This is a genomic window from Neoroseomonas oryzicola (assembly GCF_012163135.1).
Taxonomy (GTDB): Bacteria; Pseudomonadota; Alphaproteobacteria; order Acetobacterales; family Acetobacteraceae; genus Neoroseomonas; species Neoroseomonas oryzicola.
In genome coordinates, this window is the sequence record NZ_JAAVUP010000007.1 from 1 (window position 1) to 57671 (window position 57671).

At 69.8% G+C, this 57671-nt stretch carries 45 protein-coding genes (1 of these 45 running past the window's edge); 21 read left to right on the forward strand and 24 right to left on the reverse strand.

What is annotated here, in order from left to right; all coding sequences use genetic code 11:
• Nucleotides 1–266: transposase (locus GWK15_RS18800; RefSeq protein ID WP_168042923.1), on the reverse strand; the 266-nt coding region annotated here is incomplete at its 3' end.
• A 204-nt stretch (nt 267–470) separates the two neighbouring features.
• Here GWK15_RS18800 and GWK15_RS18805 point away from each other — a divergent pair.
• The 5 genes from GWK15_RS18805 to GWK15_RS18825 all read left to right on the forward strand — a co-directional run bounded on the left by GWK15_RS18805 (nt 471) and on the right by GWK15_RS18825 (nt 6020).
• Complete coding sequence (locus tag GWK15_RS18805; RefSeq protein ID WP_168042924.1) at nt 471–722, forward strand: hypothetical protein; 252 nt, start codon at nt 471–473, stop codon at nt 720–722.
• Nucleotides 719–1513 (forward strand): N-acyl homoserine lactonase family protein, encoded by a 795-nt coding sequence (locus GWK15_RS18810; protein WP_168042925.1) that lies wholly within the window; start codon nt 719–721, stop codon nt 1511–1513. The genes GWK15_RS18805 and GWK15_RS18810 overlap by 4 nt, the downstream gene beginning before the upstream one ends.
• A gap of 348 nt (nt 1514–1861) precedes the next feature.
• Nucleotides 1862–2632, forward strand: coding sequence for a DeoR/GlpR family DNA-binding transcription regulator (locus tag GWK15_RS18815; protein ID WP_168042926.1), 771 nt, complete (start codon nt 1862–1864; stop codon nt 2630–2632).
• A 77-nt stretch (nt 2633–2709) separates the two neighbouring features.
• Entirely contained in the window at nt 2710–5169 is a 2460-nt protein-coding gene (locus GWK15_RS18820) for a GcvT family protein (RefSeq protein WP_168042927.1), read from the forward strand.
• Nucleotides 5166–6020: an EamA family transporter gene (locus GWK15_RS18825; RefSeq protein ID WP_209442301.1), complete on the forward strand. Its 855-nt coding sequence runs from the start codon at nt 5166–5168 to the stop codon at nt 6018–6020. Before GWK15_RS18820 ends, GWK15_RS18825 begins: the two co-directional genes overlap by 4 nt.
• Here GWK15_RS18825 and GWK15_RS18830 read toward each other — a convergent pair.
• Both GWK15_RS18830 and GWK15_RS18835 read right to left on the reverse strand, forming a co-directional pair.
• Complete coding sequence (locus GWK15_RS18830; RefSeq protein ID WP_168042928.1) at nt 6004–7698, reverse strand: Na/Pi cotransporter family protein; 1695 nt, start codon at nt 7696–7698, stop codon at nt 6004–6006. The two genes, GWK15_RS18825 and GWK15_RS18830, sit on opposite strands and share 17 nt — an antisense overlap.
• 101 nt (nt 7699–7799) lie before the next feature.
• On the reverse strand, nt 7800–8681 hold the full coding sequence (locus GWK15_RS18835) for a LysR substrate-binding domain-containing protein (protein WP_168042929.1): 882 nt from the start codon (nt 8679–8681) through the stop codon (nt 7800–7802).
• A 118-nt stretch (nt 8682–8799) separates the two neighbouring features.
• Between GWK15_RS18835 and GWK15_RS18840 the strand changes: the two genes are divergently transcribed.
• The 6 genes from GWK15_RS18840 (at nt 8800) to GWK15_RS18865 (ending at nt 16684) form a co-directional block, all read left to right on the forward strand.
• The gene (locus GWK15_RS18840; protein WP_168042930.1) at nt 8800–9954 is read left to right on the forward strand and encodes a 2-aminoethylphosphonate--pyruvate transaminase; all 1155 of its coding nucleotides are present in this window, start codon (nt 8800–8802) and stop codon (nt 9952–9954) included.
• A gap of 13 nt (nt 9955–9967) precedes the next feature.
• Entirely contained in the window at nt 9968–11224 is a 1257-nt protein-coding gene (gene phnA, locus GWK15_RS18845; RefSeq protein ID WP_168042931.1) for a phosphonoacetate hydrolase, read from the forward strand.
• Nucleotides 11221–12672, forward strand: coding sequence for a phosphonoacetaldehyde dehydrogenase (gene phnY / locus GWK15_RS18850; RefSeq protein WP_168042932.1), 1452 nt, complete (start codon nt 11221–11223; stop codon nt 12670–12672). Before phnA ends, phnY begins: the two co-directional genes overlap by 4 nt.
• Nucleotides 12673–12699: 27 nt before the next feature.
• The gene (locus tag GWK15_RS18855; RefSeq protein WP_168042933.1) at nt 12700–13728 is read left to right on the forward strand and encodes a putative 2-aminoethylphosphonate ABC transporter substrate-binding protein; all 1029 of its coding nucleotides are present in this window, start codon (nt 12700–12702) and stop codon (nt 13726–13728) included.
• A 62-nt stretch (nt 13729–13790) separates the two neighbouring features.
• Entirely contained in the window at nt 13791–14975 is a 1185-nt protein-coding gene (locus tag GWK15_RS18860) for a putative 2-aminoethylphosphonate ABC transporter ATP-binding protein (protein WP_168042934.1), read from the forward strand.
• Nucleotides 14972–16684 carry a putative 2-aminoethylphosphonate ABC transporter permease subunit gene (locus GWK15_RS18865; RefSeq protein WP_168042935.1) on the forward strand — a complete coding sequence of 571 codons (1713 nt, stop codon included), beginning with the start codon at nt 14972–14974 and terminating at the stop codon, nt 16682–16684. Before GWK15_RS18860 ends, GWK15_RS18865 begins: the two co-directional genes overlap by 4 nt.
• A gap of 4 nt (nt 16685–16688) precedes the next feature.
• Here the strand turns inward: GWK15_RS18865 and mnhG are convergent, their stop codons facing one another.
• Genes mnhG through GWK15_RS18900 form a run of 7 tightly spaced genes read right to left on the reverse strand, consistent with a single transcriptional unit; the run spans nt 16689 to nt 23184 of the window.
• A complete protein-coding gene (mnhG, locus tag GWK15_RS18870) occupies nt 16689–17051 on the reverse strand; it encodes a monovalent cation/H(+) antiporter subunit G (RefSeq protein WP_168042936.1) in 363 nt (120 codons plus the stop codon).
• Nucleotides 17048–17329, reverse strand: a complete 282-nt coding sequence (locus GWK15_RS18875) for a K+/H+ antiporter subunit F (RefSeq protein WP_168042937.1) — start codon at nt 17327–17329, stop codon at nt 17048–17050. The genes mnhG and GWK15_RS18875 overlap by 4 nt, the downstream gene beginning before the upstream one ends.
• Nucleotides 17326–17817, reverse strand: a complete 492-nt coding sequence (locus GWK15_RS18880; protein WP_168042938.1) for a Na+/H+ antiporter subunit E — start codon at nt 17815–17817, stop codon at nt 17326–17328. The genes GWK15_RS18875 and GWK15_RS18880 overlap by 4 nt, the downstream gene beginning before the upstream one ends.
• Entirely contained in the window at nt 17814–19418 is a 1605-nt protein-coding gene (locus GWK15_RS18885) for a monovalent cation/H+ antiporter subunit D (RefSeq protein ID WP_338147285.1), read from the reverse strand. The genes GWK15_RS18880 and GWK15_RS18885 overlap by 4 nt, the downstream gene beginning before the upstream one ends.
• On the reverse strand, nt 19415–19759 hold the full coding sequence (locus GWK15_RS18890) for a Na+/H+ antiporter subunit C (protein WP_168042939.1): 345 nt from the start codon (nt 19757–19759) through the stop codon (nt 19415–19417). The genes GWK15_RS18885 and GWK15_RS18890 overlap by 4 nt, the downstream gene beginning before the upstream one ends.
• Entirely contained in the window at nt 19759–22668 is a 2910-nt protein-coding gene (locus GWK15_RS18895; RefSeq protein WP_245211752.1) for a monovalent cation/H+ antiporter subunit A, read from the reverse strand. Before GWK15_RS18895 ends, GWK15_RS18890 begins: the two co-directional genes overlap by 1 nt.
• A gap of 45 nt (nt 22669–22713) precedes the next feature.
• Complete coding sequence (locus GWK15_RS18900) at nt 22714–23184, reverse strand: PTS sugar transporter subunit IIA (protein WP_168042940.1); 471 nt, start codon at nt 23182–23184, stop codon at nt 22714–22716.
• Between the two features lie 193 nt (nt 23185–23377).
• On the opposite strand from GWK15_RS18900, the gene GWK15_RS18905 reads away from it, so the two are divergent.
• From GWK15_RS18905 to GWK15_RS18920, 4 genes are read left to right on the forward strand one after another with little or no spacing between them, the layout of a single operon-like run.
• The gene (locus tag GWK15_RS18905; protein WP_338147286.1) at nt 23378–24946 is read left to right on the forward strand and encodes an efflux transporter outer membrane subunit; all 1569 of its coding nucleotides are present in this window, start codon (nt 23378–23380) and stop codon (nt 24944–24946) included.
• The gene (locus GWK15_RS18910) at nt 24943–26295 is read left to right on the forward strand and encodes an efflux RND transporter periplasmic adaptor subunit (protein ID WP_168042941.1); all 1353 of its coding nucleotides are present in this window, start codon (nt 24943–24945) and stop codon (nt 26293–26295) included. Before GWK15_RS18905 ends, GWK15_RS18910 begins: the two co-directional genes overlap by 4 nt.
• 10 nt (nt 26296–26305) lie before the next feature.
• Nucleotides 26306–29440 carry an efflux RND transporter permease subunit gene (locus tag GWK15_RS18915; protein WP_168042942.1) on the forward strand — a complete coding sequence of 1045 codons (3135 nt, stop codon included), beginning with the start codon at nt 26306–26308 and terminating at the stop codon, nt 29438–29440.
• A 4-nt stretch (nt 29441–29444) separates the two neighbouring features.
• Nucleotides 29445–32558 (forward strand): efflux RND transporter permease subunit, encoded by a 3114-nt coding sequence (locus GWK15_RS18920; RefSeq protein ID WP_168042943.1) that lies wholly within the window; start codon nt 29445–29447, stop codon nt 32556–32558.
• Here the strand turns inward: GWK15_RS18920 and cysG are convergent.
• The 10 genes from cysG to GWK15_RS18970 form a co-directional block, all read right to left on the reverse strand.
• The gene (gene cysG / locus GWK15_RS18925; protein ID WP_168042944.1) at nt 32468–33892 is read right to left on the reverse strand and encodes a siroheme synthase CysG; all 1425 of its coding nucleotides are present in this window, start codon (nt 33890–33892) and stop codon (nt 32468–32470) included. The genes GWK15_RS18920 and cysG overlap by 91 nt on opposite strands.
• A 2-nt stretch (nt 33893–33894) precedes the next feature.
• A complete protein-coding gene (locus tag GWK15_RS18930) occupies nt 33895–36510 on the reverse strand; it encodes a nitrate reductase (protein ID WP_168042945.1) in 2616 nt (871 codons plus the stop codon).
• The gene (locus tag GWK15_RS18935; protein WP_168042946.1) at nt 36510–38075 is read right to left on the reverse strand and encodes a sulfite reductase subunit alpha; all 1566 of its coding nucleotides are present in this window, start codon (nt 38073–38075) and stop codon (nt 36510–36512) included. Before GWK15_RS18935 ends, GWK15_RS18930 begins: the two co-directional genes overlap by 1 nt.
• The gene (locus tag GWK15_RS18940) at nt 38072–39802 is read right to left on the reverse strand and encodes a NirA family protein (RefSeq protein WP_168042947.1); all 1731 of its coding nucleotides are present in this window, start codon (nt 39800–39802) and stop codon (nt 38072–38074) included. The genes GWK15_RS18935 and GWK15_RS18940 overlap by 4 nt, the downstream gene beginning before the upstream one ends.
• Entirely contained in the window at nt 39802–40995 is a 1194-nt protein-coding gene (locus tag GWK15_RS18945) for an FAD-dependent oxidoreductase (RefSeq protein WP_168042948.1), read from the reverse strand. Before GWK15_RS18945 ends, GWK15_RS18940 begins: the two co-directional genes overlap by 1 nt.
• A gap of 2 nt (nt 40996–40997) precedes the next feature.
• Nucleotides 40998–41789: an ABC transporter ATP-binding protein gene (locus GWK15_RS18950; protein ID WP_168042949.1), complete on the reverse strand. Its 792-nt coding sequence runs from the start codon at nt 41787–41789 to the stop codon at nt 40998–41000.
• A gap of 11 nt (nt 41790–41800) precedes the next feature.
• Nucleotides 41801–42682, reverse strand: coding sequence for a nitrate ABC transporter permease (ntrB, locus tag GWK15_RS18955; RefSeq protein ID WP_168042950.1), 882 nt, complete (start codon nt 42680–42682; stop codon nt 41801–41803).
• 3 nt (nt 42683–42685) lie between these two features.
• Nucleotides 42686–43960, reverse strand: coding sequence for a CmpA/NrtA family ABC transporter substrate-binding protein (locus GWK15_RS18960; RefSeq protein ID WP_168042951.1), 1275 nt, complete (start codon nt 43958–43960; stop codon nt 42686–42688).
• Entirely contained in the window at nt 43957–45069 is a 1113-nt protein-coding gene (locus GWK15_RS18965; RefSeq protein ID WP_168042952.1) for an ABC transporter substrate-binding protein, read from the reverse strand. Before GWK15_RS18965 ends, GWK15_RS18960 begins: the two co-directional genes overlap by 4 nt.
• Nucleotides 45070–45301: 232 nt before the next feature.
• Complete coding sequence (locus tag GWK15_RS18970; protein WP_168043049.1) at nt 45302–45862, reverse strand: ANTAR domain-containing response regulator; 561 nt, start codon at nt 45860–45862, stop codon at nt 45302–45304.
• Between the two features lie 239 nt (nt 45863–46101).
• Here GWK15_RS18970 and GWK15_RS18975 point away from each other — a divergent pair, with 239 nt between their 5' ends.
• From GWK15_RS18975 to GWK15_RS18995, 5 genes are all read left to right on the forward strand, one after another.
• The gene (locus GWK15_RS18975; protein ID WP_168042953.1) at nt 46102–48285 is read left to right on the forward strand and encodes a type VI secretion system Vgr family protein; all 2184 of its coding nucleotides are present in this window, start codon (nt 46102–46104) and stop codon (nt 48283–48285) included.
• A gap of 64 nt (nt 48286–48349) precedes the next feature.
• Entirely contained in the window at nt 48350–50944 is a 2595-nt protein-coding gene (locus GWK15_RS18980; RefSeq protein ID WP_168042954.1) for a DUF2169 family type VI secretion system accessory protein, read from the forward strand.
• Nucleotides 50941–52005 carry a pentapeptide repeat-containing protein gene (locus GWK15_RS18985; protein WP_168042955.1) on the forward strand — a complete coding sequence of 355 codons (1065 nt, stop codon included), beginning with the start codon at nt 50941–50943 and terminating at the stop codon, nt 52003–52005. Before GWK15_RS18980 ends, GWK15_RS18985 begins: the two co-directional genes overlap by 4 nt.
• A 25-nt stretch (nt 52006–52030) precedes the next feature.
• Nucleotides 52031–52678, forward strand: coding sequence for a DUF3540 domain-containing protein (locus GWK15_RS18990; RefSeq protein WP_168042956.1), 648 nt, complete (start codon nt 52031–52033; stop codon nt 52676–52678).
• An 11-nt stretch (nt 52679–52689) separates the two neighbouring features.
• Nucleotides 52690–53085 carry a DUF4150 domain-containing protein gene (locus tag GWK15_RS18995; RefSeq protein WP_168042957.1) on the forward strand — a complete coding sequence of 132 codons (396 nt, stop codon included), beginning with the start codon at nt 52690–52692 and terminating at the stop codon, nt 53083–53085.
• Between the two features lie 58 nt (nt 53086–53143).
• Here the strand turns inward: GWK15_RS18995 and GWK15_RS26060 are convergent, their stop codons facing one another.
• The 4 genes from GWK15_RS26060 to GWK15_RS19015 form a co-directional block, all read right to left on the reverse strand.
• Complete coding sequence (locus GWK15_RS26060) at nt 53144–53734, reverse strand: acyltransferase (RefSeq protein ID WP_168042958.1); 591 nt, start codon at nt 53732–53734, stop codon at nt 53144–53146.
• 40 nt (nt 53735–53774) lie between these two features.
• On the reverse strand, nt 53775–54878 hold the full coding sequence (locus GWK15_RS19005) for a CgeB family protein (protein ID WP_168042959.1): 1104 nt from the start codon (nt 54876–54878) through the stop codon (nt 53775–53777).
• 62 nt (nt 54879–54940) lie between these two features.
• Nucleotides 54941–55684, reverse strand: a complete 744-nt coding sequence (locus GWK15_RS19010; RefSeq protein WP_168042960.1) for an FkbM family methyltransferase — start codon at nt 55682–55684, stop codon at nt 54941–54943.
• 90 nt (nt 55685–55774) lie between these two features.
• Nucleotides 55775–56854 carry a tetratricopeptide repeat protein gene (locus tag GWK15_RS19015; protein WP_168042961.1) on the reverse strand — a complete coding sequence of 360 codons (1080 nt, stop codon included), beginning with the start codon at nt 56852–56854 and terminating at the stop codon, nt 55775–55777.
• A 217-nt stretch (nt 56855–57071) separates the two neighbouring features.
• On the opposite strand from GWK15_RS19015, the gene GWK15_RS19020 reads away from it, so the two are divergent.
• Nucleotides 57072–57671 carry the 5' portion of an O-fucosyltransferase family protein gene (locus tag GWK15_RS19020; RefSeq protein ID WP_168042962.1) on the forward strand. It continues 309 nt past the right edge of the window, so the window shows 600 of its 909 coding nt (coding positions 1–600); the start codon lies at nt 57072–57074; its stop codon lies off the right edge, out of view.

A 57671-nucleotide genomic window follows, 5' to 3' on the forward strand; every position in this document is an offset into this window, starting at 1 on the left:
AACCCGCCCGGCGTCGCCTCGACGAGCGCGGCCAGCATGCCAGCCCAGATGCCGCGGCCCGACCACCGATGGTAGCGGTTGTAGATCGTGGCCGACGGACCGTAGCAGGCCGGACAGTCCTGCCAGCGCCCGCCGTTCCTGAGCATATGGACAATGCCGCTGATGACGCGCCGGTCGTCCACCCGCCGCGCGCCGGGCTCGTTCGTCGGCAGCAGCGGCGCCAGAGCCGCCCACTGCCGGTCCGTAAGCCAGAACTCACCCGACATGATCCAAGCTCCGCTACCCAGCAGCTTGAATCACACCCCGCCGCGCCGCAGCGAGAACTGATTGGGTTTGGAGCCTAGGGCCCTTTTCGCGTCCAACCCCCACAACGCCAGCGTGCCTCCGCAGCACCACGCACGCCGCACGCAACACCAGCAACCCCCAAAAGAGCCACCACTTACAGATACACCGCAAAGGCACGCTCAGCGTTGCTGAACATGGTACCGGTGGCACCGTACAAGGCCGCCACTGCCCAGATCCAAAAGGATCTCGCCAGCGCCCTACGATGGCTGCACCATGCGGGCTGCAACGTGGTCGAGGCTCCGGGCCTGCCTTACGTGCTGGTCGGCGATGCCAGCCCGCCTGGCGCGAGCAAGTTTCGACTGCGCGATGCGTGGATGATGGAGTGCGCGCTCGATCTGCGCCTCTCCGCGCCAGAACCCGGGGAGAATGCGGGATGACCGAACCCAGCTACCGCGTCTATGCGCTGCGCTACGCAACCCGCGACGCCCTGCGACACGAGCACTTCATCGGCGGCGATCCGCACGATGCGCCGATGCCGATGGACTACTTCGTCTGGGTTGCCGTCAACGAGGACCGTGCCATCGTCATCGATACCGGCTTCACCGCCGAAGTCGCCGCGCGGCGCAAGCGGAACTACCTGCGCTGCCCGATAGAAAGCCTGCCCCTTCTGGGCGTCGATCCGGAGACGGTGGATGATGTCATCATCTCGCACCTGCATTACGACCATGTCGGCAGCTTCCACAAATTCGGCAGGGCCCGCTTCCACCTTCAGGAGGCTGAAATGCACTACGCCTGTGGGCACTTCATGAAGCACAGGAAGCTGCGCCATTCCTTCGAGGTCGAGGACGTGGTCGGTATCGTGCGCATGACCTATGCAGACCGGACCGTTTTCTACATCGGCGATGGCGAGGTCGCGCCAGGCATCACCGTGCATGCGGTCGGCGGCCATTCCATGGGCCTGCAATGCGTGCGGGTGAACACGGCGCGCGGGCAGGTCGTGCTTGCCTCAGACGTCACGCATTTCTACGAGAACATGGAGAGCGGGCGGCCCTTCACGACGTGCTTCCATGTCGGGCTGATGCTGGACGGGTTCGACCGGCTGCGCGCCCTCGCGCCGAGCCCGCGCCACGTCGTGCCGGGCCACGACCCCGAAGTGATGCGCCGGTATCCAGCCGCGCCCGGGCTCGAAGGGATCGCCGTGGAACTGCACCGCGATCCCATTGCCTGATCGGCGCTGAATGGGAGAGAGGCGCCGGCCCGATTCGCCGCCGCCGATCGCCCATCCGCTGCACCACGCGACGGATACCGCCGTCCGTGACCGTGAGCCGGGGGGGCGCCGACACGACGGGCTGGTACGATCCCGGATCACCTGCCGAGGCTCATCTGCTGCCCGGATGCCGTCTGGGGGCACCCGGCAGACCGCTCCGGCACGTGGCTCGACTGAACGATCCCCGATGCGTCCGGCGAGTTCGGGCCCGCCAGGCGGGGCACCCATCAACCTTCATGCCTACGGTGTCTTCGCGCCGGGCAGCGGCTACGATGGTGTTGCAGACCCAGCGAACCGACACCGGAGTCCATGGCCCGCAAACTTGCGATCCGACGGCATGACGAGATCCTGCGCCGCATCGGCGCCGACGGCGCCGCGGGCGTCGGCGAACTTGCCGCGGTCCTTGGCGTCTCGCACGAAACAATCCGCCGCGACCTGCGGGCACTTGCCGCACGCGGCCTGCTGGCCGTGGTCCATGGCGGCGCCGTGCCCCACCGGTCCAGCGAGCCCGCCTTCGCCGAGCGCGCCGAGGAGAACGCGGCAGGCAAGGCCGCGATCGCGCGCGCGGCCGCGGCCCTGGTCCCCGATGGCAGCGTGCTGCTGATCGATTCCGGCACGACCACACTTGCCTTCGCTCAGGCGCTCGCGGGCAAGCGGGGTCTGACGGTCTGCACCAACAGCCTCGCAGTGGCGTTGCACCTCGCCCGGCAGACGGCGCATGTGGTCCATGTGCTGGGCGGCGAGGTTGACCGCACCGAGGAAGCGACCGGCGGCGTCGACGCACTGGCCGCCATCGAGCGCTTCCGAGTCGACTTGGCCTTCATCGGCGCCGGCGGACTGACGCCGGACGGGGAGGTCACGGACTACAGTCGCACGGGCGCCGAACAGCGGCGCCGGATGATGGCGGCCGCCGCGCGGACCTGGCTGCTGATGGACCACACCAAGTTTGGTCGCCTCACGCCGGTTCGCCTCGAGACGACGGGCGGCGGGCCGGTCGGGCTCGTGGTCGATGCGGAACCGTCTCCCGGCCTTCGAAAGGCCTTGGCGCGCCGACGCATCGACCTCGTGGTTGCGCGATAATGTGGGAAAATGTGTGAAATTGCGTTGATCTGAGACAGTCGCCGGCCTACTCCTCCTCCATCGGAGGGTCACCCGGCATGGCGACGGCAGAGCGGCCATTTCCCACCCAGGCGCGCGCGGTGATCATCGGCGGGGGCATCGTCGGATGCTCCCTGGCCTATCACCTGACGCGCATGGGCTGGACGGACGTGGTGCTCCTCGAACAGGGGCGCCTGTCTTCCGGCACGACCTGGCATGCGGCGGGACTGGTCGGGCAGCTGCGGTCCCAGCGCAGCCTGACGCGGCTGATCCGGTATTCGACCGAACTCTATGCGGGCCTCGAGGCCGAGACCGGCCTCGCCACCGGATGGCGGCGCTGCGGGTCGATCTCGGTCGCGCGCACGCCGGAACGGATGACGCTGCTCCGCCGCCAGATCGCCTCGGCGCGCGCGCAAGGCGTGGACATCGAGGAGATGAGCCCGCGAGAGGCCGGCGACCGCTGGCCGCTGATGCGCACGGACGACCTGTGCGGCGCGGTCTGGATCCCGGGCGACGGCAAGGCCAATCCGGCCGACATCACCCAGGTGCTCGCCCGCGGGGCGCGCATGAAGGGGGCGCGCATCTTCGAGAAGACGCGCGTGGCCGGCATCCGGATCGAGGGCGGCGTGGTTAGGGCGGTGGAGACCGATCGCGGCACGATCCTGTGCGAGGCGGCGGCGATCTGCGCCGGGCAATGGTCGCGCGAGCTCGGCCGGCGTATCGGCGTCACCATCCCGCTGCACTCCGCCGAGCACATGTACATCGTCACCGGCCGCATGGAGGGCGTGCATCCCGACCTGCCCGTGCTGCGCGACCCCGACGGCTATGTCTACTTCAAGGAGGAGGTCGGCGGCCTGGTGATGGGCGGCTTCGAGCCCGATGCGAAGCCCTGGGGCATGGCCGGCATTCCCGATGACTTCGAGTTCCAGTTGTTGCCCGACGACTGGGATCAGTTCGAGCCGCTGATGCGCGGCGCGCTGCAGCGCGTCCCGGCGCTCGAGCATGCGGAGATCAAGACCTTCCTCAACGGCCCCGAGAGCTTCACGCCGGACGCCAACTTCATCCTCGGCCCCGCGCCCGGGCTGCGGGGACTGTTCGTCGGGGCGGGGTTCAATTCGATGGGCATCGCCTCGGCCGGCGGCGCGGGGCGGCACCTGGCGGAATGGATGGTCGAAGGCGAGCCTTCGGCCGATCTCTGGGCGGTCGACATCCGCCGCTTCGCGCCCTTCAACGGCAACCGGCGCTGGCTGCATGACCGGGTGAAGGAGACGCTGGGCCTGCACTACGCCATGCCCTGGCCGAACCGCGAGCTCGACAGCGCGCGACCGGCGCGCCGATCGCCGCTGCATGACCGTCTCGCCGCGCGCGGCGCGGTGTTCGGTTCGAAGATGGGCTGGGAGCGGGCCCTGTTCTTCGCGCCCGCGGGCGCATCGCGCGAGGTCGGCTACGGCTTCGGCCGCGGCGCCTGGTTCGGCCCGGCTGCCGAGGAGCATCGGGCGGCGCGGGAAGGCGTGGCGCTGTTCGACGTCACCTCCTTCGCGAAGCTGCTGCTGCAGGGGAAGGATGCCGAGGCCGTGCTGCAGCGACTCTGCGCCGCCGACATGGCGGTCCCCGTCGGGCGCAGCGTCTACACGCCCATGCTGAACGCCCGCGGCGGCATCGAGAGCGACCTCACCGTCGCGCGCATCGGCGCAGAGGAATTCCTGATCCTGACCGGCACGGCGCAGGCGACGCGCGACGCCGACTGGATCCGCCGCGCCATGCCCGCGGACGCGCGCGCGGTGCTGACCGATGTCACCTCCGCCTGGTCCGTGCTGGCGCTGTCGGGGCCGCGGTCCCGCGACGTGCTGCAGCACGCGGGCGCGGAGGGCATCGGCAACGAGGACCTGCCATTCGGCGGGTTCAGGACGGTCGACGTCGGCTATGCCTCGGCCCTGGCGTGCCGGCGCTCCTACACGGGCGAACTCGGCTTCGAGATCTACGTGCCGACGGAATTCGCACTCAGCGCGCATGACGCGCTGGTCGACGCCGGCGGCCCCTTCGGGCTGCGCCATGCGGGCTATGCGGCGCTCGACTCGCTGCGCGTCGAGAAGGGCTACCGCGCCTGGGGTCGCGACATCGGTCCCGACGATACGCCCTGGGAGGCGGGGCTCGGCTTCGCGGTGGCGCTGGACAAGGGCTGCGACTTCACCGGCCTGGCGGCCTTGCTGGCGGCGCGCGACGCGCCCTTGCGGCGGCGCCTGGTGTCGTTGTTCGCCGAGGCGCCGAATGGGCCGCTGGCCTGGGGCGGCGAGTTGCTGCTGCGGGATGGCGCGCCGGTCGGCGACGTCACGTCGGCCGCCTTCGGGCACACGCTTGGCGGCGTCGTCGCACTTGCCTGGGTCCGAGCCGAGGAGGCGATCGACCAGGCTTGGCTCGACGCCAGGCCGCTGCTGCTCGACATCGGTGGGGAGCATGTTCCGGTGCGGGCCTCGCTGCGCCCGTTCCATGACCCCAAGGGGCTGCGGATGCGCGCATGACCGGGATGGACCCGGCCACCTTCGCCGCGGTGCTCTGCGCGGCGATGGCTCATGCGGGGTGGAACGCGCTCGCGAAGCGGGCGCTCGATCCGGTCCTGGGCGTGACGCTGATCGTGGTGCTGGCGGGCGCGATCGCCTTGCCGCTGCTGCCGGTGGTCGGACTCCCGTCGGTGCAGTCCCTGCCGTTCGTCGCGGCCTCGGTCGCACTGCATTTCGGCTACAACCTCGTCCTCGCGGAAGCCTATCGGACCGGCGGGCTGGGCCTCGTCTATCCGATCGCCCGTGGCGCCGCGCCCGCGGTGGTGGCCGTCGCCGGCGCCGCCTTGTTCGGGGAGGTCCTTGCGCCCACCGGGATCTTCGGCGTCGCGATGATCGTCGCGGGCGTGGCCGGCATGTCCGTGCGACGCCCCGCGGACCTGCTGCACGCTGACCGTCGTGCGGTGTTCTTCGCCCTCGTCACCGCCGGCTTCATCGCGTCCTATACGCTGGTGGACGGGCAGGGGTCGCGGCTGTCTGGCAATCCGCATGGCTATGCGGTGCTGCTGTTCGTGATCGATGGCGCGGTGACCTGCGGCTTCCTTCTCCTGCGTCGTGGCGCTGCCGCGCTGAGGGTGGCGCCGCGTACCCTTGCGCCGGCGCTGTTCGGCGCGGCGATGCAGCTCGCGGGCTATTGGATCGTGATCTGGGCCATGGCCTCGGCGCCGATCGCCCTGGTCGCGGCGTTGCGCGAGACCAGCGTGCTGTTCGCGGCGTTGCTCGCCGTGGTGATGCTGCGCGAACCCCTCGCACCGTTCCGCCTGGTGGCGGCCGCGGTGATCCTGGGCGGCGCGCTGCTCATCCGCCTCGGTTGACCGGCGAGAGGCGGGCCGGCGCCTCCTCGCTCGCGCGCAGGCGAGATTCCGCGAGCTCCCCCGACCCTTCGAGGATCGGATAGGCGACCGCCGTCAGGTGCCCGTGGATGCGCTTGAGGTCGCGGATGATGTCGAGATGGATCGCGCTCGTCGCGATGGATTCCGGCCGGCCTTCCTTGAGGCGCGCGAAATGGCGCTCGGCGGCCTCGCGCTCCGCCGTGCGCGTCGGCCCCTTGTCGGCGAATAGTCGGCGGGCGAGCGCGACGTCGCGCGTGGCGAAGACGTTGCAGGCGAGGCGCATCGTCTCCTCGACGCGGGCGTGGAAGGCGCGGATCTCGGCCTCACCCTCCGGCGAGAAGGCGAGCTGGTTTCGGATCTTCTTGGTCGCCAGTTCCATCAGGTTCTTGTCGATGATGTCGCCGATATGCTCGAGGTTCGTCGTGAAGGTCAGGATCTCGACGTAGCGGCGGCTTTCCTCGGCGGTCAGTTCCGCCCGGGACACCTGCACGAGATACAGCTTGATCGCCTCGTAGAGCCGGTCGACGGCGTTGTCGGCTTCCTCCACCTCGCGCACCAGGCGGGGGTCGCTGCCTTCGATTGCCGGCAGCGCGCGGCGCAGCATCTCGGCGACGCGGTCGCCCATATGCAGCGTTTCGCGCATCGCGCAGGCGAGGGCCTCGGCCGGTTCGTTGAGCGCCGAACTGTCGAGGTGCCGCGCGGCGACGCTGTCGCGTGCCTCCGGCGCGTCGGGCTGGATGCGTTCCAGCAGCCGAGCCAGGACGCCCACCAGCGGCAGGGCGACCAGGGCGAGCGCGATGTTGAAGCCCGTATGCATGTGCACGACGAGGCGTTCCGCGTGATCGCCGGCCAGGACCTGCGCGAAGGAGGCGATCGGCGTCACGAAGGGCAACACGGCGAAGACGCCGGCGGCACGGATGATCAGGTTGCCGAGCGGCACGCGCCGCGCGGCCGGCGGCGCCCCGGACAGCGCGAACCAGGGCACCAGCGCGCCGCCGAGATTGGCGCCGAGCACCAGCGCGATGGCCGCCGGTGCCGTGAGGATTCCCGCACCCGACAGCGACATGATCAGCAGCACGACCGACAGGCTGGAATGCGCCGCGTAGGTGAGCACGGTCGCCACCAGCACGGCGAGCAGCGGTTCGCCGCCCATCGCGCCCATAACGGCGCGCACCGTCTCGGATCCACGCAGCGCGCCGGACACCTGGCCGATCTGGTCCAGCGCGAGCAGCAGCAGCCCCAGCCCGACGATGGCGCGCGCCAGCCCGCGCCAGCGTTCCTGCTGCGTGCCGAGAAACAGGAACACGCCTGCCGCGACGGCCAGCGTCCATAGCCACTTCACGTCGAAGGCGAGCAACTGCGCCGCCAGCGTGGTGCCGACATCGGCGCCGAGCATCACCGCGAGCGCGGCCGGCAGCGCGATCAGCCCCTTGCCGGCGAAGGCGCCGATGATGAGGGCCATCGCCGTGCTCGACTGCAGCAGCGCGGTGGCGCCGACGCCGCCGGCGAAGGCACCGAGCCGGGTGCGCGCAGCCGCGCCGACGACGCGCCGCAACTCCGCGCCATAGGCGCGCGTCACCCCCGTCCGGATCATCCGCACACCCCAGAGGATGAGCGCGACGCTGCCGAGCAACTGGGCGAGCATCTGCGTAGCGTGCATTCGGCCTGACTGCCTCCTCCTGAACCCTCGCAGAGGTCAGGATCGAAAACAATGAGGCAAAATGTGGGAAATTGCGCGAATTCGTGAAGTTGGCGCGATGCCTAACCCCCGGCGGGCCGAGCGGCCGGACCGCCCGCCCCCAGGAAGGCGCGCACCAGCGGAAGCCGCCGCCGGTCCTCGAGGCAGATGACGTACTCCGCGACGGCGAGGTCCGCATCGGCCACCAGCACCCGCCGCAGCCCTGGCTGAACTGGCAGCTCGGCCTCGAAGACGACGCCGACGCCAAAGCCGGCGAGCACCGCTTCGCGCACGGCCTCGCGCGACTGGACCTCGAGCAGGGCGCGGGGGCGGGTGCCGGCTTCGGCCAGACGCGCCTCGAAGACCTCCCGCGTGACGGACCCGCGCTCGCGGATGACCAGGTCCTCGGCGGCCAGGGCGGCGATCCGGACGCTGCCCGCCCCCGCCAGCGGATGGTCGTCGCGCACGAAGAGGACCAGGCGGTCCTCCTGCAACAGCCGGCTGTGCAGGCGGGGGTCCGAACTGCGCCGGGCCGTCACCGCGACATCCGCGTGGTGGTCCAGCACCCGGCCGATCACATCCGAGGAATTGCCGATCGCCAGGGAAAAGGTCAGGCCCGCATGGCGTTCCCGGATGCGCGCGAGGATCGGCATGACGTGGGAGGCGCTGTCGGCGGCGATGCGCAGATGGCCGCGCATCAGCGTCGCCTCCCCGGCGAGGAGGGCGCGCGCTTCCTCCTCCGCGGCGAAGAGGCGCGCGGTCACGGCGTGCAGGCTCTGCCCCAGGGGCGTCAGGCTGGCGCCGCGGCCGCGCCGGTCGAACAGGGCCACGCCGTATGTCGCCTCCAGGGCCTTCACCTGGGCGGAAAGCGTCGGTTGGCTGACGCCGCCGGCCCGCGCGGCAGCGGAGAAGGAACCGGCCTCGGCCACGAGGTGGAAGGCGCGGAGAGTGGTCGCGATGGCCATGGTGGTGTGCGGGTCATCTATAGGTCAAATCTATACCCGGTATCGAGATGAAATATTGGACCGATGGATGGTCCCGGCAGCACGCTTCCTTTCCGCGATCCAGCCGGAGCGAGTTGCCATGACTTTGACCTCCCCGTCCCGCCGCGCCGCCTCCGAGACCGGCGACCCCTTCCTTCTCACGCCCGGCCCGCTCACGACCTCCCGCAGCGTCAAGGAAGTCATGGTCCATGACTGGGGCTCGCGCGACGCCGAGTTCCTGCGGATCAACCGCGAGGTGCTGGAGCGCCTGCCCGCCATCGCGAATGCCGCGGCAACCCATGTGACCGTGCCGGTGCAGGGATCCGGTACCTTCGCCGTGGAGGCGATGCTCACCAGCCTGGTGCCGCCCGACGGCGAGGTGCTGCTGCTCGTCAACGGCGCCTATGGCCATCGCGCCAAGCGCATCCTCGACATCGCCCGCCGTCGCGCCCTGGTGCACGAGACCGCGGAGGACACGCCGCCGGACCTCGCCGAGGTCGAGCGCATCCTGGTTGCGACGCCGTCCATCACCCACGTCTTCGCGGTCCATTGCGAGACGACCTCGGGCATCCTGAACCCAGTGGCGCAGATCGGGGCGCTCGCCGCGAAGCACGGCAAGTGCTTCCTGCTCGATTCCATGTCGGCCTTCGGTGCGCTGCCGCTCGACGCCAACGCCGTGCATGCGGACGCGATCGCGGCGTCGTCCAACAAATGCATCGAGGGCGTGCCGGGCCTTGGCTTCGTGCTGTGCCGGCGCGACGTGCTGGCGAAGGCGAAGGGGAATGCGACGACGCTGGTGCTCGACCTGCACGACCAGTGGCAGGCCTTCGAGAAGACAGGCCAGTACCGCTTCACCCCGCCGATCCATGTCATCGTCGCGTTTCACCAGGCGCTGACCGAATTCCTCGCCGAAGGCGGCCAGCCCGGCCGCGGCGGACGCTATGCCGCCAACTGCAGGGTGCTGGTCGAGGGCATGCGCGCGCTCGGCTTCCGCACGCTGCTGCCGGACGCGCTGCAGGCGCCGATCATCGTCACATTCCACATGCCGAAGGATCCGCGCTTCGTCTTCCAGCGCTTCTACGATTCGCTGAAGGACCGCGGCTACGTGATCTATCCCGGCAAGCTGACCGTGGCGGACAGCTTCCGCATCGGCTGCATCGGCCATCTCGGCCGCGCCGAGATGGAAGGCGCGCTCGCGGCGGTGCGCGAGGCCCTCGGGGAATTCGGCATGACCGACGCGGCGATGGCCGCCTGAAGGACGCAGAGCGATGAACGTCTACCGCCCCATCCGCACCGTCGAAGCCAACGGACGCACCTACCGCATTCCCTCGACGCCGACCGTCGTGGTCTGCATCGACGGCTCCGAGCCCGGCTACATCGAGGCCGCGATCGAGGCCGGCGTGGCGCCGAACCTCAGCCGAATCGTGCGCGAGGGGACCAGCACCACGGCGCTGTCGGCGATGCCGAGTTTCACCAACCCGAACAACATCTCGATCATTACGGGGCGCCCGCCGATCGTGCACGGCATCGCCGGCAACTACTTCTACGACCGTGCCGCGGGCGAGGAAGTGATGATGAACGATGCGCGCTTCATGCGCACCGGGACCATCATGCAGGCGCTGCAGGCCGGCGGCGCGAAGGTCGCGGTGGTGACCGCGAAGGACAAGCTGCGCACCCTGCTGGGCTACGGCCTCGACTACGGGAACGGCACGGCGGTCGCCTTCTCCTCGGAGAAGGCAGACAAGGTCAGCCTGGCGGAGAACGGCATCACCGATGCGCTCGGCCTGACGGGCATGCCGGTGCCGGACGTCTATTCGCAGGAACTCTCGGGCTTCGTTCTCGCCGCCGGCGTGCGGCTGCTCGAGATGATGCGCCCCGACGTGATGTACCTCTCGACGACCGACTACGTGCAGCACAAGGCCGGGCCCGGATCGGACTTCGCGAACCGTTTCTACGCCATGATGGATCGCCATGTCGGCGCACTCGACAAGGCGGGCGCGGTGGTCGTGCTGACCGCCGACCACGGCATGAACGACAAGCACAAGGCGGACGGCACGCCGGACGTGATCTACCTGCAGGACCTGATGGATGGCTGGCTCGGCGCCGGCGTCGCGCGGGTAATCCTGCCGATCACCGATCCCTATGTGGTGCACCATGGCGCGCTGGGGTCCTGGGCGACGGTCTACCTGCCCGACGGCGCCGACCGCCCGGCGCTGCTGGAGAAGCTGCGTGCGCTGGACGGCGTCGAGGTCGCGCTGGACAGTCCTGAAGCCTGCGCCCGCTTCGAACTGCCGGCGGACCGCATCGGCGACCTGGTGGTGATCTCGACCCGCCACAAGGTGCTCGGCACCAGCGCCGAGCGGCATGACCTGTCGGGCCTGACGGAGCCGCTGCGCTCCCATGGCGGCCTGACCGAGCAGACCGTGCCGATGATCGCCAACCGCAAGGTCGCCTTCCGCGAGGGCCACACATTGCGCAACTTCGATGTCTTCGACGTGGCGCTCAACCTGGTGCAGGCGCCATGAACGTGCAGGCCAAGCCCCCGGTCCGTCGGGAGGCGATGCGCATCGCCGGGCGCAAGGTCACGACCGACGAGGTGGTCGAGGTCTTCAACCCCTGGAACAACCAGCTGGTCGGCACCGTCCCCGCCGCACGGCCCGAGCATGTGCGGGAAGCCTTCGCCACAGCGCGCGCCTTCACGCCGAAGCTGACCCGGTACGAGCGCCAGCAGATCCTGCTGCGCACGGCGGAAGCCCTGCGTGACCGCAAGGAGGAGTTCGCCCGCCTCATCACGGCAGAATCGGGCCTGTGCTGGAAGGATTCCCTCTACGAGGCGTCGCGCGCCTATGACGTCTATTCCTTCGCCGCGCAGCTCGCGATCCTCGACGACGGTGAGACCTATGCCTGCGACATCAGCCCGATGGGCAAGCGTCGCAAGATCTTCACGACCCGCGTGCCGCTGTCGGGCGTAATCTCGGCCATCACGCCCTTCAACCACCCGCTCAACATGGTCAGCCATAAGATCGCGCCCGCGATCGCCACCAACAATCGCGTGGTGCTGAAGCCGACCGAGCTGACGCCGCTCACCGCGCTTGCCCTTGCCGACGTGCTCTATGAGGCGGGGCTGCCGCCCGAAATGCTCTCCGTCGTCACGGGCAATCCGGCGAGCATGGGCGACGCGATGATCACCGACCCCGATGCGGAGCTGATCACCTTCACCGGCTCGGTGCGCGTCGGCAAGCACATCGCGCGGACGGCCGGCTATCGGCGCGTGGTGCTGGAACTCGGCGGCAACGACCCGCTGATCGTCATGGAGGATGCCGACCTCGACAAGGCCGCGGAGCTTGCGGTCCAGGGGGCGACCAAGAACTCCGGCCAGCGCTGCACGGCGGTGAAGCGCATCCTGGTGGTGGAGAGCGTCGCCGACGAATTCTCGCGACTGGTGCTGGCGAAGGCCCGCAAGCTTGTCGCGGGCGATCCGATGGATCCGACCGTCGATGTCGGCACCGTCATCCACGAACGCGCCGCCTGCGAGTTCGAGCGCCGGGTGACGGATGCCGTCGCCCAGGGGGCACGGCTGTTGCATGGCAACGACCGCAGGGGCGCGCTCTACCCGCCGACCGTGGTCGACCACGTCCCGCATGATGCCGAGCTGGTGCGCGAGGAGACCTTCGGTCCGGTGATCCCGATCCTGCGGTGCCCGAACGACATCGCGGAGGTCATCCGGATCTCCAACTCGACGGCCTATGGGCTGTCGTCGGGCGTCTGCACGAACAGGCTCGACTACATCACCCGCTTCGTGAACGAATTGGAGGTCGGCACCGTGAATGTCTGGGAGGTGCCGGGCTACCGGATCGAGATGTCGCCTTTCGGCGGCGTCAAGGATTCCGGACTGGGGCACAAGGAGGGGGTGGTCGAGGCCATGAAGAGCTTCACCACCATCCGGACCTACTCCCTGCCCTGGCCGGCGTAACGGACGAAACAGGACGGAGGCTTGCGAATGAGGCGATGGTTGCTTGCAGCGGGGGCGGCGATCGCCCTCGCCTTCGGGACCGGCGCGGCGGAAGCGCAGCAGCGCACCCGCGTCACGATCTACACCGCGCTCGAGAACGAGCAGCTCGCGCCCTTCAAGCAGGCGATCGAGGCGGCCGTCCCGGGCGTCGAGGTGGTCTGGGTGCGCGATTCCACGGGCGTCATCACCGCCCGCGTCATCGCCGAGCGCGAGAACCCGCGCGCCGACATGATCATGGGCCTCGCGGCCTCCTCGCTCCTCATGTTCGAGGGCATGAACCTGCTCGAGCCCTACACCCCCGCCGGGGTGGATGCGCTGAAGCCGGCCTTCCGCGACTCGACGCCGCCTGCGACCTGGACGGGCATGGATGCCTATCTCGGCGTCATCTGCTTCAACACGACCGAGGCCCGCCGCTTCAACGCACCGACGCCGACCACCTGGCAGGACCTCACGAAGCCGGAGTTCCGGGGCCGGCTGGTTATGCCGCATCCGGCCTCCTCCGGCACCGGCTACCTGATGGTCGCGATGTGGCTGCAGCAGATGGGCGAGGAAGCCGGCTGGCGCTTCATGGACGCGCTGCACGAGAACATGGCCGTCTACACGCATTCCGGCTCGGCGCCCTGCGTGCAGGCTGCCCGCGGCGAACGCGTCGCCGGCATCTCGCTCGACATGCGCGGGGCGCGCGAACGTACCCAGGGCGCGCCCATCGAGGTCATCATCCCGGCCGAGGGCACGGGCTGGGACATGGAGGCGACCTCCATCGTCCGCGGCACGCGCAACCTTGAAGCGGCCCGGCGCATCGCCGACTGGGTGGCGACGCGCCAGGCGAACGAGCTATACAGCCGCTTCTACGCCGTCGTCGCCTATCCGGGCGTCACCAACACGCCGACCAACTATCCGGCGAATGCCGAGGCGCGGATGTTCCCGAACAACTTCACCTGGATGGCGGAAAACCGCGAACGCATCCTGGCGGAGTGGTCGCGTCGCTACGAGTCCAAGGCGGCGCCACGCAACTGATCGGCTCGCGGCGCGGGCCACCCGGCCCGCGTCGCATCGGCGGCGAATGAGGGCCCGGCACCATGTCAAGCCTGCGCTTCGAGACGGCGGATTCCGCCGCGACCCGGCCCGCCGGCGGATCGGCGGCCGGACCCTCGGTCTCGTCGCACGCATATCTGGTCGTGCGCGGCCTGACGCGACGCTTCGGCGCCTTCACCGCGCTTGACCGGATCGACCTCGAGGTCCGGCGCGGCGAGTTCGTCTGCTTCCTCGGTCCGTCGGGCTGCGGCAAGACGACGTTGCTGCGCGCCATCGCCGGTCTCGACCGGCAGGATGAGGGGCGGATCGAGATCGGTGGGCGCGACGTGTCCCATGCGCCCCCGGCCGACCGCGACTTCGGCATCGTCTTCCAGTCCTATGCGCTGTTCCCGAACCTCACCGTCAACGACAACGTCGCCTATGGCCTGGTGAACCGCCGTCGGCCGCGCGCGGAGATCGCCGCTCGGGTCAAGGAATTGCTGGCGTTGGTGGGGCTGCCCGATCAGGGCGCGAAGTTTCCGGTGCAGTTGTCGGGTGGCCAGCAGCAGCGCGTGGCCCTGGCGCGCGCGCTTGCGACCTCGCCGGGACTGTTGCTGCTGGATGAGCCGCTCTCCGCACTCGACGCGCGCGTCCGCCTGCATCTGCGGGAGGAGATCCGCGCCCTGCAGAACCGGCTCGGCGTGACCACGATCATGGTGACGCACGACCAGGAGGAAGCACTGGCCATGGCCGACCGCATCGTGGTGATGAACCACGGCGTGATCGAGCAGGTCGGCACGCCCGAAGATATCTACCGCACGCCGGCAAGCGCCTTCGTCGCGGACTTCGTCGGCACGATGAGCTTCCTCGATGGGAAGGTGTCGGCACCGGGCGAGGTCCGGGTCGGCACCCGCAGCCTGCGGGTGGCTGATGGCCGTGCGGTGGCGACCGGCTACGCCGCGCGGGTCGGGCTCCGGCCCGAGGATGTCCGTGTTCGCGGCGTTCGTCCGGATGACGAGAACGCCTTCGAGGCCATCATCGAGGATGTCGAGTTCCTGGGCGCCTTCTGCCGTGCTCGGCTCGTCGCACGGGACGAGCCCGCGCTGGCGCTGCTGGCGGATTTCTCCGCCAATCTGATGCGCGATGTGGGCGTGGAGGTCGGCAAGCCACTGCTGGTGGCCCTGCCGCCCGAATCTCTGCGCGTCTTCGCGCGCTCGTCGCCGATCGCCGAGGAGGAGGCGGCGTCGTGAGCGCCGTCCTCCAGTCGTCGGAGGACGTTCTTCTGCCGACCCGCCGCGTCGTCACCGAACAGCGAGTGGTGGCCATCCTGGTCGGCCTGCTCTGCCTGGCGCTGCTGGTGGCGATCGCGCTGCCGCTCTGGGCGCTGCTGTCGAAGAGCTTCCTGAACGCCAACGGCGAATTCGTCGGATTGGCGAATTTCGCCCGGTACTTCGCGACGCCGGCGCTCGTGCAGTCGTTGATCAACAGCGTCATGGTGGCAGGGCTCGCGACCTGCATCGTGGTTCCGCTGGCGTTCATCTACGCCTATGCGCTGACGCGCAGTTGCATCCCGGCGAAGGGGCTCTTCTACGCACTCGCCCTGCTGCCCATCTTCGCCCCGTCGCTGCTGCCGGCGCTGTCCTTCATCTACATCTTCGGCAACCAGGGATTCCTGAAGGACCTGCTGTTCGGCGCAACGATCTACGGGCCGATCGGCATCGTCATGGCGCAGGTCTTCTACTGCCTGCCGCATGCCACGATGATTCTGGTCGCCGCGCTCGCCCTGTCGGATGGCCGGCTCTATGAGGCCGCGGCAGCGCTCGGCACGACGCGCTGGCGGGTCTTCCTGACGGTCACGCTGCCGGGGGCACGCTACGGCGTGGTATCCGCCGCGGTCGTGGTCTTCACCCTCGTCGTGACGGATTTCGGCATCCCGAAGGTGATCGGCGGGCAGTTCGCCGTGCTCGCGACGGACGCCTACAAGCAGGTCGTCGGCCAGCAGAATTTCAGCATGGGCGCGGTGGTCGGCATGGTGCTGCTGGTGCCGGCCGTGCTCGCCTTCTTCGTGGAGCAGATCCTGAAGCGCCGGCAGGTCGCGCTCCTCTCCGCGCGTGCCGTCCCCTATTCGCCGCGTCCCGAGCGCCGGCGCGACACCGCGCTGCTGATGTTCTGCGTCCTGGTGGGCGGGCTGGTCGCGGGCATCCTCGGCGTCGCTGTCTGGGCTTCCTTCATCAAGTACTGGCCATACAACCTCTCACTGACGCTCTCGAACTACGACTTCGCGGAGTTCGAGCCCGATGGCTGGCAGCCCTACTTCAACTCGCTCAAGATGGCAGCGCTGACGGCCCTTATCGGCACGCCGGTCATCTTCCTCGGGGCCTACCTGATCGAGAAGGTACGGTCGGCGGTGCTCGGGCGGTTCTTCGCCCATTTCCTGGCCATGCTGCCGATGGCGGTGCCTGGCCTCGTGCTCGGCCTCGGCTACGTCTTCTTCTTCAATGCGCCGTGGAACCCGCTGGGGGCGCTGTATGGCACCATCGCGGTCCTGGCGCTGAACAGCCTCGCGCATTTCTACACGGTCGCGCACATCACGGCGGTCACGGCGCTCAAGCAGATCGATGGTGAATTCGAGTCCGTATCGGCCTCGCTGAAAGTGCCGTTCTGGACGACGCTGCGCCGCGTCACGGTGCCCATCTGCATGCCGTCGCTGCTCGACATCGCCGTCTATCTCTTCGTCAATGCGATGACGACGGTCTCGGCTGTCATCTTCCTCTACGGGCCGGGCACCAAGCTTGCCTCGATCGCTGTGGTCCATATGGACGAAGCCGGCGCGATCGCCGCCGCCGCCGCCATGGCCACCTGCATCGTGGTCACGGCGATCGCCGTGAAGCTGCTGCACCTGCTGCTCGACGCGCTGCTGTTGAGCAGGCTGCAGCGCTGGCGGGTGCGGACGGGCTGACGGCTCAGTCCTTGGTCGGCGGCGGCCGTCGCGGCGGCGCGTCGGGATTGCCTTCGCGCTCATCGCGATAGAGCGCGGCGCGCGCGAGGAGCATCAGCGTCACCGGCGTCGTAACCACCATGAAGGCGCCGATCAGGATCTCGTGCAGCACGAAGCGCGTCTGCAGGACGGAGAAGTACAGCATCGATGCGATGAGGATGCTGCCGATGCCCAGCGTCGTCCCCAGCGTCGGCGCGTGCATGCGGTCATAGAAGCTCTTCAGCGTTACCAGGCCGATCGAGCCGGCGAGCGCCAGGCCCGCGCCCACCACCAGCAGCATCGCAACCGGAAGCGCCGCCCATAGGGGTAGATCCGCCGCCTGGCTCATTCGATCACCTCCCCGCGCATGAGGAACTTCGACAGCGCCGCCGTCGCGACGAAGCCGAGCAGCGAGATGAGCAGCGCCGCCTCGAAGTAATGCGTCGTCCCGGTGCGGACGCCGAAGACGAGCAGCAGCATCGCGCCGTTCACATAGAGCGTATCGAGCGCGAGGACCCTGTCCTGAGCCCTTGGCCCGCGCAGCACGCGCAGCGCCGCGCAGCCCATGGCGGCGACGAGCAGGATCTGCGCGACCAGCACGGCGGCTGAGATCAGCGTCGCGCTCATTCGAAGATCTCCATCAGCCGGCGCTCCCAGCGGTCCTTCACGATGCGCACCCAGGCGTCCTCGTCGATCAGGTCGAGCACGTGCAGCAGCATGGTGCCGTCGGTCGAATCGTAATCCACCCACACCGTCCCTGGCGTGGCCGTCAGGATGCAAGCCAGCGCCGCGAGGCCGTGCGGGCTGCGCATGTCGAGCGGTACGCGGACGAAGCCCGACCGCCGCGCATCTTCGCGCGACGGGCGGAGGATGATGCGGGCGACGGCGTTGTTCGACCGGAAGACTTCGACCACCACATCGCGGAGCAGGCCCGGCACGCTGCCGAGGCGCCGCAGCCTGGCCTTCGGGAAGCGCAGGCGCAGCAATGTGCCGCACCCAGCGAGAGCGAGGGCAGTGGCCAGGAGGAACGCCGCGGTCGAGACGCTCTCGGTCAGCAGCAGCCACAGCAGGGCGAGCCCGAGGCCGATCAGCGGGTAGGGGAACCAGCGCTTCATCGGCCGGGCCCCCCGGCCGGCGTCGAGACGACGCCCTGGAGGTAGTCCGCCGGGATGTGCAACCGCTCGGCCGCCGATTGGAGATAGGCCATGGCGGGACCGGCGCCGACCGTCAGGGCGACGCAGAGCAGCAGCAGCATCGCGACGGGGAGGATCTCGATGAGGCCGATGCGCGGCGCGCGTGTCGCCGGCGAGGCCCAGAACACGTCGATCCCGGTGCGCAGCATGGCAACGACGGTCGCGAAGCCAGACAGGATCAGAGCCGCCATCAGCACCCAGCTCGTCGCCGGCACGCCAGTCCCGCCGCTGGCGAGCAGCGTCGAGAGGATGGCGAACTTCGCCAGGAAGCCCGACAGCGGCGGCAGGCCCGCGAGCAGCACAGCGCAGGCCATGAAGGCGAAGCCAAGGATCGCGACGGTGCCCGGGATCGCCACGCCGACGACCTCCTGCTCGTCGATCTCTTCCTCCTCCTCGCCGGCGCCGAAGGCCTCGCGGCTGACCGCGAGCACGTCCGCGCCGACTTCCCGGCCGCGTTCGACCAGCTCGATGAGAAGGAAGAAGGCCCCGATCGAGAGCACCGAGCTGACGAGGTAGAGCAGCGCGCCGCCGGTCACCGCCGCCTGCCCTGCACCGATCGCCGCCAGCAGCGTGCCCGAGGAGATCATCACGCTCGCGCCTGCGAGGCGCGGCAGGTTCTGCGTGGCCAGCACGGCGATGGAGCCGAAGGCGATGGTCAGCAGCCCGCCGATCAGGAGCCAGGCCTCCCCGAAGCCGGCGGATGGGCCCGCCGCGGCGCCGAACAGCAGCAGCCAGACGCGCAGCACCGCATAAATGCCGACCTTGCTCAGGATGGACAGGATCGCCGCCGCCGGCGTCGTGGCCGCCGCGTAGGTCGGCGGCAGCCAGAAGCCCAGCGGCCACATCGCGGCCTTCACCAGGAAGGCGATGCCGAGCACGGCAAGACCCGTCTCGAGAAGCCCGCGGTCGTGGGGCGTCACCCCGCGCATCCGGTGGGCGAGCTCTGCCATGTTGAGCGTGCCGGCAACCCCGTAGACGACGCTGACGCCGACGAGGAAGAGCAGCGAGGCGACCAGGTTGACGACGATGTAGTGCATCCCGGCGCGCACGCGCGCGACGCCCGATCCGTGCAGCGCCATGCCGTAGGAGGCTGCCAGCATTACCTCGAAGAAGACGAAGAGGTTGAACAGGTCCCCGGTCAGGAAGGCGCCGTTCAACCCCATCAGCTGGAACTGGAACAGCGGGTGGAAGTGGACGCCCGCACGTTCCCAGCGGCCCATCGAGAACAGGAAGGCCGCGAAGCCGAGGAGTGCCGCGAGCGCCAGCATGACGGCCGACAGCCGGTCGAGCACCAGCACGATTCCGAACAGCGACGGCCAGTTGCCCAGGCGATACACGTGCACGGCCGGCCCGTCCGCGATGCCGATCAGGATCGTCGCCAGCACGACGAGCGTGAGGGTCGACAGCAGGCCGATCGCCGCGGTCAGCCGGCGCCGGCGATCGCCCGCGAGGATCATCGCCGCGCCCGCGATCATCGGCACGACGATCGGCGCGACGACCAGGTGCTGCATCCAGCCGCTCACCGCTCGCGCTCCCGACCGTCGACGTGATCGGTGCCGGTCAGGCCGCGCGCGGCCAGCAGCACGACCAGCAGCAGCGCTGTCGTCGCGAAGCCGATGACGATGGCGGTCAGAACAAGGGCCTGCGGCAGCGGGTCGGCATAGGCCCCGAGCGTCCCGGTCTCCCCCGGGGAGAGGATCGCCGCCGCGCCGCTGCGCAGTCCACCCGTCGAGAAGATGAACAGGTTCACCGCATAGGACAGCAGTGCCAGGCCGACGATGAGCTGGAAGGTGCGCGGGCGCAGCAGCAGCCACACGCCCGACCCGGCCAGCACCCCGATGGCGAGGGAGACGACGAGTTCCATCACGCCTCTCCCGCGCGGCCGGCCGCGCGGCGCGGCGCGGAGCGATGCCCGCGGACCGACTGATGCGCCAGGGCCACGAGCATCAGCAGCGTCGCCCCGACCACCAGCGCGAAGACGCCGATGTCGAAGATCAGCGCGCTCGCCGTCGGGACCTTGCCGATCAGCGGCAGCTCCGCATAGGCGAAGTAGGTGGTCAGGAACGGCCGGCCGAAGAACCAGGCCGCGAGGCCGGTGCCCGAGGCGACGAGCAGCCCAGCGCCGAGCCAGATCTGGGGAAGCAGGCGCAGGTGGCTCTCGGTCCAGGCCGCACCGCCGATGATGTACTGCAGCAGGATGGCGATCGCGACGACCATGCCGGCCGAGAAGCCGCCGCCAGGCAAGTCGTGGCCGCGCAGCAGCAGGAAGACCGCGACGATCAGCATGACCGGGAACAGCAGGCGCGTGAGCGTGAAGGGGACCAGCAGCCAGTCTGCGGTCGGGCGCACCGCGTCCTCGTGCTGCGCGCCGCCGTCCTGCTCGCGCTGCTGCTCGGGGATCCCGACGCTGTCCGCGGCGGGGCGGAAGCGACGCAGCAGGGCGTAGGTGGTCAGGGCCACGGCGGCGACGACGAAGATCTCGCCCAGCGTGTCGAAGCCGCGGAAATCGACGAGGATGACGTTGACCACATTGGTGCCGCCGCCCTCGGTGTAGGCGCGCTCGAGGAAGTGGCGCGCGAGGAGCTCGGGCGGCACCCGCGTCATGACGGCATAGGACAGGGCCGCGAGGCCGCCTCCGGCGCCGATCGCGATGGCGAGGTCGCGCGCCCGGCGCGTGCGCGTCAGAACCTCCGGCCCCTTCTCCCCGGCGACCTGGAAGCGCTTTGGCAGCCAGCGCAGGCCGAGCACCAGCAGGACCGTCGTCACCACCTCGACCGTCAGCTGCGTCAGCGCGAGGTCGGGTGCCGAGAACCACACGAAGGTGATGCAGACGACGAGCCCCACGCCGCCGAGCAGGATCACGGCGGCGAGCCGGTGGAACTTCGCCTGCCAGGCGGTCCCGAGCGCGAAGGCCGCACCCACCATCCAGATCAGCGCCAGCACCGGGTCGACCGGCGTGGAGGGCAGGTTGCCCGGGCCGAAGCCGCGCAGCCAGACGGCGCCGGCGCCGGCCAGGATCGCGATCCCCACGATCAGCCGCAGCTGCGGCTGGAGGCGGCGCGTCCCGAGCAGGGCCTCGAGCCGCCGCGCGAGCCGCCAGGACACGAACACCATGACCCGTTCGAAGATCCGCTGCGCGTCGATGCGCCGGATCAGCGGGGCTCCTTCCACGCTGCCCTTCAGCCGCTGCTGCAGCAGCATGTAGAGCATGACGCCGCCGGCGAGGGCGATGACGCTCATCAGCAGGGGCAGGTTGAAGCCGTGCCAGACTGCCAGGCTGTAGTAGGGCACATCCGCCCCCAGCACGCCGCGAACGGCGATGGCGAGGTAGGGCCCGACGGTGGCCGCCGGCAGCAGCCCCACCATGATGCAGGTGAGGACGAGGATCTCGACCGGCAGGCGCATCCAGCTTGCCGGTTCGTGGGGCGTGCGCGGCAGGTCGGTCGCCGCGGGTCCGAAGAAGGCGCCATGAATGAAGCGCAGGGAATAGGCAACGGAAAAGGCGCTCGCGAGCAAGGCGGCGACCGGCAGGACGTTCAGCAGAGGGGAGAGCGGCACGTCGGCCGTCAGCGCCTCGGCGAAGAACATCTCCTTCGACAGGAAGCCGTTGAGCAGGGGCACGCCCGCCATGGCGGCTGCCGCCACCATGGCCAGCCGTGCCGTGAAGGGCATCGACTGGTTCAGGCCTGACAGCCGCCGGATGTCCCTCGTGCCGGTCTCATGGTCGATGATGCCGGCGGCCATGAAGAGCGAGCACTTGAATGCCGCGTGGTTGATGATGTGGAAGACGGCGGCGACCAGCGCGAGCTCGCTCTTCAGCCCCAGCAGCAGCGTTATGAGTCCGAGATGGCTGATCGTGGAATAGGCGAGCAGCCCCTTCAGGTCGTTCTGGAAGATGGCGATGTAGGCGCCGAGAAGCAGCGTCGTCAGTCCCGCCAGTCCGACCGTCCAGGCCCAGGCATCGGTACCCGCCATGACCGGCCACAGCCGCGCGAGCAGGAAGACGCCCGCCTTCACCAGCGTCGCCGAATGCAGGTAGGCCGAGACCGGCGTCGGCGCCGCCATCGCGTGCGGCAGCCAGAAGTGGAAGGGGAATTGCGCGCTCTTCGTCAGCGCGCCGAGCACGACGAGGATCAGCGCCGCGAGGTAGAGTGGATGCTCCCGGATGCGGTCCCCGGCCGACAGCACGGCGTCCAGGTCGTAGCTGCCGACGATGTGCCCGATCAGCAGTACCCCGCCGAACAGCGCCAGCCCGCCGGCGCCGGTCACGGTCAGCGCCATGCGCGCCCCGTCGCGCGCGGCCGCCGTGTGGTGCCAGTAGCCGATGAGCAGGAAGGAAAAGAGGCTCGTCAGTTCCCAGAAGAAGACGAGCTGCACCAGGTTGCCCGACACCACCACGCCCGTCATCGCACCCATGAAGGCGAGCAGGAAGGCGAAGAAGCGCGGCACCGGGTCGTCCGAGGACATGTAGTAGCGCGCATAGAGGACCACGAGCGCGCCGATGCCGCTGATCAGCCCGGCGAACAGCCAGGCGAAGCCGTCGAGACGCAGCGTGAGGTTCAGCCCCAGCGTCGGCATCCAGGCGAATTCCGCCCGCAGCACGCCGCCGGCCGACACCGTCGGATAGGCCGCCCAGACAAGGCCGAGGCAGGCAAGCGCGACCGCCCCGGCCACGCCCGAGGCCGCATCCCGCGCCCGCAACAGCCCGGCGACAATGGCGCCGATGAAGGGAAGGCCGACGAGGGCCATCAGCAGCAGGCTGTCAGGCATCATGCCATCCGCTGCGCAGCGCCGCGGCGCGGCCGCCGGTTCCGGGCGTCATGGCGCGTCATCCTCGGGCTCCACGGCGCGGTTGAGCACCGAGGCGGCCTCCTCGGCCGAACCGGCGCTGCGAAGCTGGCGCAGCGCCTGCGGTTCGCGCAGCGCGCGGCAGGTCTCGGACAGCGCCGGCAGGAAGCCGTCTGCTTCGGCCTCGGGCCAGAGCACGAGGACGACGAGGTCGACCGGCTCGTCATCGCGCGCCTCGTAGTCGATCGGGCGCTGCAGCCGCGCGAACAGCATGATGGGGCGGCCATCGCCGGGAAGCCGGGCGTGCGGCAGCGCCACGCCGCGGCCGAGCGCGGTCGAGCCGAGGGCTTCGCGATCCTCCAGGGCGCCCAGGATCTCCGCTTCCGGGCGCCCGAGACGCTGCGCGGCCTCGGCCGCGAGCGTCTGCAGCAGGCTGCGCTTGCTGCCTGCCTTCAGGTCCAGGACGATGTTCGCGGTCGGGATCCGATCCGAGATGCCCATGCGCTCCTCCGGGAAGCGCCGCGGCGCGCTGGGCGGTGCGGCGTCTCCACGTTCGGGTTCGGGCGGGCCGCGATCAGATGATCAGAGGACCGCGCCGGAAGCCGGCCCGGCGCCGAGGCCCGCGGGATAATGTCGCTGACGAGGCGACTACCAACCGGATTAATGAATTGCAATCCTACGCGGCGTCCCGTTCGTGCCGCTCGCGCCCGACGCCTGGTTTCGCTTCGTCACTGGCGCTCCCGTCGCGGTCACGCGAAAAGAGTTGTCCCATGTGGCTCGCTCGCGGCTAGACCGCACCGGAATGCCGGCTCTTCCAGGACCTCGACCCGAGCGGCGACGCATGCCCGTGTCTCCCGGCGTTGCGCTGGTGGCCATGGCCCTTGTCGGCTGCGCCCTGCCGATCGAGCCAGCCGAGTCCGGCCTGCGCACGCCCGAACGCTTCGTGGGCGCGGCCAGCGCGTCGGCGCCGGCTGCCGCGCCCGATCCTGCTTGGTGGGGCGGCTTCCAGACGCCCGATCTCGACCGGCTGATGGCCGATGCGATGGGCGGCAATTTCGATGTCGCCGCCGCGGTGGCGCGCCTTCAGCAGGCCGACGCGGCCCTGCGCATCGCCGGTGCCCAGCTGCTGCCCTTCGTCGACGTGAATGCGTCCATCGCGCGGACCCGCGGCACCTCCTCGACGCCGGGCACGCCCGCCAATTCCGGCCGGCAATATGGCGGGACGCTGCGCGCGAGCTACCAGATCGACTTCTGGGGCGGGCTGCGCGCGCAGGAACAGGCGGCGCGGGACAGCGTCTCCGCAGCGGAATTCGGCGTCGGCACCGTCACGCTCGCCACGCAATCGGCGGTCGCCGCGGCGCTGTTCGACCTGCTCGGCGCGCAGGAGCAACTCGCGATCCAGCAGGACAACCTGCGCATCGCCGAACGTACGCTGACCATCCTGCGACAGCGGCTCGCCGTCGGGACGGCGACCGGACTGGACGTGGCGCAGCAGGAAACCGTCGTCGCACAGCAGCGTGCCCAGGTGCCGCCCCTGCTCCAGACGGTCGAGGCCAACACATTCGCCCTGGCGACCCTGGCCGGCCTGCCGCCGGCCGAGGTAACGATCGCGCGACACCGCCTCGCGGCCGTTCGGGTGCCCGATGTCGTACCCGGCATCCCCTCCGAAGTGCTGGCCCGCCGCCCGGATGTCCGCCTGGCCGAGGCGAACCTCGCCGCGGCGAGCGCCGACGTCACCGCCGCCCGCGCGGCGCTGTTCCCGACCATCGCCCTGACCGCAGAGGGCGGACTGCAAAGCATCGCATTGCAGACCCTGCTGCGGCCCGGCGCCACGATCTACGGCATTGCCGCGAGCCTGACGCAGACCCTCTTCGACGGCGGCGCCCTGCGCGCCCAGCTCGAACAGACGCGCGCCCGGCGCCTCGAGCTCTTGGCGAACTACCGCCAGGCCATACTTTCAGCGCTGCAGGACACCGAGACGGGTCTGTCCGCGCTGCAGCGCAACACGGAACTGGTGGCCCTGCAGACGGCGCGGGCGGAAGCGGCCCAACGCGCCTATGATGTGTCGGAAGCGCAGTTCCGTGCCGGAACCATCGATTTGCTGACCGTGCTCATCACGCAGACCACGCTGTTCAACGCCCGCCTGGCGCTGGTCCAGGCCCAGACCGCGCGGCTGCAGGCCGCCGCGGCGCTGTTCGTCGCGCTCGGCGGCGGCTGGACGGCCGACAGCATGCGCCGGGCGATGGCCGGGCCGACGCCATGAACGAGCTGCCGCGGCCGCCCCGCCCCGAGGCCCCGACGACGGTCGAGACGGAATCCCCGCCGCGCCGGCGCCGCCTCTGGCCGTGGCTGTTCCTCCTCGCGCTGATCGCCGGCGGCGGGTGGTACGCCTGGCGCCAGGGCTGGCTGCCCTTCCTGCCCGCGCCGCAGCCGGCCGCCAGCACGACGCCGCCCTCCGGCTTCGGCCCCGGCGGCGGTCCGCGGGGGCGTGTCGCCGTGCCGGTCAGCGCCGCCGAGGCGATCGTGACCGACGTGCCGATCGTCCTCGATGCGCTGGGCACGGTGCAGGCGTTCAACACCATCACCGTGGTGCCGCAGGTCACCGGCCGGATCACCGAGATCGCCTTCACCGAGGGCCAGGACGTCCGTGCCGGCGAGGTGCTGGTGCGCCTCGATCCCCGGGCCTTCCAGGCGACGCTCGACCAGGCCGTCGCCACCAAGGCGCAGCGGGAGGCGCAGCTGGCCAATGCGCGGCTCGACCTGCAGCGCTACCAGCAACTGATGCGCATCAACGGCACCTCGCAGCAGACGCTCGATACGCAGCGTGCGGCGGTTGCGCAGCTCGAGGCGCAGGTGCAGTTCGACCAGGCGACGATCGACAACGCGCAGGTGCAGCTGGACTACACCGTCATCCGATCCCCGATCGACGGTCGCGTCGGCCTGCGGCAGGTCGACATCGGCAACCTCGTGCAGAGCAGCTCGAGCGGCATCGTCACCATCACCCAGATCCGCCCGATCAGCGTGACCTTCACCCTGCCGCAGCAGGCGCTGCCGCAGGTGATGCAGGCAATCGCGGCCGGCCCGGTGCCGGTGGAAGCCCGACTGCCCGATCCCGTGATCCCGCGCCCCGAAGGCACGCCGGTGCCGCCGAACCCGGTCGGGACGCTGGTGACGGTGGACAACCAGGTGGATGCGGCGACCGGCACGATCCGGCTCAAGGCGACCTTCCCCAACGAGGACCAGCGCCTCTGGCCCGGCGCTTTCGTGAACATCCGCCTGCAGGTCGCGGTGCTGCGCAGCGTGACGGCGATCCCGCTGGTGGCGGTGCAGCGCGGCCCCGACGGCGCCTATGCCTTCGTCGTCACGGCCGAGAACACGGTCGAGCAGCGGCCGCTGGCGGTCGGCATCATCTCGGGCGCCCAGGCGGTCGTGCAGCGCGGGCTGCGGCCGGGCGAACGCGTCGTGACCTCGGGTGCGCTCCGCCTGACGCCCGGCGCCGCGGTGCAGGTCGCCGAACCGGTCCGCCCGCCGGCCGGAGCCGCGCAGCAGCGCCGCCGCCAGGCGCCGCCCGGCGGTCCACCCCCGGGGGCGCCGCCCGGCCCGCCGCGGTGAGGGCGCGCGGATGAACATCTCCGGCCCCTTCATCGCGCGACCCATCGCGACCTCGCTGCTCGCGGTGGCGATGCTGTTGGCCGGGCTCTACGGCTACTTGCGCTTGCCTGTCTCCTCTTTGCCCGAGGTCGACTTCCCGACCATCCAGGTGACGACACAGTTGCCGGGCGCGTCTCCGGACACCGTCGCGGTGCTGGTCACGGCGTCATTGGAACGACAATTGGCGCAGATCTCGGGGCTGAGCGAGATCGTCTCGGTGAGCGGGCCGGGCGTCAGCCGCATCACGCTGCAGTTCAACCTAGGCCGCGACATCGACGATGCGGCGCAGGACGTGCAGGCGGCGATCAATGCCGCGCGCGGCACGCTGCCGTCCAACCTTCCGTATCCGCCGACCTATGCGAAGGTGAACCCGGCGGATCCGCCGATCCTGACGCTGGCGCTCACCTCGGATACGCTGCCGGTCGCGCGCCTGTCGGATGCGGTGGATACGCTGTTGGCGCAGCGACTTGCGCAGGTGGGCGGCGTCGGGCGCGTCGCGGTGCAGGGCAACATGCGCCCGGCGGTAAGGCTGCAGGTCGATCCGCGGCGGCTCGCGGCCTACAACATCGGCCTGGATGACGTGCGTACGGCGATCGCCGCCGCGAATGTCGCCGGGCCGAAGGGTTCGGTGGATGGGCCACAGCAGGCTTCCGCCGTCATGGCGAACGACCAGATCAGCACGCCGACGGCCTTCGAGAACGTGATCATTGCCTGGCGCGGCGACGCGCCGGTGCGCCTTCGCGATGTCGGCGTGGCGGTGGAGGACCTCGAGAACACGTTGACCGCCGCCTGGTACAATGGCCGTCCGGCGATCCTGGTCGACGTGCAGCGCCAGCCGGGGGCGAACATCGTCGCGACGGTCGGCGCGCTGCGGGCGCAACTGCAATCGCTGGAACGCGCCCTGCCGGCGGGCACGCGACTGTCGGTAGTCGCCGATCGGACCGAGATGATCCGCGCCTCGGTCGCCGAGGTGCAGCTGACGCTCGTCATCGCGGTCGTGCTCGTGGTGCTGGTGATCTTCCTGTTCCTGCGCACCCTGCGGGCGACGATCGTGCCCGGCATCGCGCTGCCGTTGTCGATCCTCGGCACCTTCGGCGTGATGGCGCTGTGCGGCTTCACCATCGACAACTTGTCGCTCATGGCACTGGTCATCGCGACCGGCTTCATCGTCGACGACGCCATCGTGATGATCGAGAACGTCGTCCGCCTGGTGGAGAAGGGCATGGAGCCGCTCGAGGCCGCCTTCGAGGGCGCGCGCCAGATCGGCTTCACCATCGTCTCCCTGACCGTCTCGCTGATCGCCGTGTTCATCCCGCTGCTGTTCATGGAGGGCGTGGTCGGACGGTTGTTCCGCGAGTTCGCCATCGTGTTGTCGGTGTCCGTGCTGGTGTCGATGGTGATTTCCCTGACGCTGACGCCGATGATGTGCGGCTACCTGCTGCGGCCGGCCGAGGAGGAGCGCCCCGGCGCGATCAACCGCGCCTTCGAGGCCGGGTTCGAGGCGATGCGCCGGGGCTATGCACGCACCCTCGGCTGGGCGCTGCGGCGGGAAGGGCTGATGCTCCTGCTGGCGCTGGCGACCCTGGGCGGCACGGTGTGGCTGTACGTCGTGATGCCCAAGGGCTTTCTGCCGTTGCAGGACACCGGGATCATCACCATCACGACCGAGGCGCCGCAGGATGTCTCGTTCCGCCGCATGAGCGCCCTGCAGCGCGAGGTTTCCGAGATCATCGCGCGCGACCCGGAGGTCGTCTCGGTCGCCTCGGTCGCCGGCGCCGGCACGATCAACCCGGCGGCGAACACCGGCCGGCTGACCGTGGTGCTGCGGCCTCGCGAGCAACGGCGTGACGATACGCAGGCCGTGATCGACCGCCTGGCGCCGCAGCTCGCCGCGGTGCCCGGCATCGTCGCCTATCCGCAACTCGTGCAGGACATCCAGATCGGTACCCGCACCTCGAGCACGCAATACCAGTACACGCTGATGGATTCCTCGGCCGCCGAGCTGACGGCCTGGGCGCCGCGGCTGCTGGATGCGCTGCGTGCCTTGCCGGAACTGCGCGACGTCGCGACCGACCGGCGTGAGGACGGGCTGCGCCTGTCCGTCGAGGTCGACCGCGCCCGCGCTGCGCGGCTCGGCGTGACCATGCAGGCGATCGACGATGCGCTCTACAACGCCTTCGGCCAACGGCAGATCAGCACCATCTACGGACAGGCCAATCAGTATCGCGTCGTGCTGGAGGTCGATCCCGCGCTCGCCGGCGACCCGGCCATCATCGGCCAGATTCGCGTCACCGGCAGCACCAGCACGACGGTCAACGGTGCGACCTCGACCAGCACGGCGCAGGTGCCGCTTGCAGAGCTGGCGGCAATCAGCCGGGTGTCGGGTCCGCTGACGGTCACGCGGCAGGACCAGTTCCCAGCGGTGACGCTCAGCTTCAACCTCGCCCCCGGCGTGTCGCTCGGCGAGGCGGTAGCTGCTATCGCCCGGGCCGAGCGCGGCCTCGGCATGCCGGACACCATCGTCGGCAGCTATGGCGGCGACGCGGCGGAGTTCAATCGCTCGCTGGCCGGGCAGGGCTGGCTGATCCTCGCCGCGGTGGTAGTGATCTACATCGTGCTCGGCGTGCTCTATGAGAGCGTGATCCATCCGATCACCATCCTCTCGACGCTGCCCTCTGCCGGAATCGGGGCGTTGCTGGCGCTGCAGCTGTTCGGGCTCGACCTCAACGTCGTCGGGCTGATCGGCATCGTGCTGCTGATGGGCATCGTCAAGAAGAACGCGATCATGATGATCGACTTCGCCATCGAGGCGCAGCGCGAACACGGCATGGCTCCGCGCGAGGCGATCACCGAGGCCTGCCTGCTGCGCTTCCGGCCCATCATGATGACGACCATGGCCGCGATCCTGGGCGCCGTGCCGCTGGTGCTGGGGCATGGCGCTGGCAGCGAGCTGCGCCTGCCGCTTGGTATCTCCGTGATCGGCGGGCTGCTGCTGAGCCAGGTCATCACGCTCTACACCACGCCGGTCATCTACCTGGCGCTGGAAGAACTGCGCGCGCGCATCTTCGCCTTGGTCCATCCCACGCGGGCGCAGCTGGCGGAATAGGGCGATGGCGATCTCCGCCCCCTTCATCGCGCGGCCCATCGGCACCTCGCTGCTGGCGATCGGGCTCGCGCTGGCTGGGATCGTCGCTTATTTCGACCTGCCGGTGGCGCCGCTGCCGAAGGTGGATTTCCCGACCATCGCAGTGACGGCGAGCCAGCCCGGGGCGGATCCGACCATCATGGCCTCCTCGGTTGCCGCGCCGCTGGAACGGCGGCTTGGGGAGATTCCTGGCGTCACCGAGATCACCTCGACCTCGAGCCTCGGCACCACCAACGTCATCGTGCAGTTCGACCTGTCGCGGTCGATCGCCTCGGCCGCACGGGATGTGCAGGCGGCGATCAACGCCGCTGGGCCGGACCTGCCGTCGGGGCTGACGGCGCCGCCATCCTTCCGGAAGCTGAACCCGGCCGACGCCCCGGTGCTGATCCTGGCGCTGACCTCGCACACCGTGGCACCCGGCGTGATCTACGACGCGGCGGACAGCATCCTCGCGCCGCGTATCGCGCAGGTGCCGGGCACGGCCCAGGTCAGCCTGGCCGGCGCCGAGCAGCCCGCGATCCGCGTCGCGGTGGACCCGGCCGCGGCGGCCTCGGCGGGCATATCGCTCGACCAGATCCGCAGCGCCATCACCGCGGCCAACGTGACCCAGGCGACGGGCCTGATCGACGGGCCGGACCAGGCGGCGACGATCTCGGTCAATGACCGACTGACAACGCCGGACGAGTTCGGGGCCATCATCGTCCGCCGCGCCGGCGACGCGATGGTGCGCCTGGACGGCATCGCGCGCGTCGAGCAGGGCGCGCGCGACCGTCGCCAGGCGGGCCTCTACAACGGCCGCCCGGCCGTCATCGTCACCATCTACAAGCAGGCCGACGCGAATGTGCTGGAGGTGGTGGACGGTATCCGCGCCCTGCTGCCCGAGCTCCAGCGTTGGATGCCGGCCGGCATCGACGTCGCGATCATGCGCGATCGGTCCCAGACCATCCGCGCCAGCGTGAAGGAGGTCGAGCACACGCTGCTCATCTCGATTGCACTCGTGGTGCTGGTGGTCGCGGCCTTCCTGCGCAGCAAGTCGGCGATCTTCGCCGCCAGCATCGCGGTGCCGCTGTCGCTGCTCGGCACGATAGGCTGCATGTGGCTGGCCGGCTTCTCGCTCAACAACTTCACGCTGATGGCCCTGACCATCTCGGTCGGCTTCGTGGTCGACGACGCCATCGTCATGATCGAGAACATGGCCCGCTACACCGAACGCGGCCTGAAGCCCATGCAGGCGGCGCTCGAGGGTGCGAAGCAGATCGGCTTCACCGTCGTCTCGATCAGCCTATCCCTCGTGGCGGTGTTCATCCCGCTGCTGTTCATGGGTGGGCTGGTGGGGCGGATGCTGCGGGAATTCGCCGCGACACTGTCGATCGCCGTGGGCATTTCCGCGCTGATATCCCTGACCGTCACGCCGATGGCCGCCGCCCATCTCGCGAGCCGCGAGCCCCGCACGCCCGGCCGCTTCGGTCGCGTCTTCGAAGCCGGGATGAACCGGCTGATCGACGCGTACATCGGCAGCCTGACGGTCGCGCTGCGCTGGCGACGGACCATGCTGGCGCTGACGATCGGGCTCGTCGGCCTTACCGTGTGGCTCTACACGGTGGTGCCCAAGGGGTTCTTCCCGGACCAGGACAGCGGCCTGATCTTCGGCGTCGCCCAGGCCCAGCCAGACACCTCCTTCCAGCAGATGACCGCCTACCAGCAGCGGGTGATGGAGGTGATCCGCGCCGATCCGGCCGTGGAGAACGTCTCGGCCGCGGTCGGCGGTGGCGGCTTCTTTGGGTCCTCTGCGTCGGTGCGGCTTCAGCTGACGTTGGTGCCGCAGGGTCGACGACCCGGGATCACCGCCAACGACGTCATCAACCGCCTTCGCCGACCGCTTGCCGCGGTGACTGGCGTGCAGGTCTTCATGCGCCCCGTCTCCGACATCGTGATCGGTGGGCGACAGGGCAACGCCTCCTACCAGTATGTGCTGCTGACGCCGGACCTGGATGACCTCTTCACCTGGAGCGAACGCCTCGTTCAGCAATTGCGCACCGTGCCGCAGGTGGAGGATGTCTCGAGCGACCAGCAGCGCACGGGTCTCGTGTCGCGCCTGGTCATCGACCGGGATGCAGCGGCGCGGCTCGGCATCTCGGTGCAGGCCCTCGACGCCGCCTTGAACAACGCCTTCGCGCAGCGCCAGGTCTCGACCATCTATCGCCTGCGCAACCAGTACCGCGTGGTGATGGAGATCGATCCGCTGCTGACCGAACGGCCCGAGGATCTCGACCGGATCTTCCTCGCCGGCCGCGACGGGCCCGTGCCGCTTGGCGCTGTCGCGCGCCTCGAACGGACCATTTCCCCGCGCCAGATCACCCATCAGGGCATGTTCCCGGCGGCGACGATCACCTTCAACCTCGCGCCCGGCGTGTCGCTCGGAGAGGCTGCCGCCGCGATCGAGCAGGCGGCGCTCGACATCCAGATGCCGGCGACGATCCGCGGCGAGTTTGCCGGCAACGCGCGCGCCTTCCAGAACTTCCAGTCGGGCCTGCCACTGCTGATCCTGGCGGCGGTGGTGGCGATCTACATCGTGCTCGGCGTGCTCTACGAAAGCCTAATCCATCCGTTGACGATCATCTCCACCCTGCCGACGGCGGGGATCGGGGCGCTGCTGGCACTGCTCGCGACCGGATTGTCCTTCACGCTGATCGCCCTGATCGGGGTCATCCTGCTGATGGGCATCGTCAAGAAGAACGCTATCATGATGGTGGACTTCGCGCTCGAGCACGAGCGCGAGGGCGGGCAGGGCGGCATGGCCGCGATCCTCGAGGCCTGCCGCGAGCGTTTCCGCCCGATCCTGATGACGACGCTCGCCGCGCTGTTCGGCGCGGTGCCGCTGGCCTTCGCGAGCGGCGCGGGCGCGGAGCTTCGCACGCCGCTCGGCATCACGATCATCGGCGGGATGATCGTGTCGCAGGTGATGACGCTCTACACGACGCCGGTGGTCTACCTGGCGCTGGAACGGCTTGCGACCGCGCGGCGCAGGCCGCTGCGCCGGTTCTCGGGTGCGGCGGAAGGCGGCGTCCCGAGCGCATAGGCGTCGGGCGATGCCTGCGCGATGCGACGTTGCGCCACCTCCGGCCCGAGGGCGACCACCTCTCCGATGATCACCAGCGCGGGCGCGGTCGAGGCCCAGGCCGGTCCTTCGGAGGCGATCGAAGCCAAGCTGCCGGCGAGCCATCGGGCCTGCGGCGTTCCGCCCGCTTCCACGATCGCCGCCGGCGTCGAGGGATCCATGCCCGCGCGCACCAGCCCCGCCTCGAGTTCCCTCAGCGTCGACAGGCCCATGTAGATCGCCAGCGTCTGCCCGGGCCGCGCGAGGCCTTCGAAATCCACGTCGAGCCGCCCGTCCCGGGTATGGCCCGTGACGAAGGTGACAGCGCGGGATGCGTCGCGATGCGTTAGCGGAATGCCGGTCTGCGCGGCGCAGGCGAGCGCGGCCGTCACGCCCGGCACGACCTCATGCGGGATCCCGGCCTCGGCGAGCGCGGCGGCTTCCTCGCCGCCGCGGCCGAACACGAAGGGATCGCCGCCCTTGAGGCGCACGACGCGCTTGCCCTCGCGCGCCAGGCGCACGAGCAGGGCGTTGATCTCGCCCTGCGGCAGGCAGTGATGGGCGCGTTGCTTGCCGACATAGATCCGCGCGGCGTCGCGGCGTGCGAGGCTCAGCACCTCCTCGCTCACCAGGCGGTCATGCACGATGACGTCGGCTTCGCCCATCAGCCGCAGCGCTCGGAGGGTCAACAGGTCCGCCGCGCCCGGCCCGGCACCGACCAGGAAGACCATCCCGACCGGCGTCGCCGAGGCGTCGTCGAGCGCGCGGCGGAAAGCGAGCTCCGCGTCCTCCGCGCGGCCGGCGAGGGCGAGGTCGGCCGGCGTGCCGGCGAGGGCGCGTTCGAGGAATCGACGCCGCGCCGAAATGTCGGGCAGGCGACGTCGCACCAGGGTGCTCAGACGACCGGCCAGGGACGCGACGGCGCCGAGGGTGGGCGGAAGGATCGCCTCGATCCTCTGGCGCACCATGCGGGCGAGGACCGGTGCGGCGCCGCCTGTCGACACCGCGACGGTGACGGGATCGCGGTCGATGATGGCGGGCATGATGAAGGAGCAAAGCTCCGGCCGATCCACCACATTGACCGGAATGCCGCGTGCCTGCGCCGCGTCGGACAGCGCGCGCAGCTGGTCCTCGGCGGCATCCGCGCCGATGGCCAGCACGATGCCGTCGAGCAGATCCGGCCGGAACGTATTGGCGTGCCGGATCTCCGCCCCCGCGGCCGCCAGCGGCGCCGCCTTGCGCTCCGCGACCTCGCCATCGCCGAGGACCAGCACCTTGCGATCGCGCAGGTCGAGGAAGGCCGGGAAGTGGCGCATCGTCAGGCGGTCTCCCGCGTCAGCAGCCGTGCGATCTCCGGCCTGCAGGATCCGCATCCGGTGCCCGCGCCCGTCGCCTTGCCAACACCGTCCAGGTCGTTTGCGCCGCACGCGGCGATGACGGCTTCCGTGACGGCGTGGCAGGCGCAGATCACCGGAGAGGGTGGAGGTCCCCCGGCGCGACGCCCCACCAACAGCGCGGCGCGATCCTCGGGCGCCAGGACGCCCGAGGTCATGAGGGCCGCGAGCCAGGCGCGCGGCGGCAGCCGGGGTTCCGGTGCGACAGCGACCGCGCCGACGAGCGTTCCGCCCGCGAGCGCCGCGGCGCGGAAGATGCCCGCGGCGGGGTCCTCGAGCATCACCCATTCCTCGGCCGGCAGCAGGCCGCGCAGCCGCGCGAAGGCTTCCGCCGGCGGCTCCTCGCCTGCGAGCTCGTGGCGCCAGCCGCCGCCCTCGACGGGCATGGCGGCGCACCAGGCGGCGATATCGGCATCGAGGCGTTGGGGACCGATCAGGAAGCCATGCCAATGCGCGGCGTAGTGCACGACGCGCAGCGGGCTGTGCTTCAGTTCCGGCTGTCCGCTCACGGGATCCGTCGCGGCGATCAGCGCGGCGTTGATGCGCGCCGCGGGGGCGAACTGCGCTGTCCAATGCATCGGCACGAAGGCCGTGCCGCGGCGCTGCCCCGCATCGCGTGCCAGCCGCATCACGGCGGATCCCGTCGGCGTCTCGGCCTTCACCAGCGTGCCTGCCACCAATTCCGGAAGATCGTCCGGGTGCAGCGTCAGCATCGGCTCCGGAGCATGGGCCATGAGGCGCGGCACGCCGCCGGTGCGCGTCATGGTGTGCCACTGGTCGCGCAGCCGGCCAGTCAGCAGGCGCAACGGAAACGCGGCGTCCGGCTGCGTGTCCGGCGCGCGGAAGCGGATCGGAACAAGCCGCGCGCGGCCTGCCGGGACATCGCCATCGGCGAAGAAGCGCTCGCGGCTTGGCGCCCCGGCGGGCACCGGCCAGCGCGTCGGGCGCATGGCGGCGTAGTCGGCCTCCGTCATGCCGGCGAGGCCCGAGATGTCGAAGGCGCGCGGCGCCGGTCGTGCCAGCCCGGTCACCGTCGCGTGCTCGCGGAAGATCGCCGAGGGATCGCGCCAGGCGAAGGCGTCGCCATGCCCGAGGCGCCGCGCCACCTGCGCGACCGCCCACCAATCCGGTCGTGCTTCGCCGGGCGCGGGAAGGAAGGCGCGCTGGCGGCTGATCATCCGCTCGCTGTTGGTGACGGTGCCGTCCTTCTCGCCCCAGGCCAGCGCGGGCAGGCGGATATGCGCGAAGGCAGCCGTGTCGGAACGCTGCGTGGTGTCCGAGACGACAAGGAAGGGCGCGGCGGCGAGCGCGCCGCGCACCGCATCGCCCTCGGGCAGCGACACCGCCGGGTTGGTCGCCATCACCCACAAGGCGCCGATCCCGCCGTCGCCGAGACGGCGGAACAGGTCGACGGCCTTGAGGCCCGACTTCGTCGCGAGCCGCGGCAAGCCCCAGAAGGACGCGAGCGCGGCATGCTCGCCAGGGCGTTCCCAGTCGAGATGCCCTGCGAGCATGTTCGCGAGCGCACCCGTCTCCCGCCCCCCCATGGCGTTGGGCTGCCCGGTGACGCTGAAGGGCCCCATGCCAGGCCGGCCGATGCGCCCCGTGTAGAGATGCGCGTTGATGATCGCATTGGCCTTGTCGGTGCCGGCGCTCGACTGGTTCACGCCCTGGCTCCAGAGCGTGACAACGCGTGGCGTCGCAGCCCATAGCGCGCAGAAGGCGGCGATCTCCTCGGCCGGGAGGCCCGTCAGCACCGGGGCGTCCGGTGCGATCGCACGCGCCGCGGCCAGGGCGGCATCGGCGCCTTCGAGACGCCCTGCATCGCCGAGCCCCGCGACTTCGAGATGCGCCAGCAGCGCGGCGAAGAGCGCGACATCGCTCGCCGGCGCGATCGCGAGGTGCGTGTCCGCACCCTCGCAGGTCGCGGTGCGTCGCGGGTCGATCACGACGATCCGCATCTCTGGCCGCGCGACTTTCGCCGCCATCACGCGCTGGAACAACACCGGGTGGCACCAGGCGAGGTTCGAACCCACCAGAACCAGCAGATCCGCCTGCTCGAGATCCTCATAGACCCCGGGCACCACATCCTCGCCGAAGGCGCGGCGATGCGCCGCGACGGCGGAGGCCATGCAGAGCCGCGAGTTGCTGTCGATATTGCCCGTGCCGAGCACGCCCTTCGCGAACTTGTTTGCGGCGTAATAGTCCTCGGTGAGCAACTGGCCCGAGACGTAGAGCGCGACGCCGTCCGGCCCGAGCCGTTCAAGCGCGCGGGCAAAGCCTTCCGCGACCGCGTCCAGCGCCGCATCCCAGGATGCGCGCTTCCCGCCCACTTCCGGATGCAGCAGACGATCCGCCAGGCCGATGGTCTCGCCGAGCGCCGCGCCCTTGCTGCAAAGCCGGCCATGGTTGGCGGGATGATCTGTGTCGCCTTCGATCGCCGCGCCGCCGCGCCCGTCCGGCGTCGCCCGAATGCCGCAGCCGACGCCGCAATAGGGGCAGGTCGTCCTGACCGTGCGTGCCGCGAGCGATCCGTCCATCAGTAGACGTCCCGCTGGTAGCGACCCTGCCGCGCCAGGGCAACGATCCAGTCCCGCGCCTGGTCGGCGGACATGCCGCCTTCGGACTGCGCCACGCCGCGCAGCGCCGCATCGACGTCCTTCGCCATGCGGGACGCATCGCCACAGACGTAGAAATGCGCGCCGTCCTGCAGCCAGCGCCAGAGGTCCGCGGCCTCCTCGGCCATGCGGTGCTGGACGTAGTCCTTGCGGGTGCCGTCGCGGCTCCAGGCCAGCGATAGGCGCGACAATGTCCCGCCCTTCCGCCAGGCCTCGATCTCGTCGTGGAACAGGAAGTCGGTCGCGCTGCGGCGATCCCCGAAGAACAGCCAGGAACGACCACCTTCCCCGCGTGCGGCACGATGCTGGAGAAAGGCGCGGAAGGGCGCGATTCCCGTGCCGGGCCCGACCATGATCACCGGCGTCACAGGGTCGGCGGGCAGGCGGAAATGGCTGACCTGGATGCCGCCGCGCAGCGGCGTCTCGGGCCGGGCCCGGAAGGCGAGGTGGCAGGAAGCGACGCCGTCGCGCGGCCGCCCGCGCCGTGTCTCCCGCACCACGCCAACGCAGAGCTCGACCCGCCCCGGCGCCGCGAGGGGCGAGGAGGCGATCGAATACAGCCGCGGCTTCAGTGCCGGCAGGCTGTCGAGCAGCGCCTGCAGTGGCGGCCGCGCGGACGGAAACGCCTGCAGCAGGTCCAGCAGGTCCGCCGCATCAGGTTCTGCCCCGTCGTCGCCATCGGCCAGGGCGCGGAGCGCGGCGGCATGGGGCGCGTGTGCCGCGGCGCCGGCGAGCAGGTCGAGCGTGCGGTCGAGCGGTCGGGCGATGTCGAGTGCCTCGGTCAGCGCCGTGCGGAGCGGGATCTCGGCCCCGCCGGCGCGCACCGGCGCACCGGCATCGGCGTGCAGCGCGGCGATGACCGCTTCGACCAGCGCGGGATCGTTTAGACAGGCGAGGGAGAGGCTGTCCCCCGGCTCATAGGTCAATCCGCTGCCTTCCAGGTCTATGACGACATGGCGCACGTCCTTCTCCGACCCGGCCGCAGTCAGCCGCGTCGCAGACAGGACGCGCACCGGCACGCCACGCGGCTTCGCCGCGGCAGGTGCCGCCACTGGCGCGGGTGCCGCGGGGGCTTCCGCCAGAATCGCCTTGAGCGCCTTCTGCGTCGCCTTCGCGCCCGGCACGCAGAGCGCGGCCGAGGCCTCGGCGCCGTTCGCCAGCGCCTCCGCATAGGTTTGGCAGACATAGCCGCACTGGCCGCAATCGAGCTGCGCCATCGCCGCCATCAGCCGTCGCGGCAGCGCGTGACCCTCCGCGAGGCGAAGCCGTTCCTCGAGATCCAGCGCCGGATCGTGCCAGGGGAAGTCTTCCGCCGCCGGCGCCGGCATCGCTGCGATCGATGATCCGGCCGCCGTGGCCGCACCACCATAGAGGCCCGCGAGGAAGCCGTTCAGCCAGGCGCGCTGCGCCGGTGAGAAGGGCGCACTGTCCGGGATCAGAGGCGTCGGCGGCGGACCCGGGAAGGCCGGCGGGATGACGGCGTTCATGCCGCGTCCTCCGGGGCCGTGGCGGTGAGGGCGGCGAGGGCCGTGTCCTCCTGGCGCGCGCAGAACAGGTGGAAGGTCTCGCCGGCCGACCGCGATGCCATCCAGCCCCGGAGCAGGCCGAGGACGGCCTGGCCCAGCTCGTCATGCGCAACCTTCGGGCGGATCAGGCGGCCGATCCTCTGCTCGGGGCCGGCGCCGCCGCCGACATGCAGGTCGTAGCCCTCGACCAGGTCGTCGCCGCGTTCGACCTTGGCGCCGAGCAGGCCGATATCGGCGATGTAGTGCTGCGCGCAGGAATGGTGGCAGCCGGTGAGGTGGATGTTCACCGGCATGTCGACCGCGATTCGCTCCTCGAGGAAATCGGCGAGCTGGGCGGCGTGGCGCTTGGTGTTGCTCGCCGCGAACTTGCAGCCCGCATTGCCGGTACAGGCAACGAGGCCGCCGCGCAGCGCGCTCGCCTCATGCGTCAGGCCGAGCGCGGCGATGGCGGCCAGCGCATCCGGTAGCCGTTCCTCCGGCACGTCGCTGATCAGCAGGTTCTGCCACACAGTCAGCCGGATTGTGCCGCTGCCGAAGCGCCGCGCGACCGCCGCGAGGCCATCGAGCTGCGCGACCGTCAGCCGTCCGAGCGGCGTGACGACGCCGATGTAGAAGAGCCCTGTCTGCTTCTGCGCATGCACGCCGACATGCCCATGCTTGGCGGGCGGCGGTGGCGTGCGGATGGCGTCTTCGGCAAGGCGTTCGAGCGGGCGGCCGAGGCGCTGTTCGACCAGGCCGAGGAAGGCCTCGATGCCCATCCGGTCGAGGACGTATTTCAGCCGCGCGGTCTTGCGGTCGGTGCGATCACCCTCGGCGATGAAGACGCGCAGGATCGCGTCGCACACGGCGACGACGTCCGCTTCCGTCACCACCACCCCGGTGCCGCGGGCGAAATCGCGATGGCCGGTGATGCCGCCGAGCGTCAGGCGGAAGCGTAGCCCGGCCACGGTCTCCACGGCCGAGAGGCTGATGTCGTTGGTCTCCTGCAGCACCTCGACGGCGCCGCCGCCGGCGATCGAGATGTTGAACTTGCGCGGCAGGGCGAAGAGATCGCGCGTGTGCAGGATGTGGTGATGCAGCGCGCGCACCAGCGGGCGCGTGTCGATAAGCTCCTGCGCGTCGATCCCCGCCGTCGGGCTTGCGGTGATGTTGCGGATGTTGTCGGCGCCTGTGCCGCGCGGCAGCAGGCCGATGTCGCCGAGGCGCATCACCACCTCCGGGCCCTTCGCCGCCGGGATCTCCCGCAGCTGCAGGTTCGCGCGCGTCGTGACGTCGGCATAGCCACCGGCGCAGTCCTCGGCGATGCGGGCGATGGCCTCCAGCTGGTGCGCGGCGAGGATGCCGCCCGGGATGCGCAGCCGGCACATGAAGGCGTCCTGCGTCGGGCCGACGAAGAACAGCCCGTGATAGCGGCCGATGAAGTCGTCGATCGGCTTGGGGAACTTTCCGTCGGCCGCCCGCGCGGTGAGTTCATCCCAGCGGTCCAGCGGGTGTCTTGCGCGCTTCGCTTCCTCCTGCGGCACCAGCTTGCCGCCGCGCGCGATGGTCGCATCCTGCGCGGCGCGCAGCGCATCGGGCGGGCCGCCGCCCTCGCCGGCGGGCAGGATGCTGCCGCGCCGGGCCTCGACCCCGGCCATGAAGCCCTTGAGGTACTCCTGCTGCTCGGCGCTGAAGGGGGCGTCGGTCATCACGCAGCGTCCTGGAAGGCGAGGCCGAAGGGCAGCATGGCGCGGATCGCCCCGACGTCGCGGCCATCGGCCATCAGCGAGAGGTAGAAGGGTGCGTCGGCCGTATCGCCGTAGAGCACGGCGCCGATCAGCCGCCCGCCGCGCAGCCAGAGCCGGCGATACCGCCCGGCGGAGGTGTCCGAGAGGGTGATCGCCTCGGCATCCGCCGGTTCGATCTCGCCCGCCGACCAGACGTCGATTCCCGAGACCTTCAGCGCCGCCGTGTCGGGGCGCGGGGCATAGGTCGCGGCCTCGCCTCGCAGCGTTGCGGCGGCCGTCTCGGCCATGGCGAGCGCTGGGGCGACCAGGCCACAGACGACGCCGCGATGCTCGGCGCATTCGCCGATGGCGAGAATCTCGGGCGCGCTGCTGCGCATCGCGTCGTCGACGACGATGCCCCGTGCGACATCCAGCCCCGCCGCGCGGGCGAGCGCGATCGAGGGCCGCACACCGACGGCCATGACCACGAGGTCGCATGGCAGGCGCCTACCGTCCGCCAGGCGCAGAGCACGCACATGCGTCTCGCCCTCGATCGCCTCCGACTTTGCGGGCATGGCGAAGGAGAGACGCCGCGCCGCGCCCAGCTGCTTGGCGAGCAGTGCCCCGGCGGCGGGATCGAGCTGGCGTTCCATCGGCCAGCCGACGGCGTGCACGACCGTCACGCGCGCGCCGCGCTGAGACAGGCAGGCTGCGGCTTCGAGGCCCAGCAGCCCGCCGCCGATGACGGCGACGCGCGTTCCCGTCGTGACAGAGCGCCGCAGCGCGAGCACGTCGCCGATCGAACGGTAGACATGCACTCCGGGCAGGTCGGCCCCCGGCAGGGGCAGCCGGAGCGCGTCGGATCCCGTTGCGATCACGGCTCTGTCGAAGGGCAGGGTTTCGCCCCGCGCGGTGGTCGCGGTGCGACTGGCGACATCGAGCGCCGTGATCCGCGTGGCGGGGCGGTACGTGATGCCGGCGTGGCACAGCCGGGCCGCATCGTGGCTGATCAGCGCGGGCGGGTCCGCCTGCCCCGACAGCACCTTCCCCAGGGCAACGCGGTCGTAGGGCAACGCAGGTTCAGCGCCGCACAGGGTGACGGACATCCCCGCCGCCGCCGCACGTTCCGCGCAGCGCGTACCCGCAGGTCCCGCGCCGATGACAAGGACGCGCACGGTCAGGCCGCGGTGGGCAGGGCGTGGCGCTCGTGCAGAAAGCGCAGCACCGCCTCCCGCGCGGCAAGGAAGCGAGGATCGGAGGCCAGCGCCAGCCGGTCGCGCGGACGTGGCAGCTCGACATCGAGGACCTCCCCGATCGTCGCCGCCGGACCGTTCGTCATCATCACGATCCGGTCGGACAGCAGCACCGCCTCGTCCACGTCATGCGTGATCATCATGACGGTGGTGCCGAGTCGCGCATGGATATCCATCACCTGGTCCTGGAGGTGTGCGCGGGTGAGGGCGTCGAGCGCGCCGAAGGGCTCATCCAGCAGCAGCACCTTGGGCCGCATCGACAGCGCGCGCGCGATCCCGACACGCTGCTTCATGCCGCCCGAAATCTCGTGCGGCCGCTTCTGCGCATGGTCGGCCATGCGGACCAGGGCGAGGTTCTCGCGCGTCCAGGCGTCGCGTTCGGCGCGCGACATGGACCGCCCGACGGTCCGGTCCACCGCGAGGCGGACATTCTCGTAGACGGTCAGCCAGGGCAGCAGAGAATGGTTCTGGAACACCACGGCGCGGTCGGGGCCGGGTTCCGTCACCTCGCTGCCTTCCAATACGACGCCGCCGAGCGTGGCCGGGAGAAGCCCCGCGACGACGTTGAGCAGCGTCGACTTGCCGCAGCCCGAATGGCCGATCACGGCGATGTACTCGCCCTGCTTCACCTTGAGGTCGACGCCGTTCAGCACCGGCGGCGCGCCGGGATTGAAGCGGACGACGACACGGCTGATCTCGAGGAAGGCGCGATCCATGGCGGTGTCCCTCACTGCTCGCTGGTGCCGCGCGTGACGGCGCGGCCGATGAGCGCCATGGCGCGGTCGAGCAGGAAGCCCACGACCCCGATGTAGACCAGCGCCACTATGATGTCCGAGAGGTTGGAGGAGTTCCACGCATCCCAGACGAAGAAGCCGATCCCCACCCCGCCGATCAGCATCTCGGCCGCGATGATCGCGAGCCACGAGAGGCCGACGCCAATCCGCAGGCCGGTGAAGATGTAGGGTGCGGCGGCGGGGACGACGATGCGCAGGAACCAGTCGATGGGGGACAGGCGAATGACGCGCGCGACGTTGCGGTAGTCCTGCGGCACGTTCCGCACGCCGACCGCGGTGTTGATGATGATCGGCCAGACCGCGGTGATGAAGATGACGAAGATCGCGCTGGGCTGCGCCTCGCGGAACGCCGCGAGGGACAGGGGCAGCCAGGCGAGCGGCGGCACGGTGCGCAGCACCTGGAACAGCGGATCTAGCGCACGCATTGCGACGCGCGAGGAGCCGACCAGCATGCCGAGGGCGACGCCGGCGACGGCCGACAACAGAAAGCCGATCGCCACGCGCTGCAGGCTGGCGGCGAGATGCAGGCCGAGTCCCTTGTCGAGCCCGCCCCGGTCATAGAAGGGGTTGAGGATCAGCTCGCTCGAATCCGCCCAGACCTTCGACGGTGGCGGCAGCGTCGCGGCCGGGCCGCTCGCCGCCCATTCCCACAGGCCGAGAAGGGCGAGAAGCAGCAGTGCCGGGGGGATGACGACCGCCAGTGCGTGCTGCACATGCGGGCGCAGCCGATCCGTCAGCGTCGGCCGGCGCTGCGTCGCGGCAGGCGCGGAACTGCCGACCTCGGCGGCGCCGGCCGGGGGCGTGATCGCGTTCATGGATCAGGCCGCCCCGAGCTTCTTGATCGCCTGGCTCTCGAGCCAGGCGCGGGGGTTCTCGGGATCGAACACCTTGCCGTCGAAGAAGGTCTCCCGGCCGCGCGAGGTGCCGGTCGGGGTCTCTGCATTCGGCACGCCCGCGCGCGCGGCGGCGGCGCGCCAGATGTCTTCGCGGTTCACCTCGCCGATCAGCTTGGCGGTGTCGATGTCCTCCGGCAGCACGCCCCAGCGGATGTCCTCGGTGAGGAACCAGAGGTCATGGGACCGGAAGGGATAGGAGGCGTGGTCGCGCCAGAACTTCATGGCGATGTCGGGGTTCGTGACCGTCCGCCCGTCGCCGAAGTCGATGATACCCTGGATGCGGCCCTGGATGTCGGTGGGCGGCACGTTGAACCAGGCCCGGCGGCCGAGAATCTGCGCGAGCTCGACATGGTTCGCCGGCGTGTCGCACCAGCGGGCGGCCTCGATCGTCGCAGCCGTGAGCGCCTCGGTGGCGCGCGGGTTCTGCTGCACGAAGGCGCCGCGCAGGCCGAAGGACTTCTCCGGGTGGTTGTGCCATAGCTGCCCGGTGACGAGCGCGGAGTAGCCCAGCCGCTGGTTGATCAGCTGCGCGTTCCAGGGCTCGCCGACGCAGAAGGCGTCCATCGTCCCGACGCGCATGTTCGCCACCATCTGCGGCGGCGGCACCACGATGGTCTGCACGTCCTTGTCAGGATCGATGCCGGCGGCGGCGAGCCAGTAGCGGATCCACAGGTCGTGGGTCCCGCCCCGGAAGGTCATCGCGACCTTGCTGTCGCTGTTCAGGACCCGCTTGAGCGGTGATGCGTCGAGTTGCGCGCCGAGCGGCTTGTGCTTCTCGGCGACCGAGATCGCCTGGCCGTTGGTGTTCAGCCGCGCGACGATCGCCATCGGCACCGGCTGGTTGTTCTGCGTCACCCGTCCGGTATGGATCAGGTAGGGCATGGGCGTGAGGATGTGCGCGCCGTCGATCCCGCCGCGCTCCCCGCCCAGCACCAGGTTGTCGCGCGTGGCACCCCAGGAGGCCTGCTTGGCGACCTCCACGTCCGGCATTCCATGCTTCGCGAAGAAGCCCTTCTCCTTGGCGATGATCAGCGGCGCGGCGTCGGTCAGCGCGATGTAGCCGAGGACGGCCTTGCGCACTTCCGGCGTGGTCGAGCCCTGCGCGAAGGCCCCGCGCGGAGCCGTGGCGCGGGCTGCGGCGAGCAGAGCTGCGGTCGCGGCGATGGCGTCGCGGCGGCGGACGGATTGCATGGTCATGCGTCGGGCTCCGGCGTGGTGGAAAGAAGGGGTGAGGGGGCGGCCGCGCCGCGGACCGGCGGCGGCGAGACGGTGGCGGCGGCGCGGTCCCAAAGATCCGCGCGCCAAGGGGCGAGGGCCTCGGCCTCCGTCCCCGTCGCGTGGCCCCAGCGGCGCATGGCCGCGAGCCAGGCCGCGGCCTCGTCACGCTGGGGCCGCGAGGCCGCGAGGAAGCGGATTGGCGTCGCGAGCGGCAGCGCTGCCTGGCCCGCCGGCGCGGCAACACGACCGTCAAGCACCGCGGCGATGGTCGACAGCGGCAGTTCCGGGAAGGCGCGATCCTGCAGGATGCGCGCGGCGGCGGGGCGGTTCGCCGGATCCTCCAGCCATTGGGACGCCTCGATGACCGCCGCCGTCAGGGCGACGGCCGCGGCCTCGTCGCGCTCGGCCACGCCCTCGCCGAAGGCGAGCACCTTCTCGGGGTGGTCGCGCCAGATGTCGCCGCTCGCGAGCACGATCTGGCCGGTGCCGCAGGCCGCGGTATGGCTTCCCCAGGGCTCGCCGACGCAGAACCCCTCGATCGCGCCTTCGGCGAGGGCGCGCGCCATGCGCGGGGGTGGCACCACCACCAGGCGGACGTCATGGTCGGGATCGAGGCCGCCGGCGGCGAGCCAGTGGCGCAGCAGGTAGTTGTGCGAGGAGAAGGGAAAGACCACCGCGATGGTGGGCGGCGGCATGCCCTCCTCGGCCCGTGCGTGCAGGGCCTCGGCGAAGCGCAGGGGATCGAGCGGCCGGTCGAAGGGGCCGACCGCGGCCGCGAGGGCTGGAGAGATGACGAAGGTGTTGCCGTTGCGCGCCAGCCCGGCCGTGACGGTGACGCGGCGGCGCAGCCCGCCCGCGCCGGTCGCAAGCGCGATGGCGAGCGGCCCGAGGAACTGCGCGGCGTCGAGCGCCCCGAAGGCGAGCTTGTCGCGCAGCGCGGCCCAGCCGGCCTCGGCCGAGAGGACGGTGGGCACCCCATGCCGGGCGAACAGGCCCAAAGCATCGGCGACCACGAGAGGGGCCGCATCGGTCAGCGGCACGAAGCCGATCCTGTAGGGGCGCTCGCCGGCGATGGGACGCGGTGGCACGTGGCGGTGCTCCACCCGGGCGCAAATGTGCCCCGGGAGCGGACCGCCATTGGACCGCGACAGAATCGAGGGATCGGACCCCGGCTACGCCGTTGCAGCCGGGCGGCGCCGCTCGCTGCGACGCACCATCGTTAAAGCGCAGCCGCGCGCCGCGACGGAAGCGGAATCGAGCACCGAAAGCAGGCAAAATGACATTCTGGAACATCAAATGCAGGCTGGATGGGCGATCTGCCTATTTTTCCAACAGGATCTGCTCTGCGATGGCCGCGATCTTCAGCCCGCGATCCATCGCCCAGCGGCGCATCAGCTTGTAGGCCTCCGGCTCCGACAGGCGGCGTCTCTGCATCAGCACGCCCTTGGCGCGCTCGATCACCGTTCGCTCGGCGAGGGAGTTTCGCGCCGCGTCGCGTTCGGCCCGCAGGGCCTGGAAGGCTCGGAAGCGGCGGATCGCGACCTCCAGCACCGGGCGCACGCGGGCGGGTGCCAGGCCTTCGACGACATAGGCCGCGACGCCGGCCTCGAGTGCTGCCTCGATCTGGTCGGCGTCGCCGCGGCTGGCGAAGACGACGACCGGGCGAGGTTCGTCCCGGTTCAGCACACGCATGCTCTCCAGCGCGTCGCGGGACGGATCGTCGAGGTCGCAGACGATGACGTCGGCCTGCGATTCGCGCACCAGTCGCGTCAGGTCCGCCGTGTCGGAGGATACCGCGACGACCTGGAAGCCAGCCGCCTCCAGCCCCGCCTTCACCTGGCGGGCACGCGCGGCATCGGTATCGACGAGCAGGACGCGCAGGCGGACGACCCCATTGTGCTGGAGATCACACCGTGCCGCTTCGTTCCTCGTGGGGTGGTTATGCCTTGAGGCGTGGCGCCGTGGGAAGTCCCGGGCTGAAACGCTTCAGCGGGCGGGGCGGCGCAACGGGCGTGCGGCTTGCCTGCGCCCTTCGCGCCGGACAATTATCCGCTGTCGAACCATCACCGCGCCGCGAATCCTGTCAGGATGCGCCCGCAGATGCCGTGGATGTCAGCACAATGGCCTACGATCAGTCGAAGCGCATCCTCGCCATCACGACCATTCTTGGTCCGGACAAGGTCCTGCTGACCGAACTCGAGGGGCATGACGAACTTTCGCAGCCCTTCCTCTTCAAGATTCGCATGGCGACCGAGGAAGGGCCGAGTTCCGTCCAGGGCCTCCTTGGCACCGAGGTGACGCTGGAATTCGGCCTGCCGGTCGACCCGGATGCACCGACGGTCGGCGTCGAGCGCCGCAAGTTCCGGGGCTTCATCCGGCGTATATCGCGCGGATTCTTCAGCGTCGGCGGCATGACGGAATGGCAGGCCGAAGTCGTGCCCAAGCTGTGGTTCCTGTCGCGCTCCGCCAACGTGAAGATCTACCAGGATCTGACGACGAACGACATCATTCAGCAGGTCGCGAACAAGTTCGGCATATCGAAGCAGCTGAACGCGAATGCGCGCGGCATGACCACCCTCGACCTCTGCGTCCAGTACCGCGAGAGCGCGCTCGATTTCGTTTCCCGCCTGATGGAGAAGGAGGGGCTCTTCTACTTCCACGACCATACGGACAGCACCACGACTCTGAAGATCGTCGACATGAACGCGTCGTGTCCTGCCTGGGCCTTGGATCCGGTGCCGTTGCACGGGCATCGGAGCCGCGGCAGCGTCTGGCGGTTCGACGAGGAGTATGCGGTGCAGACGGGCAAGTGGGCGACGCGCGACTTCGACTTCAATGGCGTCATGACCCAGGACAACGAGCAGCCAACACGGTTTACCTCCTCGCCCGGGATGTCGACGGACCACGAGGTCTACGACTATCCCGGCGCCTACGGCGAGAAGTGGATGGAGGCGGATACCATCGGCTTGCTGACGACAGGGTCCGGGCTGACGAGAGTCGCCATTGAACGCGAGGAAGCGAAGTACCATCGCCGGCGCGGCGCCAGCGACATTTCGCTTCTCGACCCAGGGCGGCGCCTGAAGCTCTCGGCCGACGGCCTGACGGATCCCGAGGTACTGATTACGTCGGTCCACCATCGTGCCTTGGACTACAGCCATTGGACCGACGAGATGTGGGGGGATCGCCCGCGGCAGCAGCCGTTCTACGAGAACGAGTTCACGTGCATTCCCCAGAGCGTCCCGTTCCGCCCCGAGATCCGCGCGCCCAGGCCCTTCGTGCGCGGGCCACAGACCGCCATCGTTGTGGGCGACGGCGATATCCATACCGACAAGTACGGACGCGTGCAGGTCAAGTTCCATTGGGATCGCGACAACGCCTCTGCGTCCGTGTGGGTGCGCGTCTCCCAGGGCTGGGCCGGCGCGGGCTTCGGCCAGATCCACATCCCCCGCGTCGGCGAGGAGGTGGTGGTCGACTTCCTGGAAGGTGACCCCGACCGGCCGCTGATCACCGGGCGTCTCTACAACTCCAACAACATGCCGCCCTACTCGCTGCCGGCCAACAAGACGCAGTACGGCATCAAGACCAACTCCGTCGACGCGAGCGGATCGAACGAACTGCGCTTCGAGGACAAGGGCGGCAGCGAGCAGATCTACGTCCACGCCCAGAAGGATCTCGATTCCGTCGTCGAGAACAACGAGACGCGGCACGTCAAGGTGGACCGCAAGACGAATATCGACGCCAACGAGACCAGCACGATCGGCGGCAACAAGAAGACCGACGTCACGGGCAATTTCGACGAGAAGGTCATGGGGAAGGAAACGCGCCAGGTGTTCGGCGCCGTCACCGAGACCTTCATGAGCGGTGAAACCCGCACCGTGATGAGCAAGCTCCAGGAAACCGTCACCGGCCAGCTGACCCAGACGGTGACGGGCCCCTACAACCAGACTGTCACCGGTCCGATGAACATCACCTGCGCCGCGGCGATCACGGTCACGGCCACTGCCGGCTGGACGCTCCTCGCCCCCGGCGGCACCAAGACCGTCGACAACGAGTTCTTCAAGATCGGCGCGAAGGACGTGCTGCAATACGCGATGAAGATGACGCTGGCGGTTAACAAGATGGACCTGATCGCAAACACGGCCATCACGGTGGGCGGCAACACCAAGATGGACAAGTGGACCAACAAGATCGACATCTACAGCATGGGCTTCAAGAAGGGCGGCGTCGATCTCGAGAAGGATGAGGTCCGCATCATCTCGACCCAAAGCAAGATCGTGCAGGCCGCGATGCATATCCTCACCTGATGCGCGTTCGATCGCGACAGGCTCAGGTCAGCGCATGAGGGTCATCAAGCCACTGTCGGTCGGAATGCTGACGCGACCGTTCGAGCGTGCGCGCCGTTTCCACCTCGGCGCGGCGGTGCTGCTCTATGTGCCGCTGGGCGAGGTGCCGGCGCTGTTCTCCGAAGCCGCCATGTGGACGATGCTCTCCGAGGAACTGCCGCCCGAGCAGGCGCTCGACGGATCCATGCCGAAGGGCGCGGCGGAGTTCCTGGTAACCGGGCGCGCCTTCGCACCCGGCGGCGCTGCAGCACCCGCGGTTCGCGTCGGCGCCGCCTTCGCCGGCCGCGCCAAGACCCTGATCGCGGTGGGGGACCGGCATCTCGAAGGCGACCGCGCGACGCAACCCGTCCCGTTCACCGAGATGCCGCTCGATTGGTCCCGCGCCTATGGCGGGCCGAAATTCGCCGAGAACCCGCTGGGACGCGGCATGGAGGAGATGCCCCTGCCGGGCATCGGCTACCGCATCGCGCTGCCCAACATCCAGGATCCCACCGTGCCGCCGGAACGGCGGCATCTGCGCCCGGCGGGGTTCGGGCCGATCGACCAGACCTGGCCCCAGCGCGCACGCCATGCCGGCACCTATGACGACGCCTGGCTGCAGAACGATTTCCCCGGCCTGCCGAAGGACCTGGACTGGCGCTTCTTCAACCTCGCGCCGGAGGACCAGCGCTTCCCCCGTGCTTTCGACGGCATCGAGGAATACGCGTTCGAGAACCTGCATCCCGCCATGCCGCAGCTGCGCGGGCGCCTTCCCGGCGTGGCGCCGAGGCTCTTCATCGCGCGTCGCGGCAACGAGGACACGCTCGAGGAGGTCGCGCTCGGCCTCACCACCGTCTGGTTCTTCCCGCATCGCGAACGGGCGGTGCTGATTCACCACGGCTCCGTGGACATCGCCGAGGAGGACGGGCGCGACGTGGCGCGCCTCGTGCTCGGCGCGGACTTCCGCGGTGCAATGCGGCCGGCCGAGCATTTCCGCTCGGTCATGATGGCGCGGCTTGATCCGGAGAACGGCGCGCTGCTTGCCCTGCGCGACAGCGACCTCATCCCGGCCGAGCTCATGATGGCCGACCCGATGACCGCCCCGCCGCCGGGTGATGCGGGCGAGGGCGACATCCTCGGCCAGCGCTTCCGCGAACGTACCGCACGGGAGATCGAGGGCGCCCGCGCCTATGTCGCGAGCTTCGGTCTCGATCCCGACGAGCACGCGCCGACGCTGCCGCCGCCGGAGGAACCGCCGCCCGATCTCGAGACGCTGCCGACGCGCCTTGAACGCATCTCCCGCGAGGCGGATGAGATGCAGCGCCAGCAGGAAGCGGAGCACGCCGTGCGACGCGCCTCGCTCGACAAGGAACTCGAGGCGTCGGGCGTCATGACGCCCGCGGAGCTCGAAGCCGAGGTCAACACGCCGGCGGCCGGTCCCCCACGCATCACCGCAGCCGGTTCCCGTGCGGACCTGATGCAGATCGCGCTCAACGCCCGTGCTGCCGGCGGCGATCCGAGCGAGATCAACGACATCCTTAATGACCCGGAAATGAACCTCCTCTGGGAGCGCTCGGAGACACAGGCGCGCGAAGCCTACCGGCTCGGCGCGCATCACCAGAATCCGGCGCCGGCGCTCGATGCGGCTGCCAATGCGCGCATCCACGCCGAACTCGCCGCCGGCCGCGCGAAGCCGCGCGCCGATCTCTGCGGCGCCGACCTGCGGGGTCTCGACCTTTCGGGTTACGACCTGACGGAAGCCTGGCTGGATGGGGCCGATCTGCGCGGTGCGAGCCTCGCCGGCGCCAGGCTGGCCGGCGCGGTGTTGGCCCACGGAAATTTCGATGGCTGCAACCTGGCCGGCGCCGACCTCGCCGCGGCGAACCTTGGCCGGGCGAAGCTGGCAGGTGCCATGCTCGAACGGGCGAACCTCGCCGAGGCGGTGCTGACCTCCGCCTCGCTCGAGAATGCCGTCTTGCGCGGTGCCGTGCTCGATGGCGCCGACCTGACCGATGCGAAGCTCGCCGGGGCCGATCTGCGGGGCGCGCGGGCGAAGGGCCTGACGCTGACGAAGGTTGCGCTGCCGGGTCTCATGGCGGCGGGCGCGGTGTTCGATGGCGCTGTCTTCATCGATTGCGACCTGTCGGGGGCGGATCTGACCGGCGGCTCGTTGATCGAGGCGCACTTCATCCGCACCGTGGCGCCGGGGCTCCTGGCCGTGGGCGCGAACCTGAACAAGGCGGCGTTCGCCGAGAACTGCAGCCTCGACGATGCGCGCTTCGTCGGCGCGAGACTTGGCGAGGCAAACCTGCGGGCCACGCGGCTGATGCGCGCGGACTTCTCCGAGGCGATCCTGGACGGCGCGGACCTGTCCGATGCCGTCGCCGCCGGTGCGAGGCTGTTTCACGTCAGCGCCCGCGGCGCGCGGTTCATCGCGACCGATTTCCGCGACGCGGTTCTCGCGCGCGGCGACTTCGCCGGCGCACTGCTCTCACGGGCCGACCTGCGCGGCGCGGACCTCACGGAAGCGAGCTTCTACGAGGCCGACCTTGCGCGTGTGCACACCGACCGTTCGACACGCTACCAGGGCATGTTCCAGACGCGCATGCGACTGCGCCCGCGCAGGCAGGCCGGCCCATGACCCGCGACGAACTCGAGGACCTGATCCGCAAGGCGGAAGTGATCCGTGGGGTCTCGCTCGCGGGCGCCGACCTTCGCGGGGCGAAGCTGTCGGGCGGCATCTTCGAGGATGTCGACTTTGTGCGCGCCAACCTCGCGGGCGCGGATTTCCGGCAGTCGATCCTGACGGGCTGCCGGTTGAACGGCACGCGCATCGCCGGGGCCGACTTCTCGAAGACCGTCGTCGCCAGCACCTCCTTCGAACGCGCCGGCGGCGCCCGGGCGCGTTTCCGCGAGGCGCAGGTCGCTGGCTGCGACTTCTCCAACGCCACGATCCCTGAGGCCGACTTCACCACCGGATCCTTTGCGCGCTGCGATTTCGAGGGCGCGCACTTGGCCGGGGCGCAGCTCGAACTGGCATCGGTGGTCGACTGCAGGACGCTCGGCCTCGTTCTCTCCGGCGCGCGGCTCGAAGGGACGATCTTCATCGGGGCGGACCTGACGCGATCGCCAATCGACGGCGCCCGCTTCCGGCGCACCAGCCTCATCAAGGCGAGGCTGGCCGGCTGCGACCTCCGCGGCATTGCCCTGCCGACCTGCCAGCTGCTGGAAGCCGACCTCACGGGCAGCGACCTGTCACAGGCGGACCTCAGCCAGTGCGGTCTATCCGGTGCGATCCTGGAGGCCGCGCGGCTGGACGGCGCGCGGTTGTCCCAGGCCGTGCTCGCCAAGGCCCGACTCGCCGGGGCAAGCCTCAAGGGAGCTGATCTCAGCCAGGCGACGATGATCGAAGCTGATGTGACCGGCGCCGACCTCACCGGGGCGCGGCTCTACCAGACGATCGCGACGCAGCTGAAGGCGGCCGGCGCACGCTTCGGCAATGCGGACTTCACCTACGCCGATTTCAGCCATGCCGACCTCGAACGCGCGGATCTTGGCGGTGTGCGCTTCTTCAGGACGAACCTGCACGAGATCCGCGATGCGGGCGCCAACATTCCCAGCCGCCGCGGCGTCCTGCCGCCGGATTCCGACCGCACGACGGCAGACCGGTGGCATGCGCGCTGGCAGGCGCCCAGGCAGTGAACCGATGGACGGAGGAGGCCTTTCAATGACGGCAATCCCGAACCTGCACCTTTCCGATGCGTCCGCCGGCTCGGTGGGCGAGGTCGTCATGCGCGCCCATGGCGGCTTCCTTGTCGACTGCGGCGCGGCGCGCATGCCGGCATCGGTCGCGGTGAGCTGCCTGGTCGTGCCCGAACCCGGCGACCTCGTGATGATCGGCCGTACGCCCGACAGGCTCTTCATCCTTTCGGTGCTGGAGCGCCGGAGTGGGCAGCCGGTGCGGCTTCTCGCCCAGGGCGACGTCGAGATCGGTGCAGTTGACGGCCGGCTTTCCCTGCTGGGCGCCAAGGGGGTCGAGATCACGACGCCGGGCACGCTTGGCATGACGGCCGGCGAGGTATCGGTCCAGGGCCGGCGCGGACGCGTAACGCTGCAGGAACTGGCGTGGGTCGGGCGGAGCCTCGCCGCGCATGTCGGCCGGGTCCGCGTGGTAGGCGAGGCGATCGAGACTCTGGTCGACCGTGTGCTCTCGCGCGCCAAGCGCAGCTACCGCTTCGTCGAGGAAGGAGAGCACCTGCGGGCCGGCGAGATCGATCACCGCGCCAGCGGCAATCTGCATCTCCGCGGTCAGAATGCGATCGTCAACGCCGAGACCATCGTCAAGGTCGACGGCGGGCAGATCCACCTCGGCTGAGGAGCGGCGTCATGTTCGCGAATACGCAGATGATGGGCATGGACATGGGGTTCCCCGATGTCTGCCTGACGCCCGCGGTGCCTGCACCGATACCAATCCCCTATCCGAACATGGCGATGGGCCCGACGGCCTCGCCTAGCCAGACCAAGGTGCTGGTGATGGGGATGCCCATGCACAACATGGGAACGACGACGCCGCTGACGAACGGCGACAATGCCGGCGTCGCGACCGGCGTCGCCTCGGGCACAGTGATGGGACCGTCGCGGCACGTGATCGGATCGTTCACCACACTGGTCGTCGGGATGCCCGCGACCCGGCTGACCTCCATGACGATCCAGAACAACACCAACGTCCCGGGCTGCCGGATCGTGCCGAGCCAGCCGAAAGTGATCATCCTGCGGCCCTGAGCCGCGAGGGCGTCGGCGCGGCTGCGCCGCGGAGACCGACGGGCACGCCGGCGCCGGCCTACCGTTCCCAGACGATGCCCGACCGCACGACCTTCGCGGGCACGCCCAGCGCCAGGGAGTGCGGCGCGATCTCGCCGGTCACGAGCGAGCGCGCCCCGATGACGGACCCCTCGCCGATCGCGGCACCTTTCAGCAGCTGGACGCCCCGCCCGATCCACACGTGATCCCCGATGACGATGTCACTGGGCAGGTTGATCTGTTCCCCGGTCGCGGCGTCGCGGATGACATGGTGATCGGTCGTCGTCGCGCGGATCTCGCTGCTGAACATGCAGTCGCGCCCGATGCGGATCGACGGTCCGTCGAAGGCGACGAGTTCCGCACCGTTGAAGGTGCAGTCGGGCGCGATGTGAATGGCGCCCTTCGCATTCACCCGGATGGTGAGGCCGTTGAAGAAGCAGCGCGCGGCCATGTCGACCGTCGAATCCGCCGCGGCCGAGACAACGAGGCGGCCCCGCTGACTGAAGTTCCGCGGTCGCCCGAGAATGACATGCGCGCCGGGGCCGGCCTCGACCAGGCCTTCCGTCCGCTCGATCAGTCCGGGGTCGATTTCGGCCCGGGCGGTGGGATGGATCCTGAGCGCAAGCGGCATCGGTTCCCTCGCTTCGTGCCTGACGCGGCGCCGCGCCGGGTCAGTTGGCCTGCTCGGCGATGCGCCGGAGTTCGCGGAGCATGCGGCGCGCCCGGTCCGTGTAGGTGTGGAAGCGCCGGGTGTACATGTGACGCCGGATCATGGCGCTGCGCCCGCCCGTCTCGAAGGCCTCCAGCGCCTGCGCATAGGCTGCCCTGAGGGATTCGATGTCGAAGTCGGAATACCGGATGACCGGGAGCGCGCGTTGCGCGTCGGGCGGGATGACGGCCTCGAACTGCGACAGGCCGTGCGGGACGAGCGGAATCTGCCCGGCCGCGAGCGCATCGAAGATGCGGTTCGGCACGCAGAAATCCGTGTTGACGACGGCGGAGACCTTGTAGGAGAGCCAGTCACGGAAGCGATCCTCCTGCGACAGGGACAGGTAGTTGCCCTCCATGGCAGGTCGCCACTGCACGACCTTGCTGCCCGGGATTTCCGCGCCGATCCGGTCGATGAAGGCGGTCCGCGCCCGATAGCGAGGATAGAAGCCGTAGCCGCCGTAGAGAGCGTCCGAGCGCGGCTTCTCCATCGCCTCGTCGAACAATTGCGCCAGCATGCGGTCCGGCCACTGCCCGCAGCACATCGGGATGACGGACAGTACGTTCATGTTCGTCGCCCGAAGATACTCGTGCTTGTACTGGTGGCCCGGAAAGACGAAGTCCACCTGCCCCGCGAGTTCGAGGTTCCGGCGATAGATGTGGTGATGGTCGCGGAACCAAACTGCCGAGATAAAATCCGGATCATCGGCGGCGCGTTCCAGTGCCTTCTGGGCGTCGGCATGCTGGAAGAACGGATGGTGGTTGACGATCAGCAGGTTGCAGGTCGCGGTGCCGGCGACGAAATTGTCGAAGGTGATGAGGTTGACCTTGTCGACGCCGAGCGCCTGGGCGAGATCGCCCGGCGCAAGCGCCCCGCCGCAGACCGTGACCTCGCCGCGCGCGAATATCCGCGAGAGCCTGGCGCGCGAATCCCGTGCTCGGGCAAAGACGCGCCCCATATGCGCGTCCGCGGTGACCCCCTGAAGGATGTCGGCCAGGCGGAGTTGCGTGCCTTCGACTTCGGAGAGGACCTCCGCTTCGGTGTCGAGCTGTGGCGGCTGCTTCATGCTGGCCTATTGGATCGAGAGCGACCGAAGCACAACCCGGGCCGGGCAAGGCATCGTCGGTCTCATTCCTTGACGGTCGCCATGGTGACGTCGAAGGCTTCGCCAAGGTCCCGCGCCTGGGGCATCGCGAGGCCAAGCAGTGCATCGGCATTCTTCGCCGGCACGGCGACGACATTGGCCATGATCGGCCGTCCGCCGCCCACCGGCCGGCCCAGCAGGTCCCGGATCTCGTATCCGATCCCGGCCAGGAACTCCCTGATCGCCGGGTTCAGCCCCTCGAATATGACGACCGGGCCATCCTTCTGCAGCAGCGCCTGCATGCCCCGAAGGACCCGAAGTTCACTGCGCTCGACATCGATCTTCACGAAGCGGATCGTCTCGCCCTGGAGCTCGACGAGGTCGTCGATCCGGACCTGGGCCGTCGTCACCAGCCTGAAGGTCCTGTCCGGCAGCAGCGTACGAATGTCCTCGAGCGACGCCCAGCCGATCAGCCCTTCCGGGATATGGAGGCGACATATCTGCAACTCGTCGCCGGCAGCGAAGGGCCACAGCCGGATATTCGCGCCGAGCGCCAAGAGTCCCTTGAACAACGTCGGGTTCGGCTCGAAGGCGTGAACGCGCCCGCCCGGGCCGACGACCTTGGAGAGCAGACGCGTGTGGTGACCAATATTGGCGCCGCAATCGATCGCGGAATCGCCCTCGCGCAAGTATCGCGAGTAGCTGATCTCCGTCAGCTTCTCGCACAGAAAATGCCGCTGCCTGTGCGACAGCGCGCCGATCCTCTCCTCGGCTTCCGCGACGTTCATGGCCTGCATCCTTCGCACCGAGCCCGGCTGTTCCGATGGAGGGCAGCGTTCTCCTGCGAACGGCGTCCGCCCGCGGCACCCGACAGCATCTCACGCCTCCGGCGCGGTGACAGCCGGATCGCGTCCGGCTCGCCTCAGGAAGGAGGCGAGGCGCACCCCCGGTCCGGGTCGATCGGGCGCCAGTTCGACGGCGCGGCGCGCGAGTGCAAGCGCCTCCTCGACGCGGCCGGCGCGGAAGGCCACCTCGGCCTGCAGGTCCGTGGCGAGAAAGGACCCCGGTGAACAGGCGTCGAGCGCGGCGGCGCAGTCTGCTGCCTCGCTCAGCAATCCGCGTCGCAGCAGGGCCTGGCCTGCGATGTGGTAGATGTGCTCGAGCTCCTCCGCGCCGGACGCGCTCAACTGCCGACGCGCGATGCGAAGCGCAGCCGATGGGCGCAGCCCTGCGGCCTGGCGTGCTAGAACCGATGCCCTGCGATCCCAACCGCGCCGCTGACGGGCCACGGCGGCCTGGAGCCTGCCATGCTCTCCGGCGAGAGCCGCGCGGAAGATTTCGCCAGCGGCTTCGGAGCTTGCCAGCGCCGAGGCGACGTAATGACCGGTCGCGTAAGCCTTCACGGTCTCTGCGTCGCGCACCGCGGCGCCAATGCGCTCGGCATGCCAGTGATCGAAGCGCTCGCGCGGATCATGGACCAGGTACACCCGGCCGACGACGTCATCGGACGTGATGGCCATGCCCTCGTTCAGGGCGCGGTCGAAGTGTCGTCCGAAGCGCCAGTCGACGCCCTTGGTATCCGCGGGATCGATCGACCATTGGGGTGCCAGGGCCACGACAGCCTCGGTACCGAGGGCACGGGCATACTTGATCGCCGCATAGGCGCCCATGGAGAAGCCATAGGAAACGCGGCGCGGTATCGCAGCGATTGCGTCGCGCACCGCCGGCGCTGCGAGCGCATCCCTCATGGCCGAGGCGGGAAACCAGTTCGGCGCCTTCGCGACGAAGCCGAGAGCCGAAAGCCCGAGGGTCCGCGCGACCGCAGCACCCCACCAATGCTGGCCGTTGGCCCTCACCCCCATTTCGCTGAATGTCACGAGACGGAATGACGGATCGCCCCGGCGCAGGAATACCTCGAGATACTCGGATCGAAAGATGAGTTCTTCGAGCGGGTTCATAAGGTATTGAGCGGTTCTGGCACGCTTCGACTTGCCGGATCGATGATGACGAACCTAGCAGTGCGCCAGTGCCGCGGGAAGGATGCATTGCGGCTGCCGCCGCGCTGTGGTTCGGTCGGGCGTCGTCGACGCCCGCCGCCAAGGCCCGCTCCGGAATCGTCGGGCGCTCCGTGTTACGTGACGTGCATCCGTTCGTGCGAAGAGGATTCGGTTCACCTTGGTGCAGCCCATCGTGCTTGGTTTTCGTCCCGACGGCCTCGGCGCACGCGTCGTCAATATTGCCACCGGCCTCTATCTCGCCCGGCGGCTCGGTCGACAGTTCCGGTATTGGTGGATCCACAACGGGGACGTCGCGAACGCCACGACATGGCGCTACGTCTTCGACGACGCCAAGGATCCGCGACTGGCCATGTCCGAATACATCTGGGACTTCTTCACCGGGCGTCCGCCGATGAATTCGTTCATCATCTCGCAGGGCATGACGCTCAACGAGGACTCCTTCACGCCCGAAAGCAACATCGTCTTCACCTGGCACTACTGGCTGCGCTTCGGGTCCGACACCTATGCCGAGATGCGCGCCGGGCTCCGGCAAGCGGCCGCGCTGATGCCGCCGTCCCGGAACGTCCAGGCAGCCATCGATGCGGCCCCCGTCGAGACCGACCTTTCGCGCGCCATCGGCGTCCATGTCCGGCGCGGTGACCTGATCGGCGGTGGCCCGGCGAACGAGACGCGAATCATTGCGACTGAGGACTATTTTCGGTTCCTCGACGCCTATTTCCCGGATGAGGACATCTTCCTGTGCACCGAGGATGTCGCG

What these genes read in the sequence shown, in the direction of transcription:
- GWK15_RS18950 (WP_168042949.1), bottom strand. Translation starts at nt 41,789, where the DNA reads ATGGATCGCGCCTTCCTCGAGATCAGCCGTGTCGTCGTCCGCTTCAAT.
- GWK15_RS18910 (WP_168042941.1), top strand. Translation starts at nt 24,943, where the DNA reads ATGAACGAGCTGCCGCGGCCGCCCCGCCCCGAGGCCCCGACGACGGTC.
- GWK15_RS18895 (WP_245211752.1), bottom strand. Translation starts at nt 22,668, where the DNA reads ATGATGCCTGACAGCCTGCTGCTGATGGCCCTCGTCGGCCTTCCCTTC.
- GWK15_RS18990 (WP_168042956.1), top strand. Translation starts at nt 52,031, where the DNA reads ATGACGGCAATCCCGAACCTGCACCTTTCCGATGCGTCCGCCGGCTCG.
- GWK15_RS19010 (WP_168042960.1), bottom strand. Translation starts at nt 55,684, where the DNA reads ATGAACGTCGCGGAAGCCGAGGAGAGGATCGGCGCGCTGTCGCACAGG.
- GWK15_RS19015 (WP_168042961.1), bottom strand. Translation starts at nt 56,854, where the DNA reads ATGAACCCGCTCGAAGAACTCATCTTTCGATCCGAGTATCTCGAGGTA.
- phnA (WP_168042931.1), top strand. Translation starts at nt 9,968, where the DNA reads ATGAACGTCTACCGCCCCATCCGCACCGTCGAAGCCAACGGACGCACC.
- GWK15_RS18985 (WP_168042955.1), top strand. Translation starts at nt 50,941, where the DNA reads ATGACCCGCGACGAACTCGAGGACCTGATCCGCAAGGCGGAAGTGATC.
- GWK15_RS18995 (WP_168042957.1), top strand. Translation starts at nt 52,690, where the DNA reads ATGTTCGCGAATACGCAGATGATGGGCATGGACATGGGGTTCCCCGAT.
- GWK15_RS18900 (WP_168042940.1), bottom strand. Translation starts at nt 23,184, where the DNA reads ATGGGCATCTCGGATCGGATCCCGACCGCGAACATCGTCCTGGACCTG.
- GWK15_RS18840 (WP_168042930.1), top strand. Translation starts at nt 8,800, where the DNA reads ATGACTTTGACCTCCCCGTCCCGCCGCGCCGCCTCCGAGACCGGCGAC.
- GWK15_RS18825 (WP_209442301.1), top strand. Translation starts at nt 5,166, where the DNA reads ATGACCGGGATGGACCCGGCCACCTTCGCCGCGGTGCTCTGCGCGGCG.
- GWK15_RS18915 (WP_168042942.1), top strand. Translation starts at nt 26,306, where the DNA reads ATGAACATCTCCGGCCCCTTCATCGCGCGACCCATCGCGACCTCGCTG.
- GWK15_RS18830 (WP_168042928.1), bottom strand. Translation starts at nt 7,698, where the DNA reads ATGCACGCTACGCAGATGCTCGCCCAGTTGCTCGGCAGCGTCGCGCTC.
- GWK15_RS18890 (WP_168042939.1), bottom strand. Translation starts at nt 19,759, where the DNA reads ATGGAACTCGTCGTCTCCCTCGCCATCGGGGTGCTGGCCGGGTCGGGC.
- ntrB (WP_168042950.1), bottom strand. Translation starts at nt 42,682, where the DNA reads ATGAACGCGATCACGCCCCCGGCCGGCGCCGCCGAGGTCGGCAGTTCC.
- GWK15_RS18855 (WP_168042933.1), top strand. Translation starts at nt 12,700, where the DNA reads ATGAGGCGATGGTTGCTTGCAGCGGGGGCGGCGATCGCCCTCGCCTTC.
- GWK15_RS18940 (WP_168042947.1), bottom strand. Translation starts at nt 39,802, where the DNA reads ATGACCGACGCCCCCTTCAGCGCCGAGCAGCAGGAGTACCTCAAGGGC.
- GWK15_RS18860 (WP_168042934.1), top strand. Translation starts at nt 13,791, where the DNA reads ATGTCAAGCCTGCGCTTCGAGACGGCGGATTCCGCCGCGACCCGGCCC.
- GWK15_RS26060 (WP_168042958.1), bottom strand. Translation starts at nt 53,734, where the DNA reads ATGCCGCTTGCGCTCAGGATCCATCCCACCGCCCGGGCCGAAATCGAC.
- cysG (WP_168042944.1), bottom strand. Translation starts at nt 33,892, where the DNA reads ATGCGCCACTTCCCGGCCTTCCTCGACCTGCGCGATCGCAAGGTGCTG.
- GWK15_RS18810 (WP_168042925.1), top strand. Translation starts at nt 719, where the DNA reads ATGACCGAACCCAGCTACCGCGTCTATGCGCTGCGCTACGCAACCCGC.
- GWK15_RS18815 (WP_168042926.1), top strand. Translation starts at nt 1,862, where the DNA reads ATGGCCCGCAAACTTGCGATCCGACGGCATGACGAGATCCTGCGCCGC.
- GWK15_RS18980 (WP_168042954.1), top strand. Translation starts at nt 48,350, where the DNA reads ATGCTGACGCGACCGTTCGAGCGTGCGCGCCGTTTCCACCTCGGCGCG.
- GWK15_RS18880 (WP_168042938.1), bottom strand. Translation starts at nt 17,817, where the DNA reads ATGAAGCGCTGGTTCCCCTACCCGCTGATCGGCCTCGGGCTCGCCCTG.
- GWK15_RS18930 (WP_168042945.1), bottom strand. Translation starts at nt 36,510, where the DNA reads ATGGACGGATCGCTCGCGGCACGCACGGTCAGGACGACCTGCCCCTAT.
- GWK15_RS19005 (WP_168042959.1), bottom strand. Translation starts at nt 54,878, where the DNA reads ATGAAGCAGCCGCCACAGCTCGACACCGAAGCGGAGGTCCTCTCCGAA.
- GWK15_RS18920 (WP_168042943.1), top strand. Translation starts at nt 29,445, where the DNA reads ATGGCGATCTCCGCCCCCTTCATCGCGCGGCCCATCGGCACCTCGCTG.
- GWK15_RS18875 (WP_168042937.1), bottom strand. Translation starts at nt 17,329, where the DNA reads ATGAGCGCGACGCTGATCTCAGCCGCCGTGCTGGTCGCGCAGATCCTG.
- phnY (WP_168042932.1), top strand. Translation starts at nt 11,221, where the DNA reads ATGAACGTGCAGGCCAAGCCCCCGGTCCGTCGGGAGGCGATGCGCATC.
- GWK15_RS18835 (WP_168042929.1), bottom strand. Translation starts at nt 8,681, where the DNA reads ATGGCCATCGCGACCACTCTCCGCGCCTTCCACCTCGTGGCCGAGGCC.
- GWK15_RS18975 (WP_168042953.1), top strand. Translation starts at nt 46,102, where the DNA reads ATGGCCTACGATCAGTCGAAGCGCATCCTCGCCATCACGACCATTCTT.
- GWK15_RS18820 (WP_168042927.1), top strand. Translation starts at nt 2,710, where the DNA reads ATGGCGACGGCAGAGCGGCCATTTCCCACCCAGGCGCGCGCGGTGATC.
- mnhG (WP_168042936.1), bottom strand. Translation starts at nt 17,051, where the DNA reads ATGAGCCAGGCGGCGGATCTACCCCTATGGGCGGCGCTTCCGGTTGCG.
- GWK15_RS18960 (WP_168042951.1), bottom strand. Translation starts at nt 43,960, where the DNA reads ATGACCATGCAATCCGTCCGCCGCCGCGACGCCATCGCCGCGACCGCA.
- GWK15_RS18935 (WP_168042946.1), bottom strand. Translation starts at nt 38,075, where the DNA reads ATGAACGCCGTCATCCCGCCGGCCTTCCCGGGTCCGCCGCCGACGCCT.